Origin of the sequence: Bradyrhizobium icense (assembly GCF_001693385.1) — a bacterium.
GTDB classification, from domain to species: domain Bacteria; phylum Pseudomonadota; class Alphaproteobacteria; order Rhizobiales; family Xanthobacteraceae; genus Bradyrhizobium; species Bradyrhizobium icense.
In genome coordinates, this window is record NZ_CP016428.1 from 4010178 (window position 1) to 4067729 (window position 57552).

Annotated in this window: 53 protein-coding genes (2 of these 53 running past the window's edge); 30 read left to right on the forward strand and 23 right to left on the reverse strand. The window is 63.8% G+C overall.

Annotation, left to right across the window (positions count from 1 at the left end; all coding sequences use genetic code 11):
• Together dnaE and LMTR13_RS18935 are read left to right on the forward strand one after the other, a co-directional pair.
• On the forward strand, nt 1–1964 hold the 3' portion of the coding sequence (gene dnaE / locus LMTR13_RS18930) for a DNA polymerase III subunit alpha (RefSeq protein WP_065729151.1). The gene continues 1546 nt to the left of window position 1, outside the view; 1964 of the gene's 3510 nt are visible here — the last part of the coding sequence; the start codon falls outside the window, past its left edge; the stop codon is at nt 1962–1964.
• A 214-nt stretch (nt 1965–2178) separates the two neighbouring features.
• Nucleotides 2179–2913, forward strand: a complete 735-nt coding sequence (locus tag LMTR13_RS18935) for a carbonic anhydrase (protein WP_065732800.1) — start codon at nt 2179–2181, stop codon at nt 2911–2913.
• A gap of 46 nt (nt 2914–2959) precedes the next feature.
• Here the strand turns inward: LMTR13_RS18935 and LMTR13_RS42595 are convergent, their stop codons facing one another.
• A complete protein-coding gene (locus LMTR13_RS42595) occupies nt 2960–3196 on the reverse strand; it encodes a hypothetical protein (protein ID WP_065729152.1) in 237 nt (78 codons plus the stop codon).
• A 178-nt stretch (nt 3197–3374) separates the two neighbouring features.
• Between LMTR13_RS42595 and LMTR13_RS18945 the strand changes: the two genes are divergently transcribed.
• The 3 genes from LMTR13_RS18945 (at nt 3375) to LMTR13_RS18955 (ending at nt 6606) form a co-directional block, all read left to right on the forward strand.
• Complete coding sequence (locus tag LMTR13_RS18945; RefSeq protein ID WP_065729153.1) at nt 3375–4340, forward strand: helix-turn-helix domain-containing protein; 966 nt, start codon at nt 3375–3377, stop codon at nt 4338–4340.
• Between the two features lie 138 nt (nt 4341–4478).
• Nucleotides 4479–5996, forward strand: coding sequence for an aldehyde dehydrogenase (adh, locus tag LMTR13_RS18950; protein WP_065729154.1), 1518 nt, complete (start codon nt 4479–4481; stop codon nt 5994–5996).
• Nucleotides 5997–6186: 190 nt separating this feature from the next.
• Nucleotides 6187–6606, forward strand: coding sequence for a CBS domain-containing protein (locus tag LMTR13_RS18955; RefSeq protein ID WP_065729155.1), 420 nt, complete (start codon nt 6187–6189; stop codon nt 6604–6606).
• A 79-nt stretch (nt 6607–6685) separates the two neighbouring features.
• On the opposite strand, the gene LMTR13_RS18960 is transcribed toward LMTR13_RS18955, so the two are convergent.
• Complete coding sequence (locus tag LMTR13_RS18960; RefSeq protein WP_065732801.1) at nt 6686–7153, reverse strand: aminoacyl-tRNA deacylase; 468 nt, start codon at nt 7151–7153, stop codon at nt 6686–6688.
• A 264-nt stretch (nt 7154–7417) separates the two neighbouring features.
• Here LMTR13_RS18960 and LMTR13_RS18965 point away from each other — a divergent pair, with 264 nt between their 5' ends.
• On the forward strand, nt 7418–9784 hold the full coding sequence (locus tag LMTR13_RS18965; protein WP_065729156.1) for a caspase family protein: 2367 nt from the start codon (nt 7418–7420) through the stop codon (nt 9782–9784).
• A 109-nt stretch (nt 9785–9893) separates the two neighbouring features.
• Here LMTR13_RS18965 and LMTR13_RS18970 read toward each other — a convergent pair whose 3' ends face one another.
• The 3 genes from LMTR13_RS18970 to LMTR13_RS18980 form a co-directional block, all read right to left on the reverse strand.
• Nucleotides 9894–10538, reverse strand: coding sequence for a VOC family protein (locus tag LMTR13_RS18970; RefSeq protein ID WP_065729157.1), 645 nt, complete (start codon nt 10536–10538; stop codon nt 9894–9896).
• A complete protein-coding gene (locus tag LMTR13_RS18975) occupies nt 10535–10858 on the reverse strand; it encodes an antibiotic biosynthesis monooxygenase family protein (RefSeq protein ID WP_065729158.1) in 324 nt (107 codons plus the stop codon). The genes LMTR13_RS18970 and LMTR13_RS18975 overlap by 4 nt, the downstream gene beginning before the upstream one ends.
• 115 nt (nt 10859–10973) lie before the next feature.
• A complete protein-coding gene (locus tag LMTR13_RS18980) occupies nt 10974–11846 on the reverse strand; it encodes a LysR family transcriptional regulator (RefSeq protein ID WP_197521128.1) in 873 nt (290 codons plus the stop codon).
• Nucleotides 11847–12155: 309 nt separating this feature from the next.
• Between LMTR13_RS18980 and LMTR13_RS18985 the strand changes: the two genes are divergently transcribed.
• From LMTR13_RS18985 to lpxB, 16 genes are all read left to right on the forward strand, one after another.
• Nucleotides 12156–13154 (forward strand): 30S ribosomal protein S2, encoded by a 999-nt coding sequence (locus LMTR13_RS18985; protein ID WP_065729160.1) that lies wholly within the window; start codon nt 12156–12158, stop codon nt 13152–13154.
• Nucleotides 13155–13288: 134 nt separating this feature from the next.
• On the forward strand, nt 13289–14215 hold the full coding sequence (gene tsf, locus LMTR13_RS18990) for a translation elongation factor Ts (protein ID WP_065732802.1): 927 nt from the start codon (nt 13289–13291) through the stop codon (nt 14213–14215).
• A 68-nt stretch (nt 14216–14283) separates the two neighbouring features.
• Nucleotides 14284–15000, forward strand: a complete 717-nt coding sequence (pyrH, locus tag LMTR13_RS18995; protein WP_065729161.1) for a UMP kinase — start codon at nt 14284–14286, stop codon at nt 14998–15000.
• A gap of 71 nt (nt 15001–15071) precedes the next feature.
• Nucleotides 15072–15635 (forward strand): ribosome recycling factor, encoded by a 564-nt coding sequence (frr, locus tag LMTR13_RS19000; protein ID WP_065729162.1) that lies wholly within the window; start codon nt 15072–15074, stop codon nt 15633–15635.
• Between the two features lie 42 nt (nt 15636–15677).
• Entirely contained in the window at nt 15678–16433 is a 756-nt protein-coding gene (locus tag LMTR13_RS19005) for an isoprenyl transferase (protein WP_065729163.1), read from the forward strand.
• A complete protein-coding gene (locus LMTR13_RS19010) occupies nt 16430–17278 on the forward strand; it encodes a phosphatidate cytidylyltransferase (RefSeq protein ID WP_065729164.1) in 849 nt (282 codons plus the stop codon). Before LMTR13_RS19005 ends, LMTR13_RS19010 begins: the two co-directional genes overlap by 4 nt.
• A gap of 4 nt (nt 17279–17282) precedes the next feature.
• Nucleotides 17283–18506, forward strand: coding sequence for a 1-deoxy-D-xylulose-5-phosphate reductoisomerase (gene dxr / locus LMTR13_RS19015; protein WP_065732803.1), 1224 nt, complete (start codon nt 17283–17285; stop codon nt 18504–18506).
• Nucleotides 18507–18549: 43 nt separating this feature from the next.
• The gene (rseP, locus tag LMTR13_RS19020) at nt 18550–19725 is read left to right on the forward strand and encodes an RIP metalloprotease RseP (RefSeq protein ID WP_065729165.1); all 1176 of its coding nucleotides are present in this window, start codon (nt 18550–18552) and stop codon (nt 19723–19725) included.
• Between the two features lie 173 nt (nt 19726–19898).
• The gene (gene bamA, locus LMTR13_RS19025; protein ID WP_065729166.1) at nt 19899–22466 is read left to right on the forward strand and encodes an outer membrane protein assembly factor BamA; all 2568 of its coding nucleotides are present in this window, start codon (nt 19899–19901) and stop codon (nt 22464–22466) included.
• Nucleotides 22467–22593: 127 nt separating this feature from the next.
• Entirely contained in the window at nt 22594–23661 is a 1068-nt protein-coding gene (lpxD, locus tag LMTR13_RS19030) for a UDP-3-O-(3-hydroxymyristoyl)glucosamine N-acyltransferase (RefSeq protein ID WP_065729167.1), read from the forward strand.
• On the forward strand, nt 23661–24119 hold the full coding sequence (fabZ, locus tag LMTR13_RS19035; protein ID WP_028345839.1) for a 3-hydroxyacyl-ACP dehydratase FabZ: 459 nt from the start codon (nt 23661–23663) through the stop codon (nt 24117–24119). Before lpxD ends, fabZ begins: the two co-directional genes overlap by 1 nt.
• 145 nt (nt 24120–24264) lie before the next feature.
• The gene (locus LMTR13_RS19040; protein WP_335622094.1) at nt 24265–24900 is read left to right on the forward strand and encodes a histidine phosphatase family protein; all 636 of its coding nucleotides are present in this window, start codon (nt 24265–24267) and stop codon (nt 24898–24900) included.
• A gap of 253 nt (nt 24901–25153) precedes the next feature.
• Nucleotides 25154–25507, forward strand: coding sequence for a hypothetical protein (locus LMTR13_RS19045; RefSeq protein ID WP_065729168.1), 354 nt, complete (start codon nt 25154–25156; stop codon nt 25505–25507).
• 167 nt (nt 25508–25674) lie between these two features.
• Nucleotides 25675–26478: an acyl-ACP--UDP-N-acetylglucosamine O-acyltransferase gene (gene lpxA / locus LMTR13_RS19050; protein ID WP_065729169.1), complete on the forward strand. Its 804-nt coding sequence runs from the start codon at nt 25675–25677 to the stop codon at nt 26476–26478.
• 19 nt (nt 26479–26497) lie between these two features.
• Nucleotides 26498–27355 (forward strand): LpxI family protein, encoded by an 858-nt coding sequence (locus tag LMTR13_RS19055; RefSeq protein ID WP_065729170.1) that lies wholly within the window; start codon nt 26498–26500, stop codon nt 27353–27355.
• Nucleotides 27356–27378: 23 nt separating this feature from the next.
• Nucleotides 27379–28542 carry a lipid-A-disaccharide synthase gene (lpxB, locus tag LMTR13_RS19060; protein WP_065732805.1) on the forward strand — a complete coding sequence of 388 codons (1164 nt, stop codon included), beginning with the start codon at nt 27379–27381 and terminating at the stop codon, nt 28540–28542.
• A 139-nt stretch (nt 28543–28681) separates the two neighbouring features.
• Here the strand turns inward: lpxB and gltA are convergent, their stop codons facing one another.
• Together gltA and gltX are read right to left on the reverse strand one after the other, a co-directional pair.
• Nucleotides 28682–29986 carry a citrate synthase gene (gene gltA / locus LMTR13_RS19065; RefSeq protein WP_065729171.1) on the reverse strand — a complete coding sequence of 435 codons (1305 nt, stop codon included), beginning with the start codon at nt 29984–29986 and terminating at the stop codon, nt 28682–28684.
• Between the two features lie 159 nt (nt 29987–30145).
• Entirely contained in the window at nt 30146–31570 is a 1425-nt protein-coding gene (gene gltX, locus LMTR13_RS19070; protein ID WP_065732806.1) for a glutamate--tRNA ligase, read from the reverse strand.
• A 139-nt stretch (nt 31571–31709) separates the two neighbouring features.
• Here gltX and LMTR13_RS19075 point away from each other — a divergent pair, with 139 nt between their 5' ends.
• Complete coding sequence (locus LMTR13_RS19075; RefSeq protein ID WP_065729172.1) at nt 31710–33392, forward strand: glutamine--tRNA ligase/YqeY domain fusion protein; 1683 nt, start codon at nt 31710–31712, stop codon at nt 33390–33392.
• Nucleotides 33393–33399: 7 nt separating this feature from the next.
• Nucleotides 33400–33792 (forward strand): YybH family protein, encoded by a 393-nt coding sequence (locus tag LMTR13_RS19080; protein WP_065729173.1) that lies wholly within the window; start codon nt 33400–33402, stop codon nt 33790–33792.
• A gap of 92 nt (nt 33793–33884) precedes the next feature.
• Here LMTR13_RS19080 and glnA read toward each other — a convergent pair whose 3' ends face one another.
• The 3 genes from glnA to LMTR13_RS19095 form a co-directional block, all read right to left on the reverse strand.
• The gene (gene glnA / locus LMTR13_RS19085; protein WP_065732807.1) at nt 33885–35315 is read right to left on the reverse strand and encodes a type I glutamate--ammonia ligase; all 1431 of its coding nucleotides are present in this window, start codon (nt 35313–35315) and stop codon (nt 33885–33887) included.
• 115 nt (nt 35316–35430) lie between these two features.
• Complete coding sequence (locus LMTR13_RS19090) at nt 35431–35613, reverse strand: hypothetical protein (protein WP_065729174.1); 183 nt, start codon at nt 35611–35613, stop codon at nt 35431–35433.
• 163 nt (nt 35614–35776) lie between these two features.
• Nucleotides 35777–36034, reverse strand: a complete 258-nt coding sequence (locus LMTR13_RS19095; RefSeq protein WP_065729175.1) for a hypothetical protein — start codon at nt 36032–36034, stop codon at nt 35777–35779.
• 156 nt (nt 36035–36190) lie between these two features.
• Here LMTR13_RS19095 and LMTR13_RS19100 point away from each other — a divergent pair, with 156 nt between their 5' ends.
• The gene (locus LMTR13_RS19100; RefSeq protein WP_065729176.1) at nt 36191–38485 is read left to right on the forward strand and encodes a ComEC/Rec2 family competence protein; all 2295 of its coding nucleotides are present in this window, start codon (nt 36191–36193) and stop codon (nt 38483–38485) included.
• A gap of 7 nt (nt 38486–38492) precedes the next feature.
• On the opposite strand, the gene LMTR13_RS19105 is transcribed toward LMTR13_RS19100, so the two are convergent.
• The 5 genes from LMTR13_RS19105 to LMTR13_RS19125 form a co-directional block, all read right to left on the reverse strand.
• The gene (locus LMTR13_RS19105) at nt 38493–38720 is read right to left on the reverse strand and encodes a hypothetical protein (RefSeq protein ID WP_065729177.1); all 228 of its coding nucleotides are present in this window, start codon (nt 38718–38720) and stop codon (nt 38493–38495) included.
• An 87-nt stretch (nt 38721–38807) separates the two neighbouring features.
• Nucleotides 38808–39230, reverse strand: coding sequence for a hypothetical protein (locus LMTR13_RS19110; RefSeq protein ID WP_065729178.1), 423 nt, complete (start codon nt 39228–39230; stop codon nt 38808–38810).
• A 229-nt stretch (nt 39231–39459) separates the two neighbouring features.
• A complete protein-coding gene (lexA, locus tag LMTR13_RS19115) occupies nt 39460–40161 on the reverse strand; it encodes a transcriptional repressor LexA (RefSeq protein ID WP_065729179.1) in 702 nt (233 codons plus the stop codon).
• Between the two features lie 205 nt (nt 40162–40366).
• On the reverse strand, nt 40367–41578 hold the full coding sequence (locus tag LMTR13_RS19120) for a molybdopterin molybdotransferase MoeA (protein WP_065729180.1): 1212 nt from the start codon (nt 41576–41578) through the stop codon (nt 40367–40369).
• A gap of 12 nt (nt 41579–41590) precedes the next feature.
• Entirely contained in the window at nt 41591–42217 is a 627-nt protein-coding gene (locus tag LMTR13_RS19125; protein ID WP_065729181.1) for an HAD family hydrolase, read from the reverse strand.
• Nucleotides 42218–42356: 139 nt separating this feature from the next.
• On the opposite strand from LMTR13_RS19125, the gene LMTR13_RS19130 reads away from it, so the two are divergent.
• The 4 genes from LMTR13_RS19130 to LMTR13_RS19145 all read left to right on the forward strand — a co-directional run bounded on the left by LMTR13_RS19130 (nt 42357) and on the right by LMTR13_RS19145 (nt 46229).
• Complete coding sequence (locus LMTR13_RS19130; RefSeq protein WP_065729182.1) at nt 42357–42659, forward strand: hypothetical protein; 303 nt, start codon at nt 42357–42359, stop codon at nt 42657–42659.
• A 250-nt stretch (nt 42660–42909) separates the two neighbouring features.
• Nucleotides 42910–44244: a S41 family peptidase gene (locus LMTR13_RS19135; RefSeq protein WP_065729183.1), complete on the forward strand. Its 1335-nt coding sequence runs from the start codon at nt 42910–42912 to the stop codon at nt 44242–44244.
• A 338-nt stretch (nt 44245–44582) separates the two neighbouring features.
• Nucleotides 44583–45719: a hypothetical protein gene (locus LMTR13_RS42600; protein WP_065729184.1), complete on the forward strand. Its 1137-nt coding sequence runs from the start codon at nt 44583–44585 to the stop codon at nt 45717–45719.
• Between the two features lie 210 nt (nt 45720–45929).
• The gene (locus tag LMTR13_RS19145) at nt 45930–46229 is read left to right on the forward strand and encodes a hypothetical protein (RefSeq protein ID WP_156795675.1); all 300 of its coding nucleotides are present in this window, start codon (nt 45930–45932) and stop codon (nt 46227–46229) included.
• Nucleotides 46230–46650: 421 nt separating this feature from the next.
• Here the strand turns inward: LMTR13_RS19145 and LMTR13_RS19155 are convergent, their stop codons facing one another.
• The 3 genes from LMTR13_RS19155 to LMTR13_RS19165 all read right to left on the reverse strand — a co-directional run bounded on the left by LMTR13_RS19155 (nt 46651) and on the right by LMTR13_RS19165 (nt 52203).
• Nucleotides 46651–49380 (reverse strand): bifunctional diguanylate cyclase/phosphodiesterase, encoded by a 2730-nt coding sequence (locus tag LMTR13_RS19155; protein ID WP_065729187.1) that lies wholly within the window; start codon nt 49378–49380, stop codon nt 46651–46653.
• Nucleotides 49381–49498: 118 nt separating this feature from the next.
• Nucleotides 49499–50782 (reverse strand): MFS transporter, encoded by a 1284-nt coding sequence (locus LMTR13_RS19160; RefSeq protein ID WP_236843432.1) that lies wholly within the window; start codon nt 50780–50782, stop codon nt 49499–49501.
• Complete coding sequence (locus tag LMTR13_RS19165) at nt 50779–52203, reverse strand: amidase (RefSeq protein WP_065729188.1); 1425 nt, start codon at nt 52201–52203, stop codon at nt 50779–50781. Before LMTR13_RS19165 ends, LMTR13_RS19160 begins: the two co-directional genes overlap by 4 nt.
• 213 nt (nt 52204–52416) lie before the next feature.
• Here LMTR13_RS19165 and LMTR13_RS19170 point away from each other — a divergent pair, with 213 nt between their 5' ends.
• Nucleotides 52417–52911, forward strand: coding sequence for a CGNR zinc finger domain-containing protein (locus LMTR13_RS19170; protein WP_236843433.1), 495 nt, complete (start codon nt 52417–52419; stop codon nt 52909–52911).
• Between the two features lie 69 nt (nt 52912–52980).
• Here the strand turns inward: LMTR13_RS19170 and LMTR13_RS19175 are convergent, their stop codons facing one another.
• The 5 genes from LMTR13_RS19175 to LMTR13_RS19195 all read right to left on the reverse strand — a co-directional run.
• Nucleotides 52981–53238 carry a hypothetical protein gene (locus LMTR13_RS19175; RefSeq protein ID WP_156795676.1) on the reverse strand — a complete coding sequence of 86 codons (258 nt, stop codon included), beginning with the start codon at nt 53236–53238 and terminating at the stop codon, nt 52981–52983.
• Nucleotides 53239–53345: 107 nt separating this feature from the next.
• Entirely contained in the window at nt 53346–53849 is a 504-nt protein-coding gene (gene moaC, locus LMTR13_RS19180; protein ID WP_065729191.1) for a cyclic pyranopterin monophosphate synthase MoaC, read from the reverse strand.
• A 3-nt stretch (nt 53850–53852) separates the two neighbouring features.
• Nucleotides 53853–54674 (reverse strand): indole-3-glycerol phosphate synthase TrpC, encoded by an 822-nt coding sequence (gene trpC, locus LMTR13_RS19185; RefSeq protein WP_065729192.1) that lies wholly within the window; start codon nt 54672–54674, stop codon nt 53853–53855.
• Nucleotides 54675–54693: 19 nt separating this feature from the next.
• The gene (gene trpD, locus LMTR13_RS19190) at nt 54694–55707 is read right to left on the reverse strand and encodes an anthranilate phosphoribosyltransferase (RefSeq protein WP_065729193.1); all 1014 of its coding nucleotides are present in this window, start codon (nt 55705–55707) and stop codon (nt 54694–54696) included.
• A gap of 158 nt (nt 55708–55865) precedes the next feature.
• On the reverse strand, nt 55866–57552 hold the 3' portion of the coding sequence (locus LMTR13_RS19195; protein ID WP_065729194.1) for a peptidylprolyl isomerase. 215 nt of this gene lie beyond the right edge of the window; the window shows 1687 of its 1902 coding nt (coding positions 216–1902); its start codon lies beyond the right edge, outside the window; it ends in the stop codon at nt 55866–55868.

Here is a 57552-nt window from a genome sequence, read left to right on the forward strand (position 1 = left end):
GACTGACGCGCCACGCCTCGACCCACGCTGCCGGCATCGTGATCGGCGATCGCCCTTTGAGCGAACTGGTGCCGCTCTATCGCGATCCCAAATCCGACATGCCGGTGACCCAGTTCAACATGAAATGGGTCGAGCCCGCCGGGCTCGTGAAGTTCGACTTCCTCGGCCTGAAGACGCTGACCGTGCTCGATGTCGCGGTGAAGCTGCTCAGGCAGCGCAACATCCATGTCGATCTGCCGACGCTGCCGATCGACGACGCGCCGAGTTACCAGATGCTGGCGCGGGGCGATGTGGTCGGCGTGTTCCAGGTGGAAAGCCAGGGCATGCGGCGCGCGCTGATCGACATGCGGCCCGACCGCTTCGAGGACATCATCGCGCTGGTGGCGCTCTATCGCCCGGGTCCGATGGCCAACATCCCGACCTATTGCGCCCGCAAGCACGGCGACGAGGAGCCGGAATATCTGCATCCGATCCTGGAGCCGATCCTGAAGGAGACGTTCGGCGTCATCATCTACCAGGAACAGGTGATGCAGATCGCGCAGGTGATGGCCGGCTATTCGCTCGGCGACGCCGACCTGTTGCGCCGCGCAATGGGCAAGAAGATCCGTGCCGAGATGGAGAAGCAGCGCGCGATCTTCGTCGCCGGCGCGGTCAAGAACGGCGTGCCGAAAGGGCAGGCGGACACGATCTTCGAGCTGCTAGCCAAGTTCGCCGACTACGGCTTCAACAAGAGCCACGCCGCGGCTTATGCGCTGGTGTCCTACCACACCGCCTACATGAAGGCGCATTACCCGGTGGAGTTCCTGGCGGCGTCGATGACGCTCGAACTCAACAACACCGACAAGCTTTCGGAATTTCGCGCCGAGGCGCAGCGGCTCGGCATCAAGGTCGAGGCGCCGAACATCAACCGCTCGGGCGCCACCTTCGAGGTCGGTGAGAAAACCATCTACTATGCGCTGGCGGCGCTGAAGGGCGTCGGCCTGCAGGCTGTCGAGCAGATCGTGGAGGAGCGCAAGAAGGGCGCCTTCACTTCGCTTGCCGACTTCGGAGCCCGCGTCAATCCGCGCGCGATCAACAAGCGCATTATCGAAAGCCTGGCCGCGGCCGGCGCATTCGATACGCTGGAGTCCAATCGCGCCCGCGTCTTTGCCGGGGCGGATGCAATTCTCGCCGCCTGTCAGCGCAGCCACGAAGCCGCAACGATCGGCCAGAACGACATGTTCGGCAATGCTGCCGACGCGCCGACCATCATGCTGCCGCAGATCGAGCCTTGGTTGCCGGCCGAAAAACTCCGCCGCGAATACGATGCCGTCGGCTTCTTCCTGTCCGGCCATCCGCTCGACGACTACGCCACCGTGTTGAAGCGGCTGCGGGTGCAGTCCTGGGCGGAATTCTCGCGTGCCGTGAAGACCGGCGCGACCGCGGGCAGGGTTGCGGCCACCGTGGTGTCGCGCATGGAGCGGCGCACCAAGACCGGCAACAAGATGGGCATCATGGGCCTGTCGGACCCGACCGGGCATTTCGAGGCGGTGCTGTTTTCCGAAGGCCTGGCGCAATACCGCGACGTGCTGGAGCCGGGGGCGGCCGTATTGCTGCAGCTCGGTGCCGAGTTGCAGGGCGAAGACGTGCGCGCGCGGGTGCTGCATGCCGAGCCGCTGGACGACGCCGCGGCCAAAACCCAAAAGGGCTTGCGGATTTTCCTTCGCGACACCAAGCCGCTGGATTCGATCGCGCGACGGCTCAACATGCCGGAAGCATCCACGCTAAACGGTTCGGCCAAGGGCCTGCCGGCGAAGCCCGCGCCGGCGCCATCGGGCGGCGCCGATGGCGACGTCTCGCTCGTCATCATGCTCGATCTGCAGACCGAGGTGGAGATGAAGCTGCCGGGCCGCTTCAAGGTCTCGCCGCAGATCGCAGGCGCGATCAAGGCAGTCGCCGGCGTGGTGGACGTTCAGACGCTATAACCAGCGCCTGGATATGGCGCACGCCAACGCGAAGCTGGCAGAGAATTCGCCTCTGCCAATCGTTGATCGTGCGCGGGAATCCTCGCGTCTGTTACGGCTGCTTAAGAGCCAAAGCTTAACCAACCTGAAAGTTTCGCCGCGCAATCATGGCCGTTATGTCGGATCAGGCATCAGCGACACGGACGCTGCAAGCCGCAAAGGCAGGGAAAGTGCAATGTGCGAAAAATGCGTCTCAAATCAGCTTCATCCGACGGCGCCCTCGCGGCGATCTGTGGTTCTCTTCGCGGCCTCGGCACTTGGGCTGATGCTCGCCGACGCAGCTAATGCCAAGGATACGAAGACTCCTCCCAAGCCGCAGAACGTGTTGTCGCCGGATGCCGCCCTCAAGAAACTGATGGAAGGAAATGCGCGCTATGTTAACGGCATATCGCGGCGCCACGACTTCAAGCATGAAAGGGAAGCATTGGTTGGAGGTCAGAACCCTTACGCGGCCGTTCTGAGCTGCGCGGATTCGCGCATAGCGCCCGAATATGCCTTCGATAGCGCTCGCGGTGACCTGTTCGTCTGCCGCGTGGCCGGCAATTTCGCCAATGACGAAACGGTTGCGAGCATGGAATACACCGTCGCTGTGCTCGGCACGCCGCTGATCCTCGTGCTTGGTCACGACAATTGCGGTGCGGTCGACGCGACGATCAAATCCCTGAGGGACGACAAGCCGCTACCGGGACACATTCCGTCCCTGGTGGCTGCGATTGCGCCCTCGGTGAAGGCGTCAGCACAACAGAGCGGAAATGCGCTCGACAACGCCATCCGGCAGAACGTGATCGATAACATCGCCAAGCTGAAATCGGCCGCACCGATCCTCAATGCCGCCGTCGAGCAGAACAAGCTCAAAGTGGTTGGCGGCCTCTACCGGCTTGCAACCGGCAAGGTTGAGCTGTTGAGTTGACCAGGCTGGATGGGGCGCGCGCCGCCGCGCCCAGTGTTGGGCGTGGTCACGCCAGGGAAACAGCGGCGATGATTGCCGTCATCCGTATCCGGTAACGGCCGGCAGCGATAATCCAGGACCAGGCGAATTTATTCCGCTGGACGAGCCAACCGCGAGAACGACGCTCGCGGAGCTTCAACTGGCGGATTAGACTCGACCCACAACGGCCCATGCTCATGCCAACGAACGCGCGCAGGCGATGGCCATCCGGATCGGCCGCGACGAAGGTCGTGCCGAAATTCACAGGCGGGTCTTGGCTAGCAGGGCATGCGGCCAATTTGTGTCAGCGTCATCAACATGGTGGCTACGGGCCGCCCACACACAGCTTGAGGCGAGATAGGACCAAGGTCTCTCTCGTTTGACCCAGATCAATTCGCTATGTCACGCCCGCCGGATAGGGTTGCATTCCGGGAGGAACAAGCGTGGCGCAGACCACCAAACACCATGCCGATCAGGTGCAGGCGACGGTCGCGCACGGCTCGGCCGCTACATCGACTGTGGTCGCGTCCTGGCGGCGGTCGTCCAATTTTCATCGCCTCGATCCCGCCGAATGCAATCTGCCACGCCGGTTGAGCCAGGCCGAATTCGAGCTGGCGCGCCAGCAGATCGAACCCCTGGTTCGCGCCGCGCAATCCAACCTTGACCGGCTGTTTCTTGCCGTCGGCGGCGTCGGCTGTTGCGTGCTGCTGGCCGATCGCAACGGCGTGCCGGTCGACCGCCGGGGCGCCGTGTCCGACGACGAGACGTTCCGGACGTGGGGCTTGTGGACCGGGACGGTCTGGAGCGAGGAGTGCGAGGGGACCAACGGCATCGGAACGTGTCTCGCCGAGCAGCGCGCGCTCACCGTTCATCGCGACCAGCATTTTTACGCGCGCAACACGCTTTTGAGCTGTACGTCGGCGCCGATCTACGATCACGAGGGCAGGCTGGCCGCAGCACTCGACGTGTCTTCCTGCCGTGCCGACCTCACGGAAGGGTTCGTCAACCTCATTGCGGTGGCGGTCAGCGATGCCGCCCGCCGGATCGAGATGGAGAATTTCCGGCTGGCATTTCCGAACGCCCGCTTCCTGTTTGCGCCCGACATCAACCGCGGCGGCGGCGGGCTGATCGCGGTCGATGCCGACGACCTCGTCGTGGGTGCGACGCGTTCGGCGCGGTTGGCGCTCGGCGTGACGCGGGATTTCCTGAAGAAGCCGCTGCCGGCGGCGGACCTGCTCGGCGGCGCCTCCACTCCGGCGCGCGATCTCGACCAGGCCGAGCGGGTAGCCGTGCAACGGGCGCTGGCGCGCAGCGGCGGCAACGTTTCGGCCGCCGCCGAGGCGCTCGGCATTAGCCGCGCGACCCTGCACCGGAAGCTGCGGCGCCTCGACCTCAATCGCGCCCACTAACGGATTCTCCCGTTCGACTGTCGCAGTTCTGCGACACACGCACCCGCGATCCGGTTTCGCCGGGCAGACAGTGAAGCGCGCCTTCGCCATGGTCGTTCCCGAGCGCCGCATCCAGCGACGCCATAGCGAGGAAAAGCCATGAACAAGGTCGAATTCTCACGGACTGCGAAGGCCCCGTTCGAACGGCGATACGGGAACTACATCAACGGTAAATGGGCCGAGCCGCGCTCGGGTCGTTATTTCGAGAATTTCTCGCCGGTCAACGGCCGGCTGCTTTGCGAGGTCGCGCGCTCCGAAGCGCAGGACGTCGAAGACGCGCTCGACGCGGCGCACGCCGCCAAGGAAGCCTGGGGCCGCACCAGCGTCGCCGAACGTGCCCTGATCCTGAACCGCATCGCCGACCGCATGGAGGAAAACCTCGACCTGCTTGCGCTCGCCGAAACCTGGGACAACGGCAAGCCGATCCGCGAGACCACCGCGGCCGACATTCCGCTCGCCATCGACCATTTCCGCTACTTCGCCGGCGCCATCCGCGCCCAGGAAGGCAGCCTTTCCGAGATCGATCACGATACTGTTGCCTATCATTTCCACGAGCCGCTCGGCGTCGTCGGCCAGATCATTCCCTGGAACTTCCCGCTGCTGATGGCGTGCTGGAAGCTGGCGCCGGCGCTGGCTGCCGGAAACTGCGTCGTGCTGAAGCCGGCCGAACAGACCCCGGCGGCGATCATGATATGGGCCGGGTTGATCGGCGACCTGCTGCCGCCAGGCGTGCTCAACATCGTCAACGGTTTTGGTCTCGAGGCCGGCAAGCCGCTGGCGTCCTCGCCGCGCATCTCCAAGATCGCCTTCACCGGCGAAACCTCGACGGGCCGGCTGATCATGCAATATGCCAGCCAGAATCTCATTCCGGTGACGCTCGAACTCGGCGGCAAATCGCCCAACATCTTCTTCAAGGACGTCGCCGCCGAGGACGACGATTTCCTCGACAAGGCGATCGAAGGCTTCGTGATGTTTGCGTTCAATCAGGGCGAGGTCTGCACCTGCCCGAGCCGCGCGCTGATTCACGAAAAGATCTTCGATCGCTTCATGGAGCGGGCCTTGAAGCGGGTCGAAGCGATCGTGCAGGGCGACCCGCTCGATCCGGCGACGATGATCGGCGCGCAGGCGTCTTCCGAGCAACTGCACAAGATCCTGTCCTATATCGATATCGGCCGCGGGGAGGGCGCGCAGGTGCTGACCGGAGGGGCGCGCAACGAACTGCCGGGCGATCTGGCCGGCGGCTTCTATGTCAAGCCGACCGTGTTCAAGGGTAACAACAAGATGCGCATCTTCCAGGAGGAAATCTTCGGACCGGTGGTTTCGGTCACGACCTTCAAGGACGACGACGAAGCGCTCGCGATCGCCAATGATACGCTCTACGGCCTCGGCGCCGGCATCTGGAGCCGCGATGCCAGCCGGCTCTACCGCTTCGGCCGCGCCATTCAGGCGGGCCGCGTCTGGACCAATTGCTATCACGCCTATCCGGCGCATGCCGCATTCGGCGGTTACAAACAATCGGGTGTCGGCCGCGAGACCCACAAGATGATGTTAGACCACTACCAGCAGACCAAGAACCTCCTGGTCAGCTACAGCCCGAAGAAGCTCGGCTTCTTCTGACATCTTCTGACTTGTGCGACGGCGTTGCGCGGGGGGACTTCAACCCGCGCAACGACGCGTTTCGCGAATTCAAGAAGTTGTCATTGCCTTTTCGATGCCGACCTGCCCGAACCATCATATAATCGAGCCGAGGGGGAACTGTGCTGCATCACGGGAGTATTACCTGAAATCGCAGTTACGGAGGTCCGCCATGAAAGTCAAAGACGCGATGCACAAGGGCGTCGACTGGGTCAACCCCGACACCCCCATCACCGAAGTCGCCATGCTGATGCGCGAACATGACATCGGCTGCATTCCGATCGGAGAGGACGACCACCTGGTCGGGATGGTGACCGATCGCGACATCGTCTGCAAAGGACTTGCGAACGGCAAGTTCGATCCCGCCCGCGCCCAGGCGCGCGACGTAATGACCGAAGGCATCCATTGCTGCCGGGAGGACGATGATCTTGCTAAGGCCGTCCATCACATGGAAGCGCTGCAGGTCCGCAGGTTGCCGGTGATCAACAAGAACAAGCGAATGGTCGGCATGATCAGCCTGGGCGACATCAGCCGTTCAGCACCCAATGACTTGTTGGCCGGGTGCGTAAAGAGCGTTGCCGCCCATCACTGACACACGGCGGCCCTCGCGCAAAACGAGCGATTGCGCCCGCGTCGAAACCGACGCGGGCCGTCGGCGGGATCGAGCGGCCTCAATCGTGCGAGCTGAAGTGGCCGCGCCAGGCCTTCGCCGTCAGTTTGGCGAACTGCTCGCCGTCCATGCGGATCAGCGTCGAATGATCGCCGCCCTCCATGTAGATGTCCCGTCGTGCGTCGATACTGTCGTCGACGATGACGTCGAGCCCATAGCACTCGCCAACCGGCGGGATGGCTCCAATGTCGCAGTCGACAAACAGCTCCGCGATCTCCTTCTCGCTCGCCAGGTCGACCTTGTGGCCGAGCTGACTTCTCAGCGCCGACATATGCAAGTGATGGGAGGCCGGAAGGACGGCCATCATGTAGCCGCCGTCACGGCGCAGCACGACGGCCTTGGCCAGCGCGTCGCCCGGCACGTGGCAGGCTTCCGCTGTACGCGTCGATGACTTCGTGGGAGCATGAGGGATCAGGTCGTAGGTGACGCTCTGATCCAGGTATTTCTGCAGGGTTGGGGCGACGGTCATGGCGATTTCCTCCATTGCATGGGCATTCCGCACACCGGGAGGAACTCGCGCAGTCGCCTCACGATGCGGGCGAACACGATTAGAGCAAAAGGATACGCCCGCCCGGCGCCCGCGACAATGCGAATCTCGGTGCCGGAACCGGATGGGGCAGGAGTCCAAGGCTCGATTTGATTTGCAACATGCCTTGCTGAGAGCGCATTTGTTCAAGAAAGGTTCAGCTTAACGCGCGTCCCATACAGCGCGGTGGCAACAGGGTGGGATCCCATGCGGGTAGCAAGAAGTTTGTCGATCCTCTCGGTGTGTCTCGTCGCGATGTCCGGTCTGGCCGGTCATTTGAGCTCCGCCGCTGCGCAACAGCAGGAAAAGCGCATTGCGCTGGTGGTCGGCAATGCCGCTTATGCGAAATCGCCGCTGGCGACGACGGCCAACGATGCCGGCCTGATCGCACAGACTTTGCAGGCGGCGGGTTTCGACGTTATCGGCGCCCGCGACCTCGATGGCGACACGCTGCGCAAGAGTTTCCGCGACTTCATCCAGAAGGCCGAAAGCTCGGGGCCGGACACGGTCGCGATGGTTTATCTGGCCGGTTACGGGCTGCAATTGGCCGGCGAGAACTATTTCGTGCCGGTCGATTCCGCGATCAACCGGGATACCGACATTCCAACCGAGGCGCTGCGGACCGGCGACTATATCCGCCAACTCGCCTCGCTGCCGCTGAAGGCCGGAATCGTCGTGCTGGACGCGGCGCGGCAGCAGCCTTTCGTCGATGGGCAGATCGCCAGCGGGCTCGCTTTGGTCGAGGCCGATCCGCATATGCTGATCGCGTTCAACGCGGCGCCCGGGACGGTCGCGCCAGCCGAGCAGGGACCGTACGGCATCTACGCCCAGTCACTGGCTGAGATGATCCGGACCGGCGGATTGCCGCTGCCGGAGGTCTTCAATCGCGTGCGGCTTCGCGTCAACGAAGCAGCCAAGGGCGCGCAGGTGCCTTGGGACAGCCAGAAGGTCGATGCCAGGTTAGCATTCTTCGAGCGCGCGCCCGATGCACCCGCCGCGCCGCCGCCGGATCAGGTCGCTGCCGTCAGGGACAAGCCGATCCGCGATCTCGGCGTGCAGGAAGCCTATGCCGCGGCGCTGGAGCGCGACACGTTGCAGGGCTACGAGGATTTTCTGGCCGTCTATGCGAGCGATCCCCTGGCAAAGCGGGTGAGGGCGATCGCGGCGGCGCGGCGCGAAGCCATCACCTGGCGCCGTACCTACCGCGTCGATACGCCGAACGCCTATTGGTCGTATCTGCAACGCTATCCGCGCGGGCCTCATGCAGCCGACGCGCGCCGCCGGCTGGCCATTCTCACTGCGCCGCTCGAGCCGCCGCCGACATTCGAAGTCATCGACTACGACGTGCCGCCGCCGCCGCCGGACGAGTTCATCTATGTCGATCGTCCGGTGCTGGCCTTCTTCGATCCCGAGTTCGATTTTGTCCCGCCGCCACCGGCGCCGGTTTACTACTTGCCGCCGCCGCCGGATGATTTCGTAGTGCTGGAGCCCCCACCGCCGCCGATCGGGCTGTTCATCCTGCCGCAGCCGATCTTTGTGCCGATACCGGTCTATGTGAGGCCGCCGCGCTATGTCGCGCCGCCGCCGAACAACATCATCTTTGCCAACATCCACAACCGGGCCGTCATCAACAACGTCATCAACAGGCCGCCGCAGCCCGGTTTGCCTGCGGCGGGACTTGGCGATAGGGGACGGCCCGGCTCTCCGGCGGCGGTGGTTGCGCCGAGGCAGGGAGGTGGCGCCACGCCGACACTGCCGCCTGCGGTGGCACAACGGGCCACGCTGATCCAGCAGGGCAAAGCGCCGGTGCCGCCGAGCGCCGCGATCAATCCTGCCGTGAGGACCGGTTTGCCCGGCGCTCCGGCCGGGCAGGCCGGACGGCCGGGCGCGGTGCAGCCGGCGAACGCACCAGCCGCGCTGCCGTCGACACAGCCTTTGCCGAGGACCAATGCCCTGCCGGTTCCAGGCGCCAGGGGCGCGCCCCCCGCGCCCCCAAGCGCCGCCGTCAATCCGAACGCAAGGCCAGCGCCGGGCGCGTCGCGCCCGGGAACAGCGGCGCCCACCGCACCCGGCGCCGTCGGTGCGCGGCCGGCCATTGGCGCGACGGCTCCCGTGGCTCCGGCAGGCCGGCAGCCCGTGGTTGCGTCGCCGCCGCCCAGCGCCGCCGCGCCATCAAGGCCGGCTGCTGCGGTTGCGCCAAAACCTCAATTGCAACCTGAGCTGCGGCGTGGCCCGCCACCATCGGCAGTGCATGTGGCAAGGCCCCCACCACCGCCGGCAGCGCGAGTAGCTCCGGCATCGCCCACGCCCAGGATGGCCGCGCCGCCTCCACCGGCGAGGATGGCCGCGCCATCGCCTCCACCCAGGATGGCTGCGCCGCCGGCCCCGCCGCCGCCGCGGATGGCCGCGCCACCGCCTCCGCCGAGGATGGCTGCACCGCCACCGCCTCCACCGAGGATGGCCGCACCGCCCCCGCCAGCCGCGCGTATGGCCGCCCCACCGCCGACGGCTGCACCGCGTGCGGCGCCGGCTCCGGCGGCCGCGGCCAGAGGGTGCCCGCCGGGCCGATGCTGATCGTTAGCAGACCAGATCCCGCCGGCGCGGCGCATCCTCGATGAAGGCGCAAGAGCGATGTGACGCGGGCCGATGAGGCCGCGCTGCTGTGCTTCGCGCTGCGGATTGCTCAGGTCAGTTCGCGCCGGCCACTTGGCGTTTCGATGATAGCGCGCAGTCGAGCTGCGGGGCCGCCAGAGGTGGTGACACGATCATCGTTGAAGATCGGCGCGAGTGCGCCGGCGAGGCGCGCGCTGTTGGGGTGCTCGATCGCAAGGTGCTCCAGCCGGCACCCCAGATCGGCCATGTGCGAAGCGGGGTGCGGGCCCGTTGGCCACTCGATGAGCGTTGGAAAGGCCCCCTCGAACGGCATCGATCCGTCGCGCGGCACCGAAATCAGCCACGAGAGAGAACCGCGCGACACATGCACGGCTTCACCAACGGCTTCGTCAATATCGCGGAGCGCCGCACAGAGCTCGGGGACCCGCACCACCCAACTGATCAATTGCGGCGCATGTTTCAGGCGCGCGTGCATCCGGGGATCATCAAGCGAGAACCAGCGCTTTCGTGATGGCGTGACCGCAGGATCGGGAGCAATGACTTCGAGGAAGACCCGCTCGCCAAGTTGCATCAGGCAGTTGTGCGTGCCCATCAGGGGGTGCGAGCCGCCAGGCGGCATCACAACGCCCAGCCGACGCCGAACATGCGCAACGCCCTCTTCGAGCGTCAGCGCGGCTACCGTCAGGTGATCCAGCGAGGCGCGCGGCGGGGTCATACGGAGGCAGGGTCCCTGGATCTGGCAGTCCAGTTGCGCTCACGGATGACGTTGCAGATCTGGAATTTGTAGTCGCTGAAGAAGCTCTCGATGCCGCGCCGCTTGGCCTTGGCGTGATCGGGATGAATGCGCCATTCGCGCAAAGCCTCCTCGGATTCGAACTCAACGATGGTGACGCGTTCGCCGTCTTCGGCGACGAACCCCTTATGCGAGATATATCCGGCAATGGACTGAACTAGTTCGCTCATGTGTTTTGCCATCGGGCCATATTCTTCCTGCGCCCCGGGATTAAGCCGGGAGCGAAATACCGTAACGATCATCAGACGAAATCCTTCTCTGGCTGGATCGAGCAAGCGATCTCCATGGCAGGAACCTGCGGCCGGCAATAGAATAAATCAAATGCATAATCTCTATTATGATTATGCGAAATAATGGCTAGCCCAATTTGACTTTCAGCTCGTGCTCCAGGAGTTCGAGCACCGGATCAAAGCGCCCGGGCATGGCGCTGCGGATCAAGGTCACCGTAGCGGGCAGGGTGAAGTCCGGCACGTCTATGACGCGCAATTCGTGCCGGTGCGGACTGTGCTCGAACTGGCGCCGTGGCACCAGACCCAGACCGCCGCTCTGGCTGAGCAGCGACAGTTGAAGGTCTTCACCGAACACTTCGGCGGCGATGTGGATCGGAAGCTGCAGCCGATCGAACGCTTTCGTCAGCGCCGCGCGGCATCCGCATCCCGGCGGATTTAGAAACCAGTCCTTGTCCGCCAGATCGCGCAACCGCCACGGCTGGCCGCCATGCCTGGCCGGCAATCTGGATGTGGCAACGATAACAACCTGCTCGGCGCCGAGAGTGACGCGCATCAGGCCGGCTGGGACGGTATGTGCTTCCGTCAGCAGGCCGACGGCGCAATCGAGAGCGCCGCTGCAAACGTCCTCCAGAAGATTTGTGCTCCAGTTGGAACTGACTTGGAGCCGGATACGCGGGAAGGTGCGCCTCAGCGCATCGAGCGGCGCCGTCATCACCATCTCGCCGAGGCCATGGGCGACTCCCGCCTTCAAGCGGCCGGCCGGATCGGCCGCTCTTGCGGTCGAGGCTTCCAGCTCCGCCACGGCGGTCAGTACCCGCCTGCAGCGTTCGAGCACATGGGTGCCGAGCGAGGTCAGTGCCGCCGGCTTGACCGCCCGATTAAACAAGGGGGCGCCGCCGACGGCGGCTTCGAAATTCTGGATCCGCCGGGTCGTGGCTGGCTGAGTCAGGTTAAGCCGGGCGGCGGCGCGGCTGATCGAGCCGGTTTCGGCAACGGCCACAAAGGCTTCTATGTCTTGAAGGTTCATGCGGCAGGAGCATAATACGAATATCATTATGCAGAAAGGCGCGCCCAACACCCATTCTCGAGCGGTTCGGACGGGCACGGAGTCCGAAAGGGGGAGTGGGGTCAAATAGGCTGCCGCCGACCGAAAATCCGGCCGTATTTCCTTGCTTCTGGCTGGAATCCGGCTATATAGCCCGCCATCTCACACGGAAACATGGCTCTCAAAGGCCGTCCGGTGGCAACCGGGCCAGTCAGGCTCGTTTGCTCACACGTTTCCGGAGGAACCAACCGGAGAACTATTACTATGGCGCTACCCGATTTCTCTATGCGTCAGCTCCTTGAAGCTGGCGTGCACTTTGGTCACCAATCGCACCGCTGGAATCCGAAGATGGCGGATTACATTTTCGGTGCCCGCAACAACATCCACATCATCGATCTCGCCCAGACCGTGCCGATGCTGCATCGCGCGCTGCAGGCGGTTTCGGACACGGTTGCCAAGGGCGGCCGCATCCTGTTCGTCGGCACCAAGCGCCAGGCGCAGGACGGCGTTGCCGAGGCGGCCAAGCGCTCGGCGCAGTATTTCGTCAATTCGCGTTGGCTCGGCGGCACGCTGACCAACTGGAAGACGATTTCGGGATCGATCAAGCGTCTGCGTCACCTCGATGAGGTGCTGTCGTCGGGCGAGGCCAACTCCTACACCAAGAAGGAGCGGCTGACGCTGCAGCGCGAGCGCGACAAGCTCGACCGTTCGCTCGGTGGCATCAAGGACATGGGCGGGCTTCCCGACATGATCTTCGTGATCGACACCAACAAGGAAGACATCGCGATCCAGGAAGCGCAGCGGCTCAACATTCCCGTTGCCGCGATCGTCGACACCAACTCCGACCCCAAGGGCATCACCTTCGTGGTGCCGGGCAATGACGACGCCGGCCGCGCCATTTCGCTGTATTGCGACCTGATCGCCCGCGCCGCCATCGACGGCATCTCGCGAGCACAGGGCGATTCCGGCATCGACATCGGCGCCGCCGTCCAGCCGGTCCGCGAGGAAATTCCGGCTGCGCCCGAGTCCTCTGGCTTCCAGGGTCTGGCCGGTCCGCGCGGCACCGCCGACAATCTCAAGAAGCTCACCGGCGTGTCGGGTACGATCGAGAAGAAGCTCAACGACCTCGGCATCTTCCATTACTGGCAGCTTGCCGAACTCGACCACGACACCGCGCACAAGATCGGTGAAGAAGTTGGTCTTCCGAGCCGCGCCGATGCCTGGGTTGCCCAGGCCAAGACGCTGACCGCGGAAGCGGAATAATTGGTTCGCCGGGTGGCCGGGTCTTCCGGCCACCGGTTCTGCTCCCCAGATTACGGCATTCCCTGTAGCTGATGGCGGCCCGCCGCAAGGCGCGCGCCGCGCCCGCAGCTCACAGGCAAGAAGGATATTCGACGATGGCAACGATCACTGCGGCAATGGTCAAGGAACTGCGCGAGTCGACCGGCGCAGGCATGATGGACTGCAAGGCAGCGCTCACCGAAACCTCGGGCGACATGCAGGGCGCCCAGGATTGGCTGCGCAAGAAGGGCCTCTCGAAGGCTGCGAAGAAGGCCGGCCGTGTCGCGGCCGAAGGCCTGATCGGCGCGGTGACGTCGGGCGCCAAGGGCGTCGTGGTCGAGGTCAATTCCGAGACCGACTTCGTCGCCCGCAACGAGCAGTTCCAGGGCCTCGTCAAGATGATCGCCCAGGTCGCGCTCGACGTCGGCGCCGACGTCGAGAAGATCAAGGCGGCGAAGGTCGGCAGCGTCACCGTCGAAACCGCGATTTCGGACGCGATCGCCACCATCGGCGAGAACATGACGCTGCGCCGTGCGGCCTCGCTTGAGGTCGGCAAGGGCGTGGTGTCGAGCTACATCCATGGCGCCGTGATCGACGGTGCCGGCAAGATGGGCGTGCTGGTCGCGCTGGAATCGACCGGCAAGACCGATGAGCTCGCGCATCTCGGCCGTCAGTTGGCCATGCACGTCGCCGCGACCAATCCGCAGGCGCTGGATCCGTCCGGCCTCGACCCCGAGATCGTGAAGCGCGAAAAGGACGTGCTGGCCGACAAGTATCGCCAGCAGGGCAAGCCGGAGAACGTGATCGAGAAGATCGTCGAGTCCGGCCTGAAGACCTATTACAAGGAAGTCTGCCTGCTGGAGCAGGCGTTCATCCACGACGAAAAAGGCAAGTCGGTCGCCCAGGCGGTGAAGGAAGCCGAAGGCAAAATCGGCGCGCCTGTGAAGATTGCCGGATTTGTGCGCTATGCTCTCGGCGAGGGAATCGAAAAGCAGGAATCCGATTTCGCAGCCGAGGTCGCGGCGGCCAGCGGCAAGAAGTAACCGCTGGGTCACAGTCTTCCGGCGCAAAGCGCCGGAAGTCACCTGCGCGGGACAAGGAAGCATAAGCAATGGCTGAGCCGGTCTATCGTCGCGTCGTGATCAAGCTCTCGGGCGAGTATCTCGCAGGCAGCCACTTCTTTGGCATCGACCAGCCCACCGTCGACCGCATCGCCGACGACCTGATCGCGGCCCACAAGCTCGGCGTCGAGGTGGCCGTCGTGATCGGCGGCGGCAACATCGTTCGCGGCGTGGAAGTGTCCTCGCGCGGCGTGTCGCGTCCGACCGGCGACACCATGGGCATGCTCGCCACCATGATGAACTGCCTGGCGCTGGAAGCCGCGATCGAGCGCAAGGGAGCGCCGGCGCGGACCTTGTCGGCCTTCGTGATGCCGGAGATTTCCGAGCTGTTCACCCGCAGTGCAGCGCACAAATATCTCGCCGAGGGACGAATCGTCCTGCTGGGCGGTGGAACCGGCAATCCATTCTTCACCACCGATACCACGGCGGTGTTGCGGGCGGCCGAGATCGGGGCGCAGGCGGTGCTCAAGGCCACCAATGTCGACGGCGTTTACAGCGCCGATCCCAAAAAAGACCCGTCAGCCAAGCGTTTCGATCGGCTGACGCATTCGCAGGCGATTGCCGGCGACTACAAGGTGATGGACGCGACCGCATTCGCGCTTGCCCGCGAGACATCACTGCCTATCATCGTATTCTCGATCGCCGAGCCGGGTTCGATCGGCGCGATCCTGCGCGGGACCGGCCGCGGCACGGTGGTTGCCGGCTGATCGGCCGGTTGCAGTTTCGAACCGCGGCTTCCAGACGCCGGCGGCTGGTTTCTTGAGGAGGGGAGAGCGTTATGCCCACGCCCGGTTTTGACATCAACGAATTGAAGCGCCGCATGCAGGGCGCCACCCACGCGCTCAAGCACGAACTCGGCGGCTTGCGGACCGGCCGCGCGGCGGCGTCCATGCTGGAGCCGGTGCAGGTCGAGGCCTACGGCTCGCACATGCCGCTCAACCAGCTTGCGACCGTCAGCGTGCCGGAGCCGCGCCTGCTCTCCGTCCAGGTATGGGACAAGTCGATGGTGAAAGCCGTCGAGAAGGCGATCGTCGATTCCAATCTCGGCCTCTCGCCTGCGACCGAAGGGCAGGTGTTGCGCCTGCGGATTCCCGAGCTTAACGAAGAGCGGCGCAAGGAACTGGTGAAAGTCGCGCACAAATACGCCGAGGCCGCCAAGGTTGCCGTTCGCCACGTCCGTCGCGACGGCCTGGATATCGTCAAGAAGCTCGAGAAGAATCACGAGATCTCCGAAGACGATCAGGAGCGCTTGGCCCATGATGTGCAGAAGGCGACCGACGCGACGATTGCCGAAATCGATCAGTTGCTGGCGGCGAAGGAAAAGGAAATCCTCACCGTTTGATGGCAACGTTCACGAGTTGAGACTGGCACTGGAATTCAGATAATGCCGAACGCCGCCGCCCCCGCCACGGAAGGACCGGATCGATCCGTCCCGTTGCATGTGGCGATCATCATGGACGGAAACGGGCGCTGGGCGGCAGCGCGCGGCTTGCCGCGCGCCGAAGGCCACCGCCGCGGCGTCGAGGCGCTGCGTCGCGTCGTTCGCGCTGCCCATGAACTCGGCGTGCTCTATCTGACGATCTTTTCGTTCAGCTCCGAAAACTGGTCGCGGCCGGCGACCGAAATCGGCGATCTGTTCGGATTGCTCCGCCGCTTCATCCGCAACGATCTGGCGACGCTGCACCGCGACGGCGTGCGCGTGCGCGTGATCGGCGAACGAGAGGGGCTGGAGCCCGATATCTGCACGCTCCTCAACGAAGCCGAAGAACTGACGAGAGCCAACACCCAGCTCAATCTCGTGGTCGCGTTCAATTACGGATCGCGCCAGGAAATCGCCGGCGCTGCCCAACGGCTGGCGCGCGAAGTCGCCGAGGGCAAGCGCGATCCGGCATCGATCGATGCCGATACGCTCGGCCGCTATCTCGATGCACCCGAGATCCCCGATCCCGACCTGATCATCCGCACCAGCGGCGAACAGCGGCTGTCGAACTTCCTGATGTGGCAGGCGGCTTATAGCGAGCTCGTGTTCGTGCCGATCCACTGGCCGGATTTCGACAAGGCTGCGCTCGAAAGCGCCATTGCCGAATATGCCAGACGGGAACGCCGTTTCGGCGGTCTGGCCGCGAAAACCGGATCGTGACCGACCCCGAGGCCGCGCCGGCGGCAGCAAGCGCGCCCGATTCGCGCAATCTCATGATGCGTATCGCTGCCGCCGCGGTGCTGATCCCGCTGGCGGTAGCGATCGCCTATGCGGGCGGCTGGCTATGGGCCGCGCTGGTGACACTGGCGGCCATCGGCCTGTTCGTCGAATGGCTCGCGATCGTGGGTCTCGCCGGGGCAACGCGTGTGATCGTGCCGGGCGTGACTGCGCTGGCGGTTGCCGGACTTTGTTTTGCGATTGGCCGCCTCGATGCTGCGCTGATCGTACTCGGCATCGGCTTTGTCGCGGTGGTGTCGATCGCGCCGGAGCGGCGAAACTGGGCGGCGGCGGGATTTTTGTACGCGGCGGCGGCCGAGATTGCCTCGGTGCTGGTGCGCTTCGATTCCGTGAAAGGGTTTGCTGCCCTGATGTTCGTGCTGCTGATCGTGTGGGTGACCGATAGCGGCGGCTATTTCGCGGGCCGCGGTATTGGCGGACCGAAACTATGGCCGCGCGTCAGCCCGAAGAAGACCTGGGCTGGCGCCGTCGGCGGTTTTGCCGCCAGTCTGGCCGTGGCAGGCGGGTTTGCCGCCTTCGGTCTCGGCAAGATGGGGCCGCTATTGATGCTTTCGGCCGTCCTCTCGGTGGTCTCGCAGCTCGGCGATCTCTTCGAATCCGCCGTGAAGCGGCGTTTCGGCGTAAAGGACTCAAGTCACATCATTCCCGGCCATGGCGGACTAATGGATCGCCTGGATGGATTTGTCGCAGCCGTCGTCGTGGCGGCACTTTTCGGTTTTCTGCGGGGTGGCGCCGATGGCGTCGGCCGCGGTCTTATGGTTTGGTGATACGATGAGCGCAGTTCCATTGCGTAACAACAAGGCCGCTTTGTCGGATGCGCGCACCGTCACGGTGCTGGGCGCCACCGGTTCCATCGGCGACAGCACGATGGATTTGCTGCGCGGCGCGCGCGACCGCTATCAGGTCGAGGCGTTGACCGCGAATTCCAATGTCGAAGCGCTGGCAAGGCTCGCGAAGGAATTCGACGTACGATTCGCAGCGATTGCCGACCCCGCGCGCCTTGGCGAACTGAAGGATGCGCTGGCAGGCACGAACATCGAATGCGGCGCCGGCGAAAGCGCGATCATCGAGGCCGCCGCGCGTCCCGCCGACTGGGTGATGGCGGCGGTGAGCGGCGCGGCCGGGCTGAAGCCGGCGCTCGCTGCGGTCGACCGCGGCGCCGCCGTCGCACTGGCGAACAAGGAATGCCTGGTGTGTGCCGGCGATTTCTTCATGCAGCGCGCGGCGAAGGCCGGCGCCTGCATCCTCCCGGCGGACTCCGAACACAACGCGCTGTTTCAGGCGCTTTCTTCCGGAAATCGCGAGGAATTGGTGCGCGTGATCATCACCGCATCCGGTGGCCCGTTCCGCACCTGGACGCCGGCCGACATCGAGCAGGCGACGCTCGAGCAGGCGCTGAAGCATCCGAACTGGAGCATGGGCCAGAAGATCACCATCGATTCGGCCTCGATGATGAACAAGGGCCTCGAAGTCATCGAAGCCTCCTATCTGTTCGCGCTCTCGGCCGACGAGATCGACGTCCTCGTGCATCCGCAGTCGATCATCCACGGCATGGTCGAATTCTCCGATCGCTCCGTGGTTGCACAGCTCGGCGCGCCCGACATGCGCATCCCGATCGCGCACTGCCTTGGATGGCCCGATCGAATCGTCGGCCCGTCGGCCAGGCTCGATCTCGCAAAAATCGGGCAGCTCACCTTCGAGGCTCCGGATTTTGAGCGATTCCCGGGCTTGCGGCTGGCCTACGAAGCGTTACGTACGGGACGTGGCGCGACCACGGTATTCAACGCCGCCAATGAGGTGGCGGTGGCGGCGTTCATCGCCGGGAAGATCAAATTTGGGTCGATCGCGCGCCTCGTCGAAGCCACCATCAACGACTGGATTCGCGCCGGGAACCTTGCGCCTTTGAGCTCGGCCGACGACGCGATCTCCGTTGACCATAACGCACGAAATCGAGCCGCCTCCCTATTGCCTCAAATTGCCTTAAAGGCATCCTAGAGGGTTGGGGACGGAGCCATTGGCTCTTGTCGAGGGGAACCTGATGTCAGAGTTTTTTCTAAGTAGTTTCAGTACGTTGGGCCACGGGCTCATCGGCTACATCATTCCCTTTTTGTTCGTTCTGACCATCGTCGTGTTCTTCCATGAACTCGGCCACTTCCTGGTCGCCCGCTGGGCGGGCGTGAAGGTGTTGACGTTCTCGCTCGGGTTCGGGCCGGAACTTGCCGGCTTCAACGACCGCCAAGGCACACGCTGGAAGATCTCCGCGATCCCGCTTGGCGGCTATGTGAAGTTCTTCGGTGACGAATCGGAAGCCTCGACGCCGGCCTCGGCCGAATCGCTCGCCCGCATGAGCGAGGAAGAGCGCGCGGGCAGTTTCCATCACAAGAAAGTCGGCGCGCGCGCGGCCATCGTTGCCGCCGGTCCGATCGCAAATTTCATTCTGGCGATCGTCATTTTCACCTGTCTCTTCACCTTCTTCGGCAAGCCGAGCACGACGGCACGCGTTGACAAGATCGAAGCCAGCAGCGCCGCCGAACGGGCGGGCTTTCAGGTCGGCGACATCGTCACCGCCATCGACGGCAAGAAGATCGGCAGCTTCTCCGACATGCAGCGCTTCGTCAGCGTGCGCGCCGGCGAAACCATGACCTTCACCGTCAAGCGGGGTGATTCCACGCTGCAATTGAAGGGCACGCCGGAACTGCGCGAGGTGAAGGATCCGTTCGGCAACACCCAGCGGCTCGGGATTCTGGGCATCACCCGGGCGACGACGCCGGGCGAAGTCACCACGGAGAAGGTCGATCCGGCGACCGCATTCTGGCTGGGAATCAAGGAAACCTGGTTCGTCATCGAGCAGACGCTCTCCTATATCGGCAACATCTTTACCGGCCGGGCGAGCGCGGACCAGATCGGCGGGCCGATTCGGATCGCGCAGATTTCGGGGCAGGTGGCCACCTTGGGAATCATCCCGCTGCTGCATCTGGCGGCAGTGCTGTCCATTTCGATCGGGCTCTTGAACCTGTTCCCGGTGCCCTTGCTCGATGGCGGTCACCTTATGTTCTATGCGGCCGAGGTGCTCCGCGGGCGTCCTTTGTCGGAAAAATCCCAGGAATACGGGTTCCGAGTCGGGCTGGTTTTAGTCCTGATGTTGATGGTCTTTGCCTTCTATAACGACTTCCATCAGGTGCCGTGGCTGAAGGGGCTGTTCGGGAGATCGTAGACGCGGCTTTTTTATGACGTTGCCCTTTGGCAACGTCTTGGAATGAAATTGGAATCGCATCGCGAAGTCTGGTTTGCCCCCCTCTCGAAATTGGCTACAAGCAATGCAACTTTGGGAATCTGCCGGTTCGTAGGGGTACGAGCCGGCATTGCAATGACGAGGGCGCGTTGCGCATGATGTTGGGAATGCGAGTGCGGGGGGGCTTGCTGGCCGCTCTGATCATGGTTGCCGCGCCGACGGGGGGTGCGCTGGTGTCTGCACCGGCTGCGGCCCAGACCGCGGCGTCGATCACGGTCGAGGGGAACCGGCGTGTCGAGGTCGAGACCATTCGCTCCTATTTCAAGCCGGGCCCCGGCGGCCGCCTCGGGCAGGCCCAGATTGACGATGGCCTGAAAGCGCTGATCGAGACCGGCCTGTTCCAGGACGTGCGAATCAACCAGGTCGGCGGCCGGCTGGTCGTGACGGTGGTCGAAAACGCCGTGATCGGGCGCATCGCATTCGAAGGCAACAAGAAGGTCAAGGACGAGCAGCTTTCGGCTGAAATCCAGTCCAAGCCGCGCGGCACTTTCTCGCGTCCGATGGTCCAGTCGGACGCCCAGCGCATCGCCGAAATCTACCGGCGCTCCGGCCGCTACGACGTGCGCGTCACTCCGGAAATCATCGAGCAGCCGAACAACCGCGTCGATCTGATCTTCACGATCACCGAAGGCTCGAAAACCGGCGTCAAGTCGATCGAGTTCATCGGCAATGTCGCCTATTCGTCCTATCGGCTGAAGGACGTCATCAAGACGCGCGAATCGAACCTTCTGAGCTTCCTCGGCGGCGCCGATGTCTACGATCCAGACCGGGTCGAGGCCGACCGCGACCTGATTCGCCGTTTCTACCTCAAGAACGGTTACGCCGACGTGCAGGTGGTCGCCGCGCTGACCGAGTATGACCCCGACAAGAAGGGCTTCCTCGTCACCTTCAAGATCGACGAAGGGCAGCAATATCGCGTTGCTTCCGTCGATTTCCAGACCTCCATTCCAACCCTCGATGCCGCCTCAATGCGCAGCTTCTCGCGCGTCAGCGTCGGCTCGGTTTACAATGCCGAGGCGCTGGAGAAATCTGTCGAGGAAATGCAGATCGAGGCTTCACGGCGCGGCTACGCTTTCGCCGTGGTGCGCCCGCGCGGCGATCGCAATTTCGAGCAGCACACCGTTTCGATCGTGTTCGCCGTCGACGAAGGCCCGCGAACCTATATCGAGCGCATCAACGTCCGCGGCAACACCCGTACCCGAGACTACGTGATCCGCCGCGAGTTCGACCTGTCCGAAGGCGACGCCTACAACCGCGCGCTGGTCGATCGCGCCGAGCGCCGGCTGAAGAACCTCGACTTCTTCAAGAGCGTGAAAATCCTCACCGAGCCCGGCTCGTCGACCGATCGCGTGATCCTGATCGTCGATCTCGAAGAAAAGTCGACCGGCGACTTCTCGGTGTCGGGCGGCTATTCGACCTCGGACGGCGCACTGGCCGAAGTCAGCATCTCCGAGCGCAACTTCCTCGGCCGCGGCCTGTATGCGAAGGCTGCCGTGACCTACGGCCAGTACGCGCGCGGCGGCTCGCTGTCGTTCGTCGACCCCTATCTGTTTGACTACCGCGTCGCGCTTGGCCTCGACCTGTTCTATCGTGAGCAGCTCGCCAACAGCTACATCGCGTACGGCACCAAGACGCTGGGCTTCAGCCCGCGGCTCGGCTTCACCCTGCGCGAAGATCTCGCGCTGCAGTTGCGCTACTCGATCTATCAGCAGGAAATCTCGCTGCCGAACAATCTCGCGAACTGTAACAACAACTCGGCGAACTCGCTGCTCGCCTTCAACCCGTCACCGGCATATGCGAATCTGGTCGGTGCGCCCGCCGGCGGATCGATCACGGAGGGAGGCCAAACCGCCACCGACGTCTCCGGCCAGGGCCTGTGGTGCTACTTTGACGGCGAAGCCTCACTGCCGGTTCGCAGGGAATTGCAGAGCGGCAAGGCGCTGACCTCGTCGGTCGGTTATTCGCTGAACTACAACACGCTGGACAACAACAAGAACCCGACCGATGGCTTGCTGATCGACTGGAAGCAGGACTTCGCCGGGGTCGGCGGCGACGTGAGCTACATCAAGTCCGCGATCGACGCGAAGTACTACACCCCGCTGGTCGCCGATATCGTCGGCCTGATCCACCTCCAGGGCGGTATTCTCAACCAGTTCGGCGGCAGCGAACTGCGCATGCTGGATCACTTCCAGATGGGTCCGAACCTGGTTCGCGGTTTTGCGCCGAACGGTATCGGTCCGCGCGATCTGAATCCGTTCGGTACGCGTGACGCGCTCGGCGGCACCAAGTATTGGGGCGCTTCGTTCGAATTGCAGATGCCGTTCTGGTTCCTGCCGAAGGAAGTCGGGCTCAAGGGCTCGGTCTATGCCGACGCCGGCGGACTGTTCGACTACAAGGGTCCGACGTCGTGGGCGGCAACGGGCGAGGTCAATGTGCCTGGTTGCGTCCCGCCGACGCAGGCGACGGCGACGGCTGCGGCCACTCCCGGGACCTGCTTGGGATTGCAGTACGACAACGGCAATGTGGTTCGCACCTCGGTGGGTGTCGGTATCATCTGGGCCTCGCCCTTCGGTCCGCTGCGCTTCGACTATGCGGTTCCGCTTACGAAGGGTCAGTTTGACCGCGTGCAGGAATTCAAGTTTGGCGGTGGCACATCGTTCTGAGGTGTCTTGAAGCGAAATGGACTAAGGTCCACGTGACGAGAACATCAAGGAATAAGGGGAGGGTTCGGCTCCATTTCGTCGGAGCCGACTCTCTGGTGTGAATAGCGGCCGGACTGCGACGGGTGAAATGGCGCAGCCGATATTCTTCAAGCAACCTCCTTCCTCAACGCTGGCCGAGCTGGCCGCGTTGACAGGAGCGGTATTGGTCGACCCCGCGCGGGACGGTGACGTGATCAGGGGCCTGGCTTCGCTCGACGAAGCCGGTCCGATGCATCTGGCGTTCTTCGACAACCTCAAATACGCCGATCAGCTCAAGGCGACCAAAGCCGGCGCTTGCCTGGTCAGCCGGCGTTTCGAGGCCCAGGTGCCCGCCCACGTGGCGGTGCTGCGGGCTGCCCAGCCGTTCCGCGCCTTCGTAAAACTGGCGCGCGAGTGGCACGCCGATGCGCTCCGCCCGCAGTCCTGGTTCGACAATGACGGCATCGCACCATCGGCGATCATCGATCCCTCCGCCCATATCGAGGACGGCGTCATCGTCGATCCGCTCGCCGTGATCGGCCCGCGGGTCGAGATCGGCACTGGCACCGTAATCGGAGCCGGTGCGGTGATCGGCGCGGACGTCAAAATCGGCCGCGATTGCAATGTCGGCGCGCGCAGCGCAATCCAGTTCGCCCTGATCGGCAACAACGTCCTGATCCATCCCGCCTGCAGCATCGGCCAGGACGGCTATGGCTTCATTTTCTTCGGCCCCGAGGGCCATCTGAAAGTGCCCCAGACCGGCCGCGTCCTGATCCAGAACGATGTCGAGATCGGCGCCGGCACCTGCATCGACCGCGGTTCCCTGCGTGATACGGTGATCGGCGAGGGCACCAAAATCGACAATCAGGTCCAGATCGGCCACAATGTGACCATCGGCAGGCACTGCCTGCTCGCGGCCCAGATCGGGCTCGCGGGCAGCCTGACGATCGGTGACAACGTGGCGATCGGTGCCAAAGCGGGGCTTAACAACCACATCAAGATCGGCGATGGGGCACAGATCGCGGCCATGAGTGCGGTGAAGGACGACATTCCTGCCAACGAACGTTGGGGCGGTCATCTAGCTCGGCCGACCAGGCAATGGTTCCGGGAGACGCTGGCGCTTGAACGCCTGGCGCGCGATGGCGCAGCTCATCCAAAGGGCGAGGGGAAGGAGTGATGGAGGAGGCACCGGTCAGGTTTGAGCTCGTGGACATCAACGAGATCCTCAAGACGCTCCCGCACCGTTATCCAATGCTGCTGATTGATCGGGTGATCAAGATCCGGACCGATTACAGCGGTATCGGCATCAAGAACGTTACGTTCAACGAGCCGCCGTTTCTCGGCCATTTCCCCGAACGTCCGGTCTATCCCGGCGTGATGATGATCGAGGCCATGGCGCAGACCGCCGGCGTGATCGGCATCAAGTCGGTCGAGGGCACCGAGAAGCCGCGCGCGGTTTATTTCCTTACCATCGACAAGTGCAAATTCCGCAAGCCGGTGATGCCCGGCGACACCATCGAATACCACATGCGCTCGATCGGCCGCCGCAAGGCGATGTGGTGGTTTCACGGCGATGCCAAGGTAAATGGTGCCGTGGTTGCGGAAGCGGACGTCGGCGCAATGCTGACGGATTGAATCTGATTGCATCTACCCCGCCATACAACTGACGTCTTCCTGATGTCTCTACTCAATCTTTGGTAGTGGAACCCACGCCGAGGTTATTGAGAAAATTTGCCGCCTAAGTCCGGTTTGGGTCCACGCTTTTTCAACGGAGGCGTCGGTGAACAGGCTTGCGTCCATTATTTCGTGTTTGGTCTTTTTTCTGCTGATGCAGCCGCAAGGTTACGCGGCAGATCTCAACGGTCTCGTATCGTCCCTCAAGGGTGGCGGCTACGTCATCGTGTTTCGACACGGTGCCACCGACGACAGCCAGAAGGACGTTTACCCCTTCAAATTCGACGACATGAGTGCGCAGCGCCAACTGAGCGAGAAGGGCCGCGCGCTGGCGCGCGATCTTGGGGCTGCGCTCGCGAAACTCGGTGTGCCGATCGGCGAGGTCTATACGAGCCAGCTAAACCGCGCGGTCGAGACCGGTAAGCTGATCAGCGGCAAGGACGTGTCTCCCGTCGACGCGCTGACTGACAGCGGCGCGGGCAATCCGTCGGCGATGGCGAACCCCGACGGCAAGAACGCCAAAATTGGACGCGCCATCCGCGGCCTCGTCGACGTGCCTCCGAAAGCCGGCGTCAATAATGTAGCGGTGACGCACAAAACCAACGTCGCCGACGCCTTCGGAAAGGAGTTTGGCGATATCCGCGAGGGCGAGGCGCTCGTCTACAAGACCAGTAGCTCGGGCCCGGCCGTCCTGGTCGCGCGCGTGCAGCCCGGCGAATGGATTGCTCAGGCCGGCAGCTAGAGCCTTTTCGGTTCTGATTGAATCAGAACCGGGCTCCAGATTCTTGTTTTGACGCGTTTTCTTGACGCGAACCGGTGTCCAGCCACGGATCAAGTGCGAGGGCACGCTTCGCTGGAAAACGCTCTGGCAGGACGCCGTTCGGCCGTGCATCCACTTTGGACGGCTGGCGCAATCTATTTGTGCCATATCGAGGGAACTTCAGCCGGCCGACAGCTTTGTAGATGCTGTGGGGAATTTGTCGCCGGATGGCTGCATGAAATTTCTCTGGGTCAGTGTTGCGCTGCTAGGCACAGCTATTGTTCTCGGCGGACATGCGGTGGCCCGCGACGACGGCCGCTATGCCAAATCCCCGCTCAAGTCGTGGTTCGACAGCCTCAGAAGCGGTAAGGGGCCATGTTGCTCCGACGCTGATGGCTCTGCCGTTGCCGATGTCGATTGGGAATCCAAGGACGGTCACTACCGCGTTCGGCTCGAGGGCCAATGGATCGACGTCCCCGACGATGCGGTGATTACCGAGCCAAATCGCGCCGGCCGGACCATGGTCTGGCCGATCAAGGACTCGCTCGGGATTTCGATCCGCTGCTTCCTGCCCGGCAGCATGACATAGCGAGGGCTCGGCCTTCGGCCGGGGAATCCGGCGCAGCGGATGGATCTTGCAGGCCGAGCGCGCCCGACACATGACGTAACCATACGTCACTGGACAGCATTGATACGCCGCGCTAACCACCGGAAAACGCGAGATATTCGCGCGCAATCGATGGGCTGGGCTGCTTGATGGGTACGATCGATCCAACCGCGCGGGTTGAGGATGGCGCTGTGATCGGCGAGGGGACGACAATCGGTCCCTATTGCATCATCGGGCCGAACGTCGTCATCGGCGCGAACTGCAGGCTGATCGCGCATGTGCACGTCACCGCGCAGACCACGATCGGCGATGGCTGCACGATCTATCCGTTCGTCTCGCTCGGCACACCGCCGCAATCGCTGAGTTACAAGGGCGAACTGACCCGGCTCGAGATCGGCGCGGGCTGCACGATCCGGGAATCCGTTACCATGAATGCCGGCACGGTCGCCGGCGGCGGTGTGACACGGGTCGGCGAGCGTGGTTACTTCATGAATTGCAGCCATGTCGGACACGATTGCCAGGTCGGCAATGATGTGATCTTCGCGACATCGGCAACGCTCGGCGGCCATTGCGAGATCGGCGATTTCGTCTTCATCGGCGGGCTCTCGGCCGTGCACCAGTTCACGCGGATCGGGCCGCAGGTGATGGTCGGCGGCGTCTGCGGCGTGCGCGGCGACATCATTCCGTTCGGGCTCGCCAATGGACAGTATGCCAGCCTCGAAGGACTGAACATCATTGGCATGAAGCGCCGCAAGTTCACCAAGGAACGGCTCGCCAAGGTGCGCTGGTTCTACCAAAAGCTGTTTCACGGGCCCGGTATTTTTGCCGAGCGGCTGAATGCGGTGCAGCCGATGGCCGGGGAAGATCCTGCGATTGCGGAAATCCTTGCCTTCATCGAGCAGGGCAAGCATCGCGCGCTTTGCCTTCCCGCCGGCGACGGCAACAAACCCTGATGACGGGATCGCCGCAGCCATGATCTCAGCGGCTTCCGATATTTCATCGCCCGTCGGCGTCATCGCAGGCGGCGGCGCAATGCCGTTCGCGGTGGCGGATTCGCTTGCTGCGCGGGGGATCGCGCCGGTGCTGTTCGCGCTGCGCGGCGCCTGCGATCCGGCCCCTCTCGAACGCTTCCGCCATCACTGGATTTCGGTCGGACAACTCGGCCGCGCCACAAAACTCTTTCGCAGCGAGGGCTGCCGCGATCTCATCTTCATCGGTACGCTGCTGCGGCCTGCGCTGTCGGAGATCAGGCTGGACTGGGGAACGCTCCGCGTGCTCGGCCGCGTCTGGGCGGCGTTTCGTGGCGGTGACGATCATCTGTTGTCGGGGATCGGCCGCATTCTCGAACAGGACGGTTTCCGGATGGTCGGCATCCGGGATGTCGCCCCCGACGTTCTGATGCCAGAGGGGCAAATTGCCCGCGCCACGCCGGATGCCGCTGCCGCCGCTGACATTGCCAAGGGGCGGGAGGTGCTCGGCGCGCTTGGCCCGTTCGACATCGGCCAGGCCGTGGTCGTGATCGACGGGCATGTTGTGGCGGTCGAGGATATCGAAGGCACCGATGGGCTGCTGGCGCGGGTGGCGAGGCTGCGCGAGGCGGGGCGCATTCGCGCCAGATCCGGCCGCGGCGTGCTGGTGAAGGCGCCGAAGAGCGGGCAGGATTTGCGCTTCGACCTGCCGACCGTGGGCGCAAAAACCATCGAAGGCGCAGCCAGCGCCGGGCTCGCCGGCATTGCCGTGATCGCCGGCCATACGATTGCCGCGGACTCGCAAGCCATGATCGAGGCCGCCGATCGCGCCGGCCTGTTCGTCCAGGGTTTATCAGCGTGACGCCGTCTCGCGCGACCGCCGGGATGGAGCGGAGGATATTTCTGATCGCGACGGAAGAATCCGGCGATCGTCTCGGCGCCAGCTTGATGAAAGTGCTGCGCCAGCGACTTGGCGATGCGGTGCAGTTCGAGGGCGTCGGCGGCCGCGCAATGGCGCGCGAAGGGCTGGATTCGCTGTTTCCGATCGAAGAGCTCTCGATCATCGGGCTGGCAGCGGTCGTCAAGGAACTGCCGAAGATCCTCGGGCTGATCAAGGAAACGGCCATCGTGGTGACGGAGGCCTCGCCCGATATTCTCGTCATCATCGACAGCCCCGACTTTACCCATCGCGTCGCCAGGCGCGTGCGCGCCAAGGATCCCAAAATTCCGATCGTCGACTATGTGTCGCCCTCGGTATGGGCGTGGCGGCCCGGCCGGGCGCGCGCGATGCGGAAATACGTCGATCACGTGCTGGCGCTCTTGCCGTTCGAGCCCGAGGCCTATCGCCGGCTGCACGGCCCGCCCTGCAGCTATGTCGGTCACCCCCTGACCGAGCAATTGTCGTCGCTGCGTCCGAATGCCGACGAGGCGAAGCGGCGGGCGGAGTCGCCGCCGGTGCTTTTGGTGCTGCCGGGAAGCCGCCGCAGCGAAATCCGCCACCACATGGCGGTATTCGGCCAAGCCGTCGGACTGCTGCAGGAGCAGGGCACGACGTTCGAACTGGTGCTGCCGACCATGCCGCATTTGCAAGAGGCGGTTGTGGACGCGGTGAAGGGCTGGCCGGTGCAGCCCCAGGTCGTGATCGGTGAGCAGGAGAAGCGGGCGGCATTCCGGATCGCGCACGCAGCGCTCGCCAAATCCGGCACCGTGACGCTCGAACTGGCATTGGCTGGCGTGCCGATGGTGACGGCTTACCGCGTCGGCGCCATGGAAGCGTTCATCCTGAGGCGCGCGATCCGCGTCTCGTCAGTGATCCTCGCCAATCTCGTGATCGGCAGGGACGTCATTCCCGAATTCCTGCAGGAAAACTGCACGCCTGAAAAACTGTCGCAAGCCCTTCGCGAAGTGCTGTCGGACTCGGCGCTCCGCCGTGAGCAGTTAGAGGCTTTCGCCACGCTCGACGGCATCATGTCGACCGGCAATCAGCCGCCCAGCGTGCGCGCCGCCGATATCGTGCTGGCGACGATGCGCAAGGCATGGCGGGGGTAGGCGTTGCAGGGTGAGCAAAGCGCAGCGTGCCCACCATCTCTCCCCAAGTCGCGTCGCCAACGGGGGCACGCCCCTTACAAGAGAAAAGCCGGACGCGGTGATCGCATCCGGCTTTCCGAATTGTCGTAAGCGACGTCGCTTACTTCCGCTTGTCCATCGCCACATAATCGCGGCGGGCGACGCCGGTGTAGAGCTGGCGCGGACGGCCGATCTTCTGCTGCGGATCCTCGATCATCTCGCTCCACTGGCTGATCCAGCCGACGGTGCGGGCGACCGCGAACAGCACGGTGAACATAGAGGTCGGGAAGCCCATCGCCTTCAACGTGATGCCTGAATAGAAGTCGACGTTCGGGTAGAGCTTGCGGTCGATGAAGTACTGATCGCTCAACGCGATCCTTTCCAGCTCCATCGCGACGTTCAGCATCGGATCGTTGCCATGGCCGGTCTCGGCGAGCACGGCGTGACACATCTTCTGCATGATCTTGGCGCGCGGGTCGTAGTTCTTGTAGACGCGGTGACCGAAGCCCATCAGGCGGACTTCGCTATTCTTGTCCTTCACCTTGGCGATGAATTCCGGAATCTTGTCGACCGTGCCGATCTCCGCGAGCATCGCGAGCGCCGCTTCGTTGGCGCCGCCATGCGCCGGACCCCACAGGCAGGCGATGCCGGCAGCGATACAGGCGAACGGGTTGGCGCCAGACGAGCCGGCGATGCGCACCGTCGAGGTCGAGGCGTTCTGCTCGTGGTCGGCGTGCAGGATGAAGATCTTGTCGAGCGCGTCAGCCAGCACCGGATTGATCTTGTAGTCTTCGCACGGCACGGCGAAGCACATGTGCAGGAAGTTCTCGGCAAAGGAGAGCGAGTTCTTCGGATACATGAAGGGCTGACCGACGGTGTATTTGTAGGCCATCGCAGCCAGTGTCGGCACCTTCGCGATCATGCGCATGGAAGCGATCATGCGCTGCCGCGGATCGTTGATGTCGGTGGAGTCGTGATAGAACGCGGCCAGCGCGCCGACGGCGGCGACCATGATCGCCATCGGGTGGGCGTCGCGGCGGAACCCTTGGAAGAAGCGGGCCATCTGCTCGTGAACCATGGTGTGATGGATCACGCGGTGGTCGAAATCCTGCTTCTGGGCCTTAGTCGGAAGCTCTCCGTAAAGCAGCAAATAGCAGGTTTCGAGGAAGTCGCCCTGTTCGGCGAGCTGCTCGATCGGATAGCCGCGGTATTCCAGCACGCCGGCGTCGCCGTCGATATAGGTAATTTTCGACTGGCAGCTCCCGGTGGAGGTGAACCCGGGGTCGTAGGTGAACATCCCGGCCTGGGCGTAGAGCTTGGCGATGTCGATGACATCTGGCCCCACGGTGCCGCTGAGGATCGGGAAATCGTAGGTCTTGTTACCGACCGTGAGCGTTGCAGTCTTGTTGCTGGATTTTGCGTCCATCGTGTATCCCCGATGAAATCGTTACGAAAACCGTGCCTGACCCCGGTGCCATTTTCGGAGCACGCACAGGGAGGCCGGATGTCTAGAAGCGGCGCCAAAGGCGTAGCTTATTGCCCTGTGCACTGCAAGATGGCCGCAACCCCGCATATGGTAGGGGCTTCAGGTGGCCGCCTGATCGCCCAAACGGGCCAGGCATTCTTCCCGTCCGAGCACTGCCAAAACGTCGAAAATGCCCGGCGAAGTCGTGCGTCCGGTCAGCGCTACCCGGAGCGGCTGGGCCACCGCGCCGAGCTTGAGGTTGTTTTGCTCTGCGAAATTCCGCATGGCGGATTCGGTGGTCTCGGCGCGCCAGTCGGTGACGGCTTCCAGCGCGGTTCGAAGCTGGCCAATCAGCGCCCGGGTATCCGGCGTCAGCAGAGCTGAGGCCTTCGGCTCGATCTGGAGCGGCCGGTCGGCAAAGATGAAGTCGGCGCCCGAGATCAACTCGATCAGGGTCTTGGCGCGCTCTTTCAGGCTCGGCATCGCCCGCAGCAATTGTGCGCGGGTGGTGTCGTTGAGTTTCGCTTTCAGCTCGGCGCCACCGGGGACGTAATCCAGCACGCTCTCGAACTGGGCCACCAGCGCGCCGTCTTCGGCGTGGCGGATGTAATGCCCGTTGAGGTTTTCCAGCTTGGCGAAATCGAAGCGTGCAGCAGACCGCCCGATCGCGGGGAGGTCGAACGCGTCGATCATTTCCTGCGTCGAGAAGATTTCCTGATCGCCATGGCTCCAGCCGAGCCGGACCAGGTAATTGCGCAGCGCCGCCGGCAGATATCCCATGGCACGGTAGGCATCGACGCCGAGCGCGCCATGGCGTTTTGAAAGCTTCGAGCCGTCGGGGCCATGGATCAGCGGGATGTGGGACATGTTCGGGATGTCCCATCCGAGTGCATCATAGATCTGCTTCTGGCGCGCGGCGTTGATCAGATGGTCGTCGCCGCGGATGACATGGGTCACGCCCATGTCGTGGTCGTCGACCACGACAGCCAGCATGTAGGTCGGGTTGCCGTCGCCACGCAGCAGCACGAGGTCGTCGAGGTTCTCGTTCTGCCAGACCACGCGGCCCTGCACTTGGTCCTCGATCACGGTCTCGCCGGTCTGCGGGGCCTTAAGACGAATGGTCGGCTTCATCCCGCCCGGCGCTTCTCCCGGATCGCGGTCCCGCCACATCCCGTCATAGAGGCGGGTGCGGCCTTCGGCGCGTGCTTTCTCGCGCATCGCAGCCAGTTCCTCCGCGGTGGCGTAGCAGCGGTACGCCTTGCCGCAGGCGAGCAACTGCTCGGCGACCTCGCGGTGGCGGGCGGCGCGGCTGAACTGGTAAATGACGTCGTCGTCCCAATCGAGCTCGAGCCACTTCAGGCCATCCAGGATCGCTGCGATGGCAGGCTCGGTCGAACGCTCGCGGTCGGTGTCTTCGATCCGCAGCAGCATCTTGCCGCCGCGCTTCTTGGCGTAGAGCCAGTTGAACAGCGCGGTGCGGGCGCCCCCGATGTGGAGGAAGCCGGTGGGCGAGGGGGCGAAGCGTGTGACGACGGAATCAGTCATTACCAGGCGCATGAGGGGTGAACGGCGGTGGTGTATAGCAGGAACGGTGCATAACTAAAGCCTTGGCGAACAGCAAAGTGGCTTGGCTCACAAGGGCGAATTTGGCAGAAGGTTCGCCAATCCCTAACAGGAACTCAGGATGACCACAGAACCGGTAGCGGCAGAGGCGGGGCGCGATTTCATCCGCGATATCGTCCAGGCCGATCTCTCTTCCAAGACGCACAGCCGGATTGTGACCCGATTTCCGCCGGAGCCGAACGGCTACCTGCATATCGGCCATGCCAAGTCGATTGCCCTCAATTTCGGCATCGCGCAGGAGTTCGGCGGCAAGTGCCATCTGCGCTTCGACGATACCAATCCGACCAAGGAAGAGCAGGAATATATCGATTCCATCCAGGCCGACGTGCACTGGCTCGGCTATGACTGGGGAACCGATCTCTATTACGCCTCCGATTATTTCGAACGCCTGTATGAATGGGCTGAGGGCCTGATCAGGGCGGGCGATGCCTATGTCGACGACCAGTCGCAGGAGGAAATCCGCATCAACCGCGGCACGCTGACGGAACCCGGCAAGAACTCGCCGTTCCGCGACCGCACGGTGGAGGAAAACCTCGACCTCTTCAGACGCATGAAGGCCGGCGAGTATCCGAACGGCAGCCGCGTGCTGCGCGCCAAGATCGACATGGCCGCCGGCAACATCAACCTGCGTGACCCCGTGCTCTACCGCATCCTGCATGCCGAGCATCCGCGCACCGGCACCAAATGGTCGATCTATCCGAGCTACGACTACGCCCATGGCCAGTCGGACGCGATCGAAGGCATCACGCATTCGATCTGTACGCTGGAATTCGAGGACCATCGGCCGCTCTATGATTGGCTGCTGGAAAAACTGCCGGTGCCGTCAAAGCCGCGGCAGTACGAATTCGCCCGCCTCAACCTGACCTACACGCTTTTGTCGAAGCGCGTGCTGACGCAACTCGTCCGCGATGGTCATGTGTCGGGCTGGGACGATCCTCGGATGCCGACGATCGCCGGGTTGAAGCGCCGCGGCGTTCCGCCGGCCGCCGTGCGCGAATTCGTCAAGCGCATCGGCGTAGCGAAGGCCAACAGCGTGGTCGATGTCGGCATGCTGGAATTCTGCATTCGCGAGTACCTCAACAAGACGGCGGAGCGGCGGATGGCGGTGCTGCGCCCCCTAAAGGCCGTGATCGAGAATTATCCGGAAGGCCAGGTCGAGGAGCTCGAGGCCGTCAACCACCCCGACGATCCGGCCGCGGGCACGCGAAAAATTTCGTTCGGCCGCGAGCTCTATATCGAGCGCGACGATTTCATGGAGAACCCGCCGAAAAAGTTCTTCCGCCTGTCGCCGGGCAATGAGGTGCGGCTGCGCTACGCCTATTTCGTAAAATGCACCGGCGTGATCAAGAATGACGCGGGCGAAGTGGTCGAGCTCCGCTGCACCTACGATCCCGCGACCAAGGGCGGCAATGCGCCTGATGGCCGCAAGGTCAAGGCCACGATGCACTGGCTGTCGGCCAAGGATTCGGTGCCGGCGGAAATCCGCGTCTACAATCAGCTCTTCTCGAACCCGAGCCCGAGTGCCGCGAATTTCGCCGCCGACCTCAATCCGGAATCGCTGGAGGTGCTGCCCGATGCGCGGATCGAGCCGTCGGTCGCATCAGACAATTCGGGCGAGGTGATGCAGTTCGAGCGGCAGGGCTATTTCGTGCGCGACAAGGATTCCGCGCCCGGCAAGCCGGTGTTCAACCGCACCATCGGCCTGCGCGACACCTTTGCCAAGGAAGTCGGCGGGAAGGGGTAGGGCGACGGTGCAAAGCGCGGCCGACGACGCGGTATCCACCATCATCGAGAAATGGTCGGCGGCGTTCCGCAAGCTCGACGCAGACGCGCTTGCTGCGCTTTACTCGCGACACGCGCTCTTTTACGGATCGAACCCCACGCTCTACCGCGGCAATGAAGGCGTTGCAGCCTATTTCAATGCGCTTCCACGCTGGCGTGCGCCAACGGTGCAGTTCACGGATGTGACGATCGCGCAGGTCAGCCCCGATCTGATCAATTTCGCCGGAATCGCGAATTTCGATCTCGGCGAAGAGGCCTCGCCGCTGTCGGTCAAAATCACCTGGGTGATCCTTCGCGAAGACGGCGACTGGAAAATCGTCAGCCATCATGTCTCGTCCAAGACCCCGCTGATCGAGCCGTAGGCCCGCCACCTGTTGCGCGGCACAAGTCCGTTTTGGCGGTTTTCCAGACCCACTGAAGCCGAAATCCGCGCATGCCTGCGGATGAGTTCACCCTAGATGTCGTAATACAAATGGAACTCATATGGATGAGGGCGCAGCCGGATTGGATCGACCTCTTTCTTCCGCTTGTAGTCGAGCCAGGTCTCGATCACGTCGCCGGTGAATACATCGTCACGGAGCAGGAAGGCGTGATCGCGCTCGAGCGCGTCAAGCGCCTGATCCAGCGACCCTGGTGTCGACCTCACGTTCTTCGCCTCAGCGGGGGGCAGGTCATAAAGGTTCTTGTCGATCGGGCTGCCCGGATCGATCCGGCTGGTGATGCCGTCGAGACCGGCCATCAGCATCGCGGCAAAGGCCAGATAGGGATTGCAGGAGGGATCCGGCGAGCGAAATTCAACCCGCTTTGCCCGCGGGTTTGGCGAATACATCGGAATCCGGCAGCAGGCTGAGCGGTTACGCTGGGAATAGACCAGATTGATCGGAGCCTCGTAGCCGGGCACCAGACGCCGATAGGAGTTCGTGGTGGGGGCGCAAAGCGCGCACAACGCCCAGGCGTGGGTCAACAGGCCGCCGATGTAGTAGCGGCCGAGCTGGCTCAACTCGGCATAGTCGCCCTTGTCGTAGAACAAATTGGTCTCGCCCTTCCACAGGGACTGGTGAACGTGCATTCCCGAGGCGTTGTCCTCGAACAGCGGCTTCGGCATGAACGTCGCGGTCTTGCCGTGCTCGCGGGCGGTGTTCTTCACCACGTATTTGTAGATCATCAGATTGTCCGCCATGCGGGTGAGCGTGGTGAAGCGCATGTCGATCTCGTTCTGGCCGCCGGTCGCGACTTCATGGTGATGGGCCTCGATCTGGATGCCCAGCTCTTCCATCGTCAGCACCATTTCGGTGCGGAGAGCCTGCATGCTATCGGTCGGGGGAACGGGAAAATATCCTTCCTTGGGGCGCGGCTTGTGGCCCAGATTCGGCTCTTCCTCCGCGCCGGTATTCCAACTGCCTTCACTGGAATCGATTTCGTGGAAGGCATGATTGATGCCCTGTCCGTAGCGCACCTCGTCGAAAACAAAGAACTCCGCCTCCGGGCCGAAGTAACTCGTATCGGCGAGGCCGGTGCCCTTCAGGTTGGTTTCGGCCTTCTGGGCGATGTAACGGGCGTCACGGCTATAGGGCTGACCGGTCACGGGGTCCCTGATGTTGCAGATCAGGACCAGGGTCGACGCAGGGGAGTACGGGTCGAGAAAGGCCGTGGCCGGATCAGGCACGACCAGCATGTCGCTTTCCTGAATTTCCTGAAATCCGCGGATCGATGAGCCGTCGAATCCAATGCCTTCGCTGAGAGTATCGATACTCGCTGCACCCGGCGGGACGGAAAAATGCTGCCACACCCCGGGCAAGTCGGTAAAGCGCAGATCGATCATCTGCACCTTCTCGTCTTTGATCGCCTTCACGAGATCTTCGGCTGTCGCACACTTCGGGAACATGGCTTCAACTCCTGTAATGGAGAGCCGCATCTTGGACGTTGCGATGCCGTTCAGCCGTGGCGAAGCGACTAGCGGCGGCTCCTGGCCCACGTTCTGCGTTGCCGCGCCGGCAGCCTCAGCTTTGGTGGGGACCGCGCATCATCTTCATCGCGTCTTCGATATGCCGCCAGGTTCTGGCCAGTTCGACCTCGCCTTTTGCCTCGAGTTCGATGGCATTCTGGGCAGCTTCCGCAATGGCCTTGGCGCCATGTGCTTCCAGTAACTGCCGCGCATAGTCGTGGATTTCGGTTTCTCGCATGGCGTCATGCTCCTCTCCTTCTGAGCGCGACCGTGAATTCCAGTCGAGCTGAGAACCGTAGACGTTGACACCTGATCCCGCGCGCACAGTGTGCATCCTGCTGCGGCGCACTTGCAAGAGCGCTTTCCGGGCGACGGGCTGCCAGGATGGACGACGGCTCTGCCTAGCAGCCCCGGCAAATGCTCCGCAGCGATTTGGCGAGCTGGGCATCTTCCGGCGCTATCGGCTCATAGGGCTTTTGCTGCACGGCCTGTTTGGCCTCTTCGGCCTTTTGCCGGGCGGCGCGCGCAACCTCCTGGCGCTGATAGCACGCCTCGCGCTCAGGCCTCGCCTCGATGAAGCGGCATTGTTCGACGGCTGTCGCGGCGGAAACCGATGCGGTCATCGCCAAGGCAAATGAAAGGCAGGCCGCAAGCTTCATGTCGTGTATCTCTCGCCTTGGTTCGCTCGATGTGCCAGGAAACTGTACCCTTGGCTGCGGTGCATTTCTTCAGGTTTCTGCATCCGTTCCGCTAGCGGTCACGATACACCGTCCGGTAGTCTTGCGGCTTCCATAAGATCGCAAGGTGTAGGCTCAGTGGCGGAGCAGGGCGACACGTCGGGCCGAAAACGGGGCTATGCGGGCACCTGGCCGCCGCGCGCTGCGGCGCCGATCGGCGGCCTTGCACCCTCGCGTCCGGCGTTCTGGCCGCCGCTGATCGAAACCCTGCGCATATGGGCGCGCGCGGAAGCTGGCGCCGGCCGCTTGCTGCCATGGGTGCCGGTGGCGTTCGGCACCGGCATTGCATTTTACTTCGCTGCCGATCATGAGCCGGTGTTGTCGGTGGCTGCCACTGTGGCGATCACGCTCGCGGCAATCGCCGTGCTGTTGCGGCGACAGAAATTCTTTCCAGTGGCCGTCATGATCGCAGCCGTCGCCGCGGGCTTTGCGGTCGCGACGTGGAAGACCGCGCGAATTGCGCATGGCGTGCTGGCGCGGCCGATGTTTTCGGTGTCGCTGACCGGCTTTGTCGAGACGCGTGACATTCGCGAGCGCACCGACCGTTTCGTCCTTCGTGTCGTCACCATGGAAAGCGCGCGCGGAACGACGAAGCTGGAGCGCGTACGGCTCTCGGTGAAGAAGGGCACGGCGCCTGCGGTCGGCAGCTTCGTCGAGCTGAAGGCACGGCTGTTGCCGCCGCTGGGGCCGGTGCGGCCGGGCAGTTACGATTTCAGCCGCGACATGTTTTTCGCCGGCATCGGCGCCTCCGGCTTTGTCATGGGCGCGGTCAAGACCGCCGAGCCGCCGGAAGGCGGCGGGCTCCGGCTGCGCTATTCGGCCGTGATGCAGGGCCTGCGCGATACGATCGACGCGCGGATCAGGACCACGCTGGAGGGCGACAAGCGCGCGATTGCGACCGCGCTGTTGACCGGGCGGCGCGATGCGATCTCGCCGCCGGTGAACGACGCGATGTTCATCTCCGGCCTCGGCCATGTGCTGTCGATCTCGGGCTACCACATGGCCGTTGTCGCCGGCGTCGTGTTCTTTGCGGTACGGGCAATATTGGCGCTGTTTCCCGTGCTCACGGTCGGCCAGCCCATCAAGAAATGGTCGGCGGCGGCGGCGCTCGTCGCCGCCGCGTTCTATCTGTTGCTGTCGGGCGCCGAGGTCGCGACGCAAAGATCGTTCTTCATGACGGCCGTGGTGCTGATCGCGGTCATGGTCGACCGACGCGCGATTACGTTTCGCACGCTCGCCGTCGCCGCCCTGATCGTGCTGACGGTCGCGCCGGAAGCGCTGGTGCATCCGAGCTTTCAGATGTCGTTTGCCGCCACGCTGGGGCTCGTTGCGCTGGTGCAGATCGGCATGCCGCGCCTGTTTGCGACTGCAGATCACACCCCAACCGCGCGCGTGGCGTTGTGGGGCGGCCGCGAAGTCACCATGCTGCTGCTGGCCTCGCTGGTGGCGGGGCTCGCGACCACGCCTTACGCGGCCTTTCACTTTCACCGGGTCACCCCTTACGGCGTGCTGGCCAATCTCGCGGCCATGCCGGTCGTTTCCGCGCTGGTGATGCCGGCGGGTTTGCTTGGCCTCGTTGCCATGCCGTTCGGCTTCGATCGCCTGTTCTGGGCGATCATGGGCGTCGGCATCGACTGGATGATCGCTGTCACGCAATGGGTCGCGGCGTTGCCCGGCGCGGTCGGCCGGGTGCCGGCCTTCGGCATCGGTCCGCTGATTGCGGCGAGCCTTGGCATCATCCTGCTCGGCCTGCTGCGGACGCCGCTGCGCTGGTCGGGAGCGGCGCTGGTACTATCGGCGGCGCTGTGGGCGGCGAGGGCGCCGCAGCCGGATATTCTGATTTCCGCCGACGGGCGCCATGTCGGGGTGCGCGGCCAGGATGGCCGGCTGCACCTGATGCACGCAGCCAAGGGGTCTCGGGACGTCTTCCTTCTGAAGGAGTGGCTGGCGGCGGATGCGGACGCGCGGACGGCGGCCGATGCCTCGCTCACATCGGGCGTCTCATGCGACGATCATGGCTGCGTGGTGCGATCCGCTGGCGGCAGCCTGATCGCGCAGGCGTTCAGGCCCGAAGCGTTTTCGGACGATTGCGAGCGCGCGGCGCTGATCGTGACGCTGCGGCAGGCACCCGCGGCCTGCGGCGCGTCCGTCATCGATGCTGAACGGCTGCGGCGGCAGGGAGCATTGGCGTTGCGGCGGAATGCTGAGGGATTTGCGGTCGAGGCAGTCAAGCCGAAGGGAATCGACCGCCCGTGGTCGCCGGCCATAGCCGACGAGAGCGAGGCCGACGCCACCGTTCTTGCGCCGCGCGTCGTGCCACCGCGCAGCGTCGATGCCACGCCGGCCGAGGCAGACCTGCAGGCGGAGGAGTAGACGGGCGTCAGTGCTCGTCGACCGTGGGTTTGGCCGGAATTTCAAACGCACCGAGGTGGAATTCCTCGGGCGCGTCGGGGGCCGACGGCAGGTTGACCAGCGTGAACGACGCCTCGGGGAATTGCTGCCAGATTGCGAGATCTTCGGCCGTGATGGTGAGCCACCCGTACCTGAACATGTACCGTCCGGGCTCGGTGACGCGTCCGGCTCGTTGCCATGTAACCTTGTTGACCACCGATTGCCCCCTCGGTGCCGAGTTTCTCGAAAATGTACCACCATGATCCGCCGGCCTGGACCGGCGGATCATATGCTTGGCGTTTATCTATCCAGTCACGATCGATTCGACCGGAGGCGCTTCCGTCACCTTCGGTGCACGCTCGCCACCGGTCTGGACCACCGGCAATTGCAGCACGGTCGCGCGCTGGCCTTCGCAAAGCTGCGTCACCAGTACATGGCTTCCGTCGGGAAATTCGATCGCGTCATGATGACGGTCGGATACTTCGGGTTCGATCTGATTGAACTTGCCGACCCGCCAGTCGGTGGTTCGCGTCCAGATCCAGCGGTTGTCGTATCTGACGTCCTCTGCGAACGCCAGTTCGGTGCCGGGAAGCATGCAGACCGCCACCGCGGGCTCGCGCTCCGACGCAAAGCCGCGGGTAGATGTACCGCGGAACGTCGTGGTGATCAGCGTCTCGCCGACCTGGGCAGGCCGTGTTGCCACGGCGTGCAGGCTATAGTCACACATCGGATGGCTCCCTCGTTTGAGATAGCTGACCCGTGTCTAGAAGGAGGCACAGGCCTCTATCAGAGTGGACATGGCGCAGAGCCTTTTCTTCTTTCTGGGCAATTCTGCGACTGGCGCACTGCGCCACATTCACAAACGCGCTAACGTGCCTTAGTTCCATACACGCAACAAAAAACCCCGGCCGCGGGCCGGGGCTGCTTTTGGTCATGGGCCGGGAGGGCATAACCGGTCAGTATTTGCGGTACAGTCCGATCAGTTTGCCCTGAATCCGGACGCGGTTCGGCGGCAGGATGCGGACTTCATAGGCCGCGTTGGCGGGCTCGAGCGCAATCGAGGCGCCTCGGCGGCGGAAGCGTTTCAGCGTCGCTTCCTCCTCGTCGATCAGCGCCACGACGATATCGCCGGTGTCGGCGGTCTCGTTGCGCTGGATCAGCGCCATGTCGCCGTCGAGAATGCCGGCGTCCACCATGGAATCGCCACGCACTTCGAGCGCGTAATGCTCGCCGGAGCCGAGCATATCCGGCGGCACGCTGATGGTGTGGCTGCGGGTCTGCAGCGCCTCGATCGGCGTACCGGCGGCGATCCGGCCCATCACGGGGACGGCGACCGGCCGGTTGTTGTCGTCCTCGGCGGCCGGTGCGCCGACCTGGCGCTTGCCAAGCGTACCCTCGATGACGCTCGGCGTGAAGCCGCGGCGGCCATTGGCGGCGGCGGCGAGCTCGGGCAGCTTGATGACTTCGATGGCGCGGGCGCGGTTGGGCAGGCGGCGGATGAAGCCGCGCTCCTCCAGGGCCGTAATGAGGCGGTGGATTCCGGATTTCGAGCGCAGGTCGAGCGCGTCCTTCATCTCGTCGAAGGAGGGCGGCACACCGGCCTCTTTCAGCCGTTCATTGATGAAACGCAGAAGTTCGTACTGTTTGCGCGTAAGCATCGCGAGCAATCCCCCGGTTTGGCGTCGTTGTTTCGATCTTCAGGGCCCAGATCGCGGAAGTCCCCAAACTCCCGACATAGACACTAGCAGTCGAAACAAATCATGAACGGACACTATATGTTCGATATGTGTTCCGCAACCACTTAATTTCAAGTGAACGCATTGCGGTTTCGGCCCCAGGTGCCGTTGGGACGCCGTTCAGGCGTCATTCCGGCAGCCGGAGCAGCTCGCAACGCGATCCCTTTTTGGCCGCCGGCGCGAACGGCGGACGTATCACAAGCGCCCGTGCCGCAGCGAGATTTCCGAGCAGCGACGAGTCCTGATGGTTTACCGGAACGGCGACAAGCGTGCCGTCTTCGCGCGTTTCGAGGCGGGCGCGCAGGTAGTCCTCGCGCTGGTCGTTGGCGGCGAGATCACGGCCGAGCAGGGCGCTCTCGCGCGGGTGGTGGATGGTGTCGCGGCCCGATAATGCGCGAATCAGCGGCACCAGAAACAGGAAGCTGCAGACATAGGAGGAGACGGGATTGCCGGGCAGGCCGATCACCCGCATCGCGCCCAGCCTGCCATGCATCATCGGCTTGCCCGGCCGCATCGCGATCCGCCAGAATGCCATGGCGACGCCCTCGGCCTCCAGCGACCGCTTGACGAAGTCGTGGTCGCCGACCGAGGCGCCGCCCATGGTGATTAGAATGTCCGCGTCGGCCTTGCGGGCACGGCGAATGCCTTCCGTGGTAGCTGCGACGGTATCGGCGGCGATCCCGAGGTCGATGATTTCTGCGCCCTCGGCCCGGGCCAGCGCCCGCAAGCCGTAGCCGTTGGAATAGACGATCTGGCCGGGACCGGGGGTTGCGCCAGGCATCACCAGTTCGTCGCCGGTCGCCAGCATCGCGACTTTCGGGCGGCGGTGCACCGCAAGCTCCGGGTAGTTCATGCCGGCGGCGAGCGACAGGTCGCGGTCGGAAAGGCGGCGCCCGCGCTTGAGCAGGACGTCGCCCTCGCGGAAATCGACGCCGGCGGCGCGGATGTGCCGCCCCGGAACGGCGGCTTCCGTGATGGTGATGTGATCGCCGTCGACGCCAGTGTCTTCCTGGATGATGACGGCGTCGGCGCCGTCGGGGATCACGCCGCCGGTAAAAATCCGCACCGCATCGCCTTTGCCAACCTTCCGCTCGAACGGGCGGCCGGCGGCGACCTCGCCGATCACCTTCAGCCGTACGCTGACATCGGCGGCGTCCGCCGCGCGCACCGCATAGCCGTCCATCGCCGACATCGCCTGCGGCGGCTGCGTCCGCCGCGCGGCGACGTCGCGCGCGAGGATGCGGTGATGCGCGGCATCGAGCGCCAGCATTTCTTCGGGCAGCGCTTCTGCGCCGGCAAGGATCGCGGCAAGCGCATCGGCAACCGGCATCAAGGCCACGCGCAGACCTCCTTAAATCCCAAGTGCGGTCAGTGCCCTTGCCACGTCATCTGTCGATGTCACGTGGATGGCAGAAAGGCCGCGCGCCCGCGCGCCTTCGATATTGGCGGCTGAATCGTCGAAGAACAGGATCCGCGACGCCGGGACGCCGATCGCCTTTATCACATGATCATAGGCTTCGGCGTCGGGTTTGCGCAAACCGATGCTCGAGGACAGGAATATCTCGCGGAAATGGCTGAGTACATCGGCATAGGCCTGCGAAAAATGCGCGACATGGGCCGGATTGGTGTTGGAAAAAGCATAGAGCGGCAGGCGTTTTGCAGCACCCGCCAGGAGCGGTGCAATTCCGGGCATCTCGCCGGTGAAGATCGCGTTCCAGCCTTCCAGGAACTGCGCGTCGGTGATGCCGATGCCGAGCGACTGGCGCAGGCCCGCAAAGAACGCGGCATCGTCGATCCGGCCGGTCTCGTGGTGCTTGAAACTGTCGTCGGCGACAAAGCGTCCGGTGAGGTCGGCAGGCGCACAGCCCGCATGCCCGGCCCAGCAGGCCACCACCCGATCGAGGCTGATATCGAGCACGACGCGGCCGAGATCGAACAGCAAGGCGTCGACGGAGTGGGGGGCTGGCGGCGAATTCATGGCAGTCGTTTACAAAACTGGACCGGCCTCGGCAACGGCCACAGGATTCGCTTCGAAACCCAATCGGGCGCTTAAGCCCATGCGCGAGCTGTGCTAAGCGTTGGGCCAATTTCTTGGGCCAATTTCAGGGAGTAGTCGCATGCAAGCCGTTGGCAGGATCCTGGGCGCTGTCGCCGTGATCGCATTATTGGCTGGATCCGCGGCTGCCCAACAAGGTCCCGCCAAATATGGCGAGGAAGACAAGCCCAAGACACCCTCGCAAATCGCGGCCGAAAAGGAGGCCGAGCGGGCCTACCGGAGATCGCTCGGCAACATCCCCGAGCAGCAGAAGAATTCGGACCCCTGGGGAACGATGCGCGGCGACAGCGCACCGCCGAAAGCGGCGGCCAAGGCGCCGGCAGCGAAGTCAAAGGCCAAATCCGCCGAGGGCGCTGCAAAGTAAAAGACACTTCCTGGCACCGTAATTCGGCTATTGGCTGGACACCCGCGCCAAGCGCGGTTTTGGAACCATGCCCTCACCTGGCAGAACGGGCTGCAAGAGGCGGATAAAGCTTCCTGAAAATGCCGTATTGCCCCGGGTCGGTGTGCCTTGATCCGACCAAAAAGCCATTGTGAGTTGGCGGAGCCGGGATAGGGGCGCCGATTCACAGGGATGGGTGTGGGCGTCCGTAGAGATAAAGGGACGCCCCACGATGCGCAGGAATTTTGCCTTTCTTCTCGGCACGGTGACGGGCGCGTGTCTGACCGCCCTCGTGATCGGACCTCAAGGGGCGCATCTGGTGGCGGCGGCAAAGGCCGCGGCCCGTTCCGACACCTACACCCAGCTCAATCTGTTCGGCAGCGTGTTCGAGCGGATCAAGACCAGCTATGTCGAGAAGCCCGACGATTCCAAGCTGATGGAAGGCGCCATCAACGGCATGATCTCTGCGCTCGATCCTCATTCGCGTTACATGAATGAGAAGGGCTGGAGTGACATGCAGGAGACCACCCATGGCGAGTTCGGCGGGCTCGGCATCGAGGTGACGATGGAAGACGGCCTCGTCAAGGTGGTTACGCCGATCGACGATACGCCCGCGGCCAAGGCCGGCATGCTGTCGGGTGACGTGATCACCCAGATCGACGACGAGGTCATCCAGGGCATGACCCTCGAACAGGCGGTGAGCCGGATGAAGGGTCCCGCCAACAGCAAGATCCGGCTCAAGGTCGTGCGCAAGGGAGCCGCCGCGCCAATCGACGTTGCCATCGTGCGCGAGATCATCCGGGTGCGGCCGGTCCGCTTCAAGACCGACGGCGGCGATATCGGTTACATCAGGATCACCCGTTTCAACGAACAGACCACCGACGGCTTGAAGAAAGCCATCGCCAGCATTTCCAAGGAGATTCCGCCGGAAAAACTCGTGGGCTATGTCGTCGACCTCCGCAACAATCCCGGCGGGTTGCTCGACCAGGCGGTGTCGGTGTCGAGCGCCTTCATGAAGCGCGGCGAGGTGGTCTCGACGCGCGGCCGCACCTCGGAGGAAACCCAGCGCTTTAGCGCGCGCGGCGGCGACATCACCAAAGGCAAGCCGCTGGTCGTGCTGATCAACGGCGGATCGGCTTCGGCGTCCGAAATCGTGGCCGGGGCCTTGCGCGACCACAAACGCGCCACCCTGATCGGCACGCGCACCTTCGGCAAGGGCTCGGTGCAGACCATCATCCCGCTCGGCGCCGGCAACGGCGCGCTGGCGCTGACCACGGCGCGCTACTTCACGCCCTCGGGCCGCTCGATCCAGGCCCAGGGCATCGCGCCCGACGTCGAGGTGCTGCAGGACGTGCCCGATGAATTCAAGGGCCGCGCCGAGCTGAAGGGCGAAGCCTCGATGCGCGGCCACCTCGCCGCTGACGGCGCCGAGCAGACTGGCTCGCAAGCCTACGTCCCGCCGAACGAAAAGGACGACAAGGCGCTCAACGCCGCGTTCAACCTGCTGCGCGGCGGCACCACGAATGCGAACGCGGTCACGGCCGCAAAGCGGGCGGTGCCGAACTGACGGCAGCCCAACGCTGTTGACGCTGTCGGAGTTCGAACGCTCCGCGTCATTTGCGCGCGAAGCGGATTTTGTCGCCCGGCTCAGCGAAGCGGAAGCAATCCATCTCTCTGTTGATGCGAAGTGGTCGGCTTCGTCGCCTGCGGTCGCCGTAACAACGGGGTGTAGATGCCCTTCGACGGCACACCGCAAGGCCCCCGACACAAAATCTCGAAAACAACCCCATGCAAAGTAGAATGGGTGTCCTTTTTTGAAACCCCATCCCCGTCCGTCCGTAGCTCGCCCGGCGTGATCATTCACGCGTCTGGTTCCCACTCCATGCGCGTTCGAACGGAGTAGTCATGTCGCGAAATTGGACTTTGCTGACGCTGATCCTGTCCCTCGGTTCGAGCGGAGCCCTGCAGGCCAATCCGCTGGATTCACCCGGCGTTGTTTATATCGACGGACTGCCGTGCAACCGCGCGTGCCAGTCCTACATGGCCTGGTCTGATCAGGCATTGTCTGCCCGGCATCGCGGGGAACGCAAGACTGTTGTCGCGGTGCCGGCTGAGCCGGAAACAGCAGGACCAGGACACGCCAGTCCCGCTCGCGTGACGAGGCAGGCGGCTTCCCGCGCGGCGCCGCGCACTGGCATGGCGGCATCGAAGACCAAGCCGTCAAGCGCAAGAAAGGCCGCTCCCAGCCTTGCAGCAGCCGGCAAGAATCTTCCATCGGCTACGCCGCCCGTGGCCCGCGAAAAAGCCGTCGCTGGCGGCCAGTCGCCGGAGCGCAAGGTGGAAATCCCCGAGAGGCCGGCGCCCAATCAGGCAGGCGCCATCGCCGCGCTGCAGCCCGCGGCGACCGCCAAGCCTGAGGTGACGCCGGAGGCCAAGTCTGAAGTGAAGCCTGAAGTGAAGCCTGAGGTGAAGCCTGAGCTTGCCCTGCCGCCGCCAGCCACACTCGAACTCGCCGCAACTCCTGCCGCATCCGAGACGCCCGCAACACCTCCCGCGGCCGCGAGCGCGCCTGCTTCCTCGGCACGAACCATACAGCAGCAGGTGGTGGAAGCGACGGGCTTGGCCGATCTCGTCACGGCCATCGGAACGGGCCGGGAAGCGACCGGCAATTTGGACAATCCGGAAATAGAGCCGGACCCCGACACCGCGAAGACGGCATCGGCTGACGAGCCGGACAATCTGGTCGCGCTTGTCCTGGCGCGTCCGGAGATCAATTCGCTGTCCGACCTGAACAACAAGAGCATTGCGATCGAGGAGAGGCAGTCCGCTTCCAGCGGACGTGTCAGTGCTGCGTTGATGGCGGCGGGAGCCGCGGAAGTCCAATTCAGCGAAGGACAGCGAGAGGCGATCGACCGGCTGGTCAGCGGCGAAGTCCCGGCCGCGGTTCTGACGCTGGCATCGCGCGAAGCCGCCGAGTTGTTTCCCGATATCGAAGGCTTCAGGATTTTTCGGATTCCCCTCGCACAGAACGCGCGACTGTAGACGTCGCAGGGTAGCCCGAATGAGCCAACGGGTCGCGCGAATGCGCGCCCGATGACAGGCTTCGCGACATCCGGGTTTGGCTTGTTCCTGCATGTTGCTGCGCTGATACGAGCGACTGCGGTCTTCTTACGCCCTTTTCCCTTCACAATTCGACGGGGAAACGATCCCTCTCTCGCGCGTTGTGCGGAGAGAACCATAGGAGGACAGCTCATGCGAACCTCAGTTCTCGCGATGATGGTCGCTTTTGGAACCGCGCTCACCATGCCCGCACTGGCTCAGCAGTCGACGGCGCCTGGCCTGCAGGTGCAGACCGACAAACAGATGCAGGAAGAAGCGGACAAGGGAATCAAGACCCGCGACTCCGGGCAATCCGGCCTTGTCAGCGAACAGGAAAAGCCCGGTGCTTCCGCACATCCGCCCGGACAACCTCATCCGAGCAGCCAGACGACGGGTTCGGGCGCCAGCACGGCTGGCGGACAGGGGGCGGCGCCGAGTAGCAGTCCGCGCTAGCCCTGAGTTTCAGCACGGGATGTTCGGACCGACATGCGGCCTATACCGTGCGAGCCTCGTTCTTGCGCTCGCGAATCCGGCCCATGCGTCCGGCATCAGGACGTGCCGACGCTCGGATAGCATCGGCCTGATCAAGAAGCCGTCCAATGGCGGCGGCCTCTCAATCGGATTTTTACTGCTCATGCTGCGAGAATGCGAACGTGTATCCTCTTCCGTTGCGCGAATTCGAATCGAAGAACACAAATCGATGTCGTCCCGGCCTTGAGCCGGGACCCATAACCACAAATGTTTACGTGGTGCAGCGCTGGGGCCGCAGTCCCGTTCACAACCAACATCAGTGGTTATGGGTCCCTGCGTTCGCAGGGACGACGGGGAGATAGCTTCGCTCGCAATGACGACGACAAGCTGCGCCGCTCTAACACTACGCCGTCCGTGCAACCGGTTTGCGCTTGCGAGGCCGGCTCGGCGCTACCTCGGGGCCTTGCCGATCCGCCAGCAGCATCGGCCTGATCTCCGCCGCCGGCTTCGGCGCGCTGAACAGGTAGCCCTGCATTTCCGAGCAGCCGAGTTCGCGCAGCAAGTCGCGCTGCGGTTCGGTCTCGACGCCTTCCGCCGTCGTCGTCATGTGGCGTTCGGCGGCGATATTCACCACCGCTTCCACGATGCAGGACGAGCCTTCGGGCTCAGCGATATCGGTGATGAAGCAGCGGTCGATCTTGATCTTGTCGAACGGAAAACGCTGCAGATAGCTCAGCGAGGAATAGCCGGTGCCGAAATCGTCGAGCGCGATTCGGACCCCGATGGCGCGGAGGTCGTGGAGGACGGCGAGTGCCGCCTCGTCGTCTCTGATCAGCACGGCTTCGGTGATCTCGAGCTCCAGCCGGCTCGCGGCGAGGCCCGATGCCGCGAGCGCCGCCATCACCTTCAGCGCCAGCGTGCCGCTCCTGAACTGAATCGGCGAGACGTTGACCGCGAGCCTGACAGGGCCGGGCCAGGTCGCGGCCTCCTTGCAGGCCGTGGTCAGCACCCATTCGCCGAGCTGGTTGATCAGGCCGGTGTCCTCGGCGAGCGGCACGAACTCGGCGGGCGAAATCATGCCGCGCTGCGGATGGCGCCAGCGCACCAGCGCCTCGCAGCCGGTGATCGCGTTGGTCTGCAGGCTCAGACATGGCTGGTAATAGACCTCGAAGCCGCCGTCGACGAGCGCCCGGCGCAGGTCCATTTCCAGGTCGCGGCGGGCGCGAACCTCCTCTTCCATGTCCGGTTCGAAGAAGCGATAGGTGCGGCGGCCGGCGGCCTTGGCGGCGTACATCGCCAGATCGGCATTCTTCAGGATCTGATCGATGTCGGACCCGTCTTGCGGGGCCAGCGCAATGCCGATGCTGGCGTCGGTGGTCATCTGGTGGCCGAGGCATTGATAGGGCGTGCGGATCGCCTCGAAGATGCGGCTGACGAGCTTCATCACGTCGTCGATATCCTCGATCCCGGTCTGTACGATGGCGAACTCGTCGCCGCCGAGCCGGGCCACGAAATCGGATCTCCGCGCGCAGGCGGCGAGGCTGGCCGCGACCGATTTCAGGAGCTGGTCGCCGATCATGTGGCCGAGCGAATCGTTGACGCTCTTGAATTCGTCGATGTCGATATAGAGCACCGCCAGTTGCTCGCCCGGCGCCGCGTGGGACAATTCGCGCTTGAGCCGTTCGTGGAACAGGGTGCGGTTCGGCAGGTCGGTCAGCGCGTCGTAATGGGCGAGATGGGTGATGCGCTCCTCGGCGCGCCGCCGCTCGGTGATGTCTTCGTGCGTCGCCAGCCAGCCGCCATCGGCGACCGGTTCGTTGACGACCTGGATCGAGCGCCCGTCGGGGGTCGAGATCACCATGGCGTTACGGTGCGCGACGTCGCGCAGCACGACCTCGACGTAATGATCGACGTCACCGACGAACGAGCCCGTCTCCTTGCGGTGCGCGATCACCTCGCGAAAACTGCAACCCGGCTTCACGATTTCGGCCGACAGGCCGTACATTTCGAGGTACCGCCTGTTGCAGATGATGAGCTGCTGCTTTGCGTCGAACAGCAACAGGCCCTGCGTCATGTTGTTGACAGCAGTGTCGAGACGCTGCTTTTCCAGCGTCAGCCGCTGCTTCGACGCGCGGTGCTGATAAGACAGCTTGCGGACGACGAGGAACAGCAGGGAGGCGATTGCCAGCACGGAAAACCCGGTGACGGCGATCAGGATTCCGATCTGCTCGCGCCAGTCGGCCAGTGCGGCCGATGTCGTGCTCGACGCGACGATGACGATCGGAAAATTGGAGAGCGCGCGGGACGCGATCAGCCGGTCCTCGCCGTCGATCGGGCTGGTGAGGCGCGAGGTGCTGCGGGGCTGCTCGAAGACCTGCCGCTGGGCGGCCGGACCGGTCCTGAAATTCTTGCCAACCAGCTCCGCCACATGCGGGTAACGGGCCAGCAGCGTGCCGTCGCTGTGATGCATGGCAATGGAGGCGCCGGGGCCGAGCGCGACCGTTGCGAAGAATTTTTCGAAATTGGCCGGTTCGATGCCGCGGCCGATGGCGCCGAGGAATTCGCCTTTCGGCCCGGTGATCTTGCGTGCGATCACGGTGGTCCAGGCGCCGGTGATGCGGCTGTAGACCGGCTCGACCAGCATATCCGGCGATTGCGGGCCGGACTTGAAGGTTCGGAAGAAAGCGCGGTCCGCCGAGTTGACTGGCGGCGGCGGCCAGGCGGCCGACGCATTGATCAAATTGCCATCGGCGTCGAAAACGTTGATGCCGCCGACATAGGACAGCGCGTCGATCTTGGATTTCAGGATGAGATGGATGTCATGGCCGGACATCCGGCGCTTGTAGTTTTCGAGCGTGGCGATCCCGCTGGTGCGCATGAACGCAATCAGGTCCTTCTGGATGACCTGAAAATCTTCGAGCTGCTGGTCGAAATGGCGGGCTAGCAGCAGCGCGGTGTTCTCCAGCTCGCGTTCGCTATTGCGCAGCGCGCGCTCGCGGAAATTGCCGGCCATGATGGTCGCGCCGATCGCGATGGTGGCGATCAGAAGCGTGCCGCCCAGAATCAGCCAGCGGATCGGGCCGCCGCGAAAGGCGGACGCGATCCTGAATGAATTGATGCCGGTTGAAGCCATGGAACGCGATCGTTGCCGGGATATGAACTGCCGGACGCGGCGTTCTCCCAAGCCCGGCCCATGGATTCGATAGCGCGCCGAGATGGAGCTGACGTTAGGAAGTCTGGTTAATGAATGGTTAGCTCGGTGGCGACTGTGGGCTATGACAACCATAGGGGAGGGTCGGATTCCGGCCATCCCCAGGCGTCCGGGTCGTGACGACGATAATCGCTGCAACGATGTTGGCGGCAACGCCGGCCAGGATCGGCAGCGTATAGTCGTGGGTGAGATCGAACGCGAAGCCGGCCGCGCTGGGACCGATCAGGGTACCGAAGGCGACGCTCGTGTAGAGAATACCGATGATGCCGCTGACGTTGCGGCCGCCGAAATAATCCATCACTACGGCTGGAAGCACGGCGACCCAGGCGCCGTAAATCATGCCGTAGACGAACGCAAAAATCGCAAGCGGCCAGAATGTCGTTGAGATCGTCCAGATCGCCAACGCGATCGCCATGCCAACGAAGAGCAGGAGCAGGGCGGACTGGCGGCCGATCCGGTCGGCTAGACCGCCGAGGAAGAACCGGCCGGCCGTGCTGCCGATGCCGATGATGCCGAGCAGCAGGACGGCGGATGTGGACGGGACGCCGTGATCCCCGGCATAGGGAACGAGATGCACGAACGGCACGAACAGGCCGAACGAGCAGATCAGGCAGGCGGCGTATAGCGAGATGAAGCGCCGCGACCGGATCGCCTCGCGCACCGATGCACCTTCGGCCCGCGTCAACATGGCTCCCTGCTGGAGTGGATCGCCGTCGGGATTGAGGCCCCGGTCGCGCGGATCGTTCTCGAGAAGGAGCGCCATCCCTCCGCCGACAATCGCGGCGAATGCGCCGAGTGCAAGATAGGCGCCGCGCCATCCCAGCGTCTCGATCAGGAACGTTGCCTGCGCCGGCATCACCAGCGTGCCAACCCCGATGCCGCTCACGGCGAGACCAGAGGCAAAGCCCCGCCGCCGCACGAACCAGCGCTGCACCGCGCCGACCGCCGGGACATAGGCGCAGCCGACGCCGAGTCCGACGCCAAGGCCGTAGGCTGCGTACACCTCGACCAGGTTGCGCGCGGCACTTGCCGCGGCAAGCCCGAGGCCGATCAGCAGCATGCCCGCCAGCGCGAGACGGCGCGAGCCATAGCGGTCGGCGAGGGGACCGCTGATGATGCCGAGGCCGAAATAGAGAAAGCCGGCCAACGAAAATACCAGCGACACCGAACCGCGCGAGGCGCCGAATTCACGCTGCAACGAGTCGAGAAACGCGCTGAACGTATAGGCGCAGCCGAAGCCGACAAAGGTCACGGCAAAAGCGGCAGCCACCACAAACCAGCCATAGAAGATGCGGGAACTGGGCAACGCGGACTGGATACTCAATGTTGCCTCCATGAGCTCAGCGGCGGATGGCGGCGATGCCAGGATGTGACCCTCTGGAATGCTGCGCCAGCGCGGACCAGCATGGCTTCGTCCAGATCGGCGGCCACAAGCTGAAACGCGATCGGCATTCCGGTTGAGGAAAAACCGCCGGGCAGCGTGATCGTTGGATGGCCAGTCATGTTGAACGGGCAGGTGTATTCCTGCAATCTGGCGATCAGGTCCGGCTGGTCGCCGAGCGTTCGTATCATGGCGAGCGTCAACGGTGGGAATGGGTGAACCGGGATGAGCAGCAGATCGATTGTCTCGAACAGCGATGCGATCCGGCCGCGCAATTCCAGCCGACGCAGCAGGATTCTCTGGTAATCGGGAGCAAATAGCGCGCGGCCGGCCTCGATGACGGCGGCGAGGATCGGACCATATTCATCTTTGCGCGCGGGATAAGTTGCATCGTGTGCGACCGCTGCCTCCACCGCGCAATTCGGAACCCAGTCGGCGACGACCTGCTTCACGTCGGGAAACCGCACATCGACGATATCAGCGCCAAGCGTACGTAACGTCTTGATCGCCTCGCCCAGCACCTGTTGGGTCGTAACGTCGACGCCGTCGCTGCTCCACCTCGCGTCGAAGCCAATCCGCCGGCCTCTTACGTCCTGTTCCGCTGCAGCCAGATAGTGGGGCACAGGGTCGAGGACCGCTGTCGGATCGGCATGATCGCGTCCGGCGATGACGCCAAGCATTGCGCCGGCATCCTTAGCGCTCCGCGCAATAACCCCGACATGATCCAATGTCGCTGCCAGTTCGAACGCGCCATGGCGGCTAACGCGTCCCCAACTTGGCTTCAAGCCGGTAAGACCGTTGGCGGCACACGGCCAGCGGATCGAACCGCCCGTATCGGACGCGATCGAGCCATAGCAGAGCCCCGCCGCAGTTGCGACGGCCGAGCCACTGGATGAAATGCCGGGCCAATAGTCCGGATTCCATGGATTCTTCGGCGGCGTTACAGATGGATGGTGATCGGAATAGGCGCCTTCCGTTAGCTGCAGTTTCCCCAGCACGACCGCGCCGGCTCCATTTAGGCGGTCCACCACAGTTGCGTCCTCATCGGGCCGGAAATCGCCATGGACCACGGTACCGGCAGCGGTCGGAATATTTTTTGTCCAAAATAGATCCTTCACCGCAATCGGAACACCGTGGAGCGGTCCGCGATAGCGGCCTGCTGCGATTTCGGCGTGCGCTGCTTCGGCTTGCGCCATCGCAGCGTCGCCCATCACACGGACGTAGCTGCCGAGTTCGCCATCCAGAGCGGCGATGCGATCGAGTTGCGCGCGCGTTGCTTCCAGCGGAGAAATTTTGCGGGCCCTGATGCATGCCGCAAGCTCCGTGAGCTCAAGGTAGTGCAGATCGTCGCTGCCAATGTCCATTGTGTCTCCGTCAGCGATGCGGCTGGAATCTTCCGGCGAAGGATCAACACCGCTATAAACGTTATACCGGTGTCTCTTGATGTCAACCGGTAAATCTGCTTTACTGGTGTTGAAATGTCGAACTCGTCCAGGCAGTTCAAGGTTCCCGATGAGTTGGCCAATCTCTACGATTTCGCCAATTCGCTCGACGTCAGGCATTTCACGCATCATGGCGTGCAGCATCCGCAAGGTGATGAACTGGCAAGCGCGAAGGAGCTCGCAGTGTGGATGCGGCAACGCGGGCTGTTGCTCGTCGATGCGAGGGTTTCGCCGGCGATGCTCGCGACCGCGCTTGAGCTGAGGAGCTTGATCCGCGATTATCTGCAGCGTGATCCTTCTGAGCGAAGCAAGAAGAGGGACTCGGTCCGCGCACTGAATAAAGTGCTCAAACTGTTTCCGCTGCGCGCGACGGCAAGGGATGACGGCGGCATGGCGCTCAGGGCCGCGCGTGACGATGCGCTGGCGGGGCTCTCATCGGTCGTCGCGGAGCTCTACGACGGCTCCAGAAATGGAACGCTTGATCGGCTGAAAATGTGCGCTTCCGACGAATGCCGCCGCGTGTTCTTCGATCGTTCGAAGCCCGCCACCCGGCGATGGTGCATGTCGTCATTGTGTGGGAACCGCATGAAGACAAGAAAGTATCGCGAGCGCCAACGCAACGCTGAATAGGTCATCTCGCGTCGACCGATCGCGCTGGTTCTGCAAAATTGCACGGTCTCGCGAAAGGTGGCGAAGCCGTCACTGCATGGACGTCAGGGGTCGATGAACGCGCTTTTTCACGGCGAGGCCGGCGGCCGCAGGGCCGTCCGGAATCAGATAGCCCTGGTTGAACCTCCGCGGGTCGGTATAGGGATTGCCCGGACCCTTGTTCTGGCAATTGGCGTTTGGGTAGTAGAACGCGCAGTAGCCAGGTTCACCCATGACCTGCTGTGCCATGGCGGGTGCCGTCATCACAGCCAACGCGGCCGCAGCGCCCACAAGCCTGTATATCGACATCGGATTCCTCCCTGTGAAGGTCCCGATAAGAAACAACCCCGTCAGCAGGAGCGCATTCCTACCCACGCCGGTCACACGCACGTGACAATTGAGGGTCGTCGCCCGGCTCACCGCTCCGCGCGATAATGGCCGGACTTGCCGCCGATCTTCTCGACGAGATGGATGCCTTCGATGCGAATGCCGCGCTCGACCGCCTTGATCATGTCATAGATCGTCAGGCACGCGACCGACACCGCCGTCAGTGCTTCCATTTCGACGCCGGTCGGGCCGGTGACCTTGACGGTGGCGCGGACGATGCAGCCCGGAAGTTTTTTGTCAGGCGTGATGTCGAGCCTCACCTTGGACAGCGCCAGCGGGTGGCACAGCGGGATCAATTCCGATGTGCGCTTTGCTGCCATGATGCCGGCGATACGGGCCGTGCCCAGCACGTCGCCCTTCTTGGCATTGCCGGAGACGATCAGATCGAGCGTCGCCTTGCCCATGACGACACGCCCCTCGGCGATGGCGGTGCGCTCGGTCGCTGCCTTGGCCGAGATATCGACCATCCGCGCTTCGCCGGCGGCATCGATATGGGTGAGGGCAGCGCCGCCTTTGGAAGCCTTCCGCGCCATCTGCTAGCCGGTCCCGGTCGCGCGGGCCGTATCGGAACGCGCCAGCAACGCGCGGGTCGCCGCGGTGACATCGGCCTGCCGCATCAGGCTTTCGCCGACCAGGAAGGTCGACATGCCGACGCGCTCGAGCCGCGCGAGATCGGCAGGCGTAAAGATGCCGCTTTCGCCGACCATCAGGCGATCGTGCGGGATCAGCGGCGCCAGCGCCTCGCTGGTCGCCAGCGTCGTCTCGAAGGTGCGTAAGTTGCGGTTGTTGACACCGATCATCGGAGAACGAAGTTTGAGCGCGCGGTCGAGCTCGGCACGGTCGTGGATTTCGATCAGCACGTCCATGTCGAGCGCGATTGCCGCGTCCTCGATATCCCTGGCGGTGGCATCGTCGAGCGCAGCCATGATGATCAGGATGCAGTCGGCGCCATGAGCGCGGGCTTCCACCACCTGATAGGTATCGAACAGGAAATCCTTGCGCAGCACCGGCAAGTTCGTAGCCGCGCGCGCCGCCACCATGAAATCGAGATGGCCCTGGAACGAGGGCGCATCCGTCAGCACCGACAGGCACGCCGCGCCGCCGGCCTCGTAAGCCTTGGCCAGTGCCGGCGGATCGAAGTCGGCGCGGATCAGCCCCTTGGACGGCGAGGCTTTCTTCACCTCGGCAATCAGCGCGTAGTCGCCCCGAGCAAGCTTCTCCCGGATCGCGCGCACGAAGCCGCGCGGCGGCGGGGCCGCCTTGGCGCGGGCCTCGATCTCGGCAAGCGGATGCGCCCGCTTGGCGGCCGCAATCTCTTCGCGCTTGTAGGTCTCGATCTCGCTCAGGATATCCGACATCTGTGGCGTCCCTTTTGACTCAGCCGCGAGAAACCGCGACCAGGTGCTTCAGGCGCGCTGCCGCAGCGCCGCTATCGAGCGATTTGGCGCCGATCGCGACGCCTTCCTTCAGGTCTCTGGCGCGCCCGGCCACGATCAGCGCCGCCGCGGCGTTCAACAGCGCGACGTCGCGATAGGGGCTGGGTTTGCCGTTGAGTACGCCTTGCAACGCCAGCGCATTGGCGTCCGCATCGCCGCCCTTGAGTGCGTCGACGTTGCAGCAGGTGAGGCCCGCGTCCTCCGGCGTCACCTCGAACGTGGTGATCTTGCCGTTGTCGAGGCTGGCGACAAAGCTCGGGCCGGTGAGGGTGATCTCATCGAGCCCGTCGGAGCCGTGCACGACCCAGACGGATTCGGAGCCAAGATTCTTCAGGACCTGCGCCAGCGGCTGCACCCAGTGCCTGGAGAACACGCCGACCATCTGGCGCTTGACGCCGGCCGGATTGGAGAGCGGCCCGAGCAGGTTGAAGATCGTGCGGGTGGCGAGTTCGACCCGGGTCGGGCCGACATTCTTCATCGCGGGGTGATGCGCAGGCGCGAACATGAAGCCGATACCGGCCTCCTGCACACAGCGGCCGACCTGGTCGGGTGTGAGGTCGATCTTGACCCCAAGGGAGGCCAGCACGTCGGCCGCCCCCGAGCGCGACGACAGCGCACGGTTGCCGTGCTTGGCGACGGGCACGCCGGCGCCCGCGACGATGAAGGCCGCGCAGGTCGAGACGTTGACCGAACCCGAGCCGTCGCCGCCGGTGCCGACCACGTCGACGGCGTCGGCGGGCGCAGTAACCCGCAGCATCTTGCTGCGCATCGCCGACACCGCGCCGGTGATCTCGTCGACGGTTTCGCCGCGGACCCTGAGTGCCATCAACAGCCCGCCCATCTGCGAGGGCGTGGCCTCGCCGGACATCATGGCATCGAAGGCGGAGGCTGCCTCGTCACGCGACAGCGTCGCGCCGGTGGCGACTTTTCCGATGATAGATTTGAGATCGTCCATCGCTTGGCTTTCAAAATCGAGACCTCATGGTGAGGAGGCGCCCTTGCGCCGTCTCCGGACGATGCTTCGCATCGCTCGGAGAACCATGAGGCCCGGCTCTCATCCTTCGAGACGCGGCCAGGTGGTCGCCCCTCAGGATGAGGTGAGTGTCATTATGCTCAATTGTTGGCGCCCGTCACCTGCGCGAAGGCGGCCGCGTTGATGGAAGTGCCGATCTCGGATTCGATCTTGTTCACGTATTGCGCGATCTGTTCTTCGGTTAGGCCGCGCTGCAGCGTGTCCTTCAGGCTCTTCAGTTCCTCGGAAGCGGTGTCTATCGGCGGCACCGTCACGTCCGTGACGCGCAACACGATCCACTCGCTGCCACCGGCGCCCGGCGTCTGCGTAACGCCGTCCTTCGGCGTCCGGAATGCGGCCGTGACGGCTGCGGTGGGCACGCCTGAAAGCGAGGCGTCACGGCGGAAACCGGTCGCAGTCTCGACCTTCGCTCCGACTGCGGCAGCTTCGGCGGCGAGCGTGCCGCCTTGCTCGACCTTCTGCGCCATCTCGGTTGCCTTCTCGCGCAGCTTGCTCGAAATCTGGTTTTCTCGCCATTTTGCCTCGACCTGGCTGCGCACCTCGTCGAGCGGGCGCTCGCGCGAGGGCGTAATGCCGAGCACGTCGTACCAGACATAGCCGCCGGCAAACTGGATCGGTTCGTTGTCGACGCCGACGTCGCTGTTGAAGGCTTGCGAGACCACGTCGAGGCCGCGCGGAATATTCGCCACCGGCTGGCCGTCGGGCGTGCGACCCGAGCGGTCGACGGCTTCGATCGTGACGGGGGTGAGGCCGAGCTTCTGCGAAGCCTCGACCACATTGGCGCCGCCGCTGCGCTCGTCTTCCATCTTGTTCTGGATTTCGTTGACCTTGGCGCGCGCGCGTTCGGTCGCGATTTCCTTCTTCACCTGCGCTGCGACGCCTTCATAGGTCGGTGTCACGCCCGGCTCGATTTTGCCGACCTTGACCAGCGCCACGCCGAACCGGCCCTGCACCGGCTGGCTGACTTCGCCCGATGCAAGCGAGAACGCCGCATCCGCAATCGCCGGATCGATGATCGCGCTCTTTGCGATCATGCCGAGGTCGACGTCGGCCAGATTGAGGTTGCGCTCCTTGGCGACGTCGTCGAACGATGCTCCCGACGTGATGCGGCTGCGCGCGGCCTGCGCTTCGCCTTCGTTCGGAAAAAACATCTGCGACACTTCGCGCTTTTCCGGCGTCCCGAGCTGGTCGCGGCGCTGCTCGAAGGCCTTCTTCGCATCCTCATCGGAGACCTCTGTCCACTTGCCGATCTCTTCGGGGCTGATCACGACAAAGGACAGTTTGCGATATTCGGGCGCGCGGAACTGGGTTTTGTGGTCCTCGAAATACGCGGCCAGCGCCTCGGGCGACGGCGGATCGATCGTGCCGGCCTGCGCCGCGTCGAGCTTGACGTACTCCATCGAGCGCTGCTCGTTCTGGAAGCGGGCGAGCGCCTCGATCAGGACCTTCGGCGGTTCCGCCCCGGCCGAGACGGTGCCGACGATCTGGCGCCGCAGCCCGACGCGCCGCTGTTCGGCGAGATAGCGCTGCTCGGTGTATCCGAACTGGCGGATCGTGGCCTGGAATCGCTGTGGGTCGAACTTGCCGCCCAATCCCTTGAAATTCGGGTCGTCGTAGATCAGCCGCATGGTCTCTTCCTGCGACTGGGCAAGCCCCTTGCGCCGGGCTTCCTCATCCAGCGCGGCTTCGGCGATGGTCTGTTGCAGCACCTGCCGATCGAGCCCGAAGGCCCGGGCCTGTTCAGAGGTCAGCGGACGGCCGAAACTG

Bases quoted from the DNA above. Each gene is read 5' to 3' on its own strand.
- adh (WP_065729154.1), top strand. From the start codon at position 4,479: ATGAACAAGGTCGAATTCTCACGGACTGCGAAGGCCCCGTTCGAACGG.
- lpxD (WP_065729167.1), top strand. From the start codon at position 22,594: ATGGCGCAGCCGATATTCTTCAAGCAACCTCCTTCCTCAACGCTGGCC.
- trpD (WP_065729193.1), bottom strand. From the start codon at position 55,707: ATGGACGATCTCAAATCTATCATCGGAAAAGTCGCCACCGGCGCGACG.
- LMTR13_RS19175 (WP_156795676.1), bottom strand. From the start codon at position 53,238: ATGTCGATATACAGGCTTGTGGGCGCTGCGGCCGCGTTGGCTGTGATG.
- LMTR13_RS19045 (WP_065729168.1), top strand. From the start codon at position 25,154: ATGAAATTTCTCTGGGTCAGTGTTGCGCTGCTAGGCACAGCTATTGTT.
- moaC (WP_065729191.1), bottom strand. From the start codon at position 53,849: ATGGCGCGGAAGGCTTCCAAAGGCGGCGCTGCCCTCACCCATATCGAT.
- LMTR13_RS18975 (WP_065729158.1), bottom strand. From the start codon at position 10,858: ATGATCGTTACGGTATTTCGCTCCCGGCTTAATCCCGGGGCGCAGGAA.
- LMTR13_RS19165 (WP_065729188.1), bottom strand. From the start codon at position 52,203: ATGGACATTGGCAGCGACGATCTGCACTACCTTGAGCTCACGGAGCTT.
- tsf (WP_065732802.1), top strand. From the start codon at position 13,289: ATGGCAACGATCACTGCGGCAATGGTCAAGGAACTGCGCGAGTCGACC.
- gltA (WP_065729171.1), bottom strand. From the start codon at position 29,986: ATGGACGCAAAATCCAGCAACAAGACTGCAACGCTCACGGTCGGTAAC.
- LMTR13_RS19155 (WP_065729187.1), bottom strand. From the start codon at position 49,380: ATGGCTTCAACCGGCATCAATTCATTCAGGATCGCGTCCGCCTTTCGC.
- fabZ (WP_028345839.1), top strand. From the start codon at position 23,661: ATGGAGGAGGCACCGGTCAGGTTTGAGCTCGTGGACATCAACGAGATC.
- LMTR13_RS19005 (WP_065729163.1), top strand. From the start codon at position 15,678: ATGCCGAACGCCGCCGCCCCCGCCACGGAAGGACCGGATCGATCCGTC.
- LMTR13_RS19095 (WP_065729175.1), bottom strand. From the start codon at position 36,034: ATGAAGCTTGCGGCCTGCCTTTCATTTGCCTTGGCGATGACCGCATCG.
- bamA (WP_065729166.1), top strand. From the start codon at position 19,899: ATGATGTTGGGAATGCGAGTGCGGGGGGGCTTGCTGGCCGCTCTGATC.
- LMTR13_RS19145 (WP_156795675.1), top strand. From the start codon at position 45,930: ATGCGAACCTCAGTTCTCGCGATGATGGTCGCTTTTGGAACCGCGCTC.
- gltX (WP_065732806.1), bottom strand. From the start codon at position 31,570: ATGACTGATTCCGTCGTCACACGCTTCGCCCCCTCGCCCACCGGCTTC.
- LMTR13_RS42600 (WP_065729184.1), top strand. From the start codon at position 44,583: ATGTCGCGAAATTGGACTTTGCTGACGCTGATCCTGTCCCTCGGTTCG.
- lpxB (WP_065732805.1), top strand. From the start codon at position 27,379: ATGGAGCGGAGGATATTTCTGATCGCGACGGAAGAATCCGGCGATCGT.
- LMTR13_RS18965 (WP_065729156.1), top strand. From the start codon at position 7,418: ATGCGGGTAGCAAGAAGTTTGTCGATCCTCTCGGTGTGTCTCGTCGCG.
- frr (WP_065729162.1), top strand. From the start codon at position 15,072: ATGCCCACGCCCGGTTTTGACATCAACGAATTGAAGCGCCGCATGCAG.
- LMTR13_RS19090 (WP_065729174.1), bottom strand. From the start codon at position 35,613: ATGCGAGAAACCGAAATCCACGACTATGCGCGGCAGTTACTGGAAGCA.
- trpC (WP_065729192.1), bottom strand. From the start codon at position 54,674: ATGTCGGATATCCTGAGCGAGATCGAGACCTACAAGCGCGAAGAGATT.
- LMTR13_RS19135 (WP_065729183.1), top strand. From the start codon at position 42,910: ATGCGCAGGAATTTTGCCTTTCTTCTCGGCACGGTGACGGGCGCGTGT.
- LMTR13_RS19130 (WP_065729182.1), top strand. From the start codon at position 42,357: ATGCAAGCCGTTGGCAGGATCCTGGGCGCTGTCGCCGTGATCGCATTA.
- glnA (WP_065732807.1), bottom strand. From the start codon at position 35,315: ATGTTCCCGAAGTGTGCGACAGCCGAAGATCTCGTGAAGGCGATCAAA.
- lpxA (WP_065729169.1), top strand. From the start codon at position 25,675: ATGGGTACGATCGATCCAACCGCGCGGGTTGAGGATGGCGCTGTGATC.
- LMTR13_RS19055 (WP_065729170.1), top strand. From the start codon at position 26,498: ATGATCTCAGCGGCTTCCGATATTTCATCGCCCGTCGGCGTCATCGCA.
- LMTR13_RS19110 (WP_065729178.1), bottom strand. From the start codon at position 39,230: ATGTGTGACTATAGCCTGCACGCCGTGGCAACACGGCCTGCCCAGGTC.
- LMTR13_RS19125 (WP_065729181.1), bottom strand. From the start codon at position 42,217: ATGAATTCGCCGCCAGCCCCCCACTCCGTCGACGCCTTGCTGTTCGAT.
- LMTR13_RS18955 (WP_065729155.1), top strand. From the start codon at position 6,187: ATGAAAGTCAAAGACGCGATGCACAAGGGCGTCGACTGGGTCAACCCC.
- LMTR13_RS18960 (WP_065732801.1), bottom strand. From the start codon at position 7,153: ATGACCGTCGCCCCAACCCTGCAGAAATACCTGGATCAGAGCGTCACC.
- LMTR13_RS18970 (WP_065729157.1), bottom strand. From the start codon at position 10,538: ATGACCCCGCCGCGCGCCTCGCTGGATCACCTGACGGTAGCCGCGCTG.
- lexA (WP_065729179.1), bottom strand. From the start codon at position 40,161: ATGCTTACGCGCAAACAGTACGAACTTCTGCGTTTCATCAATGAACGG.
- pyrH (WP_065729161.1), top strand. From the start codon at position 14,284: ATGGCTGAGCCGGTCTATCGTCGCGTCGTGATCAAGCTCTCGGGCGAG.
- LMTR13_RS18935 (WP_065732800.1), top strand. From the start codon at position 2,179: ATGTGCGAAAAATGCGTCTCAAATCAGCTTCATCCGACGGCGCCCTCG.
- LMTR13_RS19075 (WP_065729172.1), top strand. From the start codon at position 31,710: ATGACCACAGAACCGGTAGCGGCAGAGGCGGGGCGCGATTTCATCCGC.
- rseP (WP_065729165.1), top strand. From the start codon at position 18,550: ATGTCAGAGTTTTTTCTAAGTAGTTTCAGTACGTTGGGCCACGGGCTC.
- LMTR13_RS18985 (WP_065729160.1), top strand. From the start codon at position 12,156: ATGGCGCTACCCGATTTCTCTATGCGTCAGCTCCTTGAAGCTGGCGTG.
- dxr (WP_065732803.1), top strand. From the start codon at position 17,283: ATGAGCGCAGTTCCATTGCGTAACAACAAGGCCGCTTTGTCGGATGCG.